This window comes from Phreatobacter sp. GW821-FHT04C01 (assembly GCF_059420385.1).
The window spans coordinates 57,414-115,084 of sequence record NZ_JBWKTP010000004.1; the positions used below are offsets into that span (position 1 = coordinate 57,414).

35 protein-coding genes, 1 tRNA gene and 1 pseudogene (2 of these 37 cut by a window edge) are annotated in these 57,671 nt (G+C 63.6%); 13 read left to right on the forward strand and 24 right to left on the reverse strand.

All coding sequences use genetic code 11. The features are described 5' to 3' along the window. Positions 1-1,607 carry the 3' portion of a single-stranded-DNA-specific exonuclease RecJ gene (recJ, locus tag AC07WJ_RS16285; protein ID WP_494935663.1) on the forward strand. It extends 196 nt beyond the left edge of the window, so the window shows 1,607 of its 1,803 coding nt (coding positions 197-1,803); the start codon falls outside the window, past its left edge; its stop codon occupies positions 1,605-1,607. A gap of 403 nt (positions 1,608-2,010) precedes the next feature. Here the strand turns inward: recJ and AC07WJ_RS16290 are convergent, their stop codons facing one another. Then, positions 2,011-2,337, reverse strand: coding sequence for a hypothetical protein (locus AC07WJ_RS16290; RefSeq protein ID WP_494935664.1), 327 nt, complete (start codon positions 2,335-2,337; stop codon positions 2,011-2,013). 293 nt (positions 2,338-2,630) lie between these two features. Between AC07WJ_RS16290 and lysM the strand changes: the two genes are divergently transcribed. The 6 genes from lysM (at position 2,631) to AC07WJ_RS16320 (ending at position 9,409) form a co-directional block, all read left to right on the forward strand. Further along, on the forward strand, positions 2,631-3,065 hold the full coding sequence (gene lysM, locus AC07WJ_RS16295; protein WP_494935665.1) for a peptidoglycan-binding protein LysM: 435 nt from the start codon (positions 2,631-2,633) through the stop codon (positions 3,063-3,065). A gap of 69 nt (positions 3,066-3,134) precedes the next feature. Continuing rightward, the gene (locus AC07WJ_RS16300; RefSeq protein WP_494935666.1) at positions 3,135-4,112 is read left to right on the forward strand and encodes a tripartite tricarboxylate transporter substrate-binding protein; all 978 of its coding nucleotides are present in this window, start codon (positions 3,135-3,137) and stop codon (positions 4,110-4,112) included. A 69-nt stretch (positions 4,113-4,181) separates the two neighbouring features. Continuing rightward, positions 4,182-4,257 (forward strand) — tRNA-Glu (locus AC07WJ_RS16305). Between the two features lie 95 nt (positions 4,258-4,352). Then, on the forward strand, positions 4,353-4,595 hold the full coding sequence (locus tag AC07WJ_RS16310; RefSeq protein WP_494935667.1) for a hypothetical protein: 243 nt from the start codon (positions 4,353-4,355) through the stop codon (positions 4,593-4,595). A gap of 375 nt (positions 4,596-4,970) precedes the next feature. Next, complete coding sequence (locus AC07WJ_RS16315) at positions 4,971-6,116, forward strand: glycosyltransferase (protein ID WP_494935668.1); 1,146 nt, start codon at positions 4,971-4,973, stop codon at positions 6,114-6,116. Positions 6,117-6,256: 140 nt separating this feature from the next. Beyond that, positions 6,257-9,409: a radical SAM/SPASM domain-containing protein gene (locus tag AC07WJ_RS16320; RefSeq protein WP_494935669.1), complete on the forward strand. Its 3,153-nt coding sequence runs from the start codon at positions 6,257-6,259 to the stop codon at positions 9,407-9,409. 18 nt (positions 9,410-9,427) lie between these two features. Here AC07WJ_RS16320 and AC07WJ_RS16325 read toward each other — a convergent pair whose 3' ends face one another. From AC07WJ_RS16325 to asnB (AC07WJ_RS16370), 10 genes and pseudogenes are all read right to left on the reverse strand, one after another. Continuing rightward, positions 9,428-11,029 (reverse strand): Wzt carbohydrate-binding domain-containing protein, encoded by a 1,602-nt coding sequence (locus tag AC07WJ_RS16325; RefSeq protein WP_494936241.1) that lies wholly within the window; start codon positions 11,027-11,029, stop codon positions 9,428-9,430. Then, positions 11,006-11,383: pseudogene (locus AC07WJ_RS16330) on the reverse strand (ABC transporter ATP-binding protein); the annotation flags it as partial. The pseudogene AC07WJ_RS16330 and the gene AC07WJ_RS16325, both read right to left, overlap by 24 nt. Before the next feature lie 130 nt (positions 11,384-11,513). Continuing rightward, entirely contained in the window at positions 11,514-12,317 is an 804-nt protein-coding gene (locus tag AC07WJ_RS16335; RefSeq protein WP_494935670.1) for an ABC transporter permease, read from the reverse strand. Then, positions 12,317-14,347, reverse strand: coding sequence for a heparinase II/III family protein (locus AC07WJ_RS16340; RefSeq protein ID WP_494935671.1), 2,031 nt, complete (start codon positions 14,345-14,347; stop codon positions 12,317-12,319). Before AC07WJ_RS16340 ends, AC07WJ_RS16335 begins: the two co-directional genes overlap by 1 nt. A 28-nt stretch (positions 14,348-14,375) precedes the next feature. After that, positions 14,376-15,194 (reverse strand): class I SAM-dependent methyltransferase, encoded by an 819-nt coding sequence (locus AC07WJ_RS16345; RefSeq protein ID WP_494935672.1) that lies wholly within the window; start codon positions 15,192-15,194, stop codon positions 14,376-14,378. Between the two features lie 69 nt (positions 15,195-15,263). Continuing rightward, complete coding sequence (locus AC07WJ_RS16350; protein WP_494935673.1) at positions 15,264-17,501, reverse strand: glycosyltransferase; 2,238 nt, start codon at positions 17,499-17,501, stop codon at positions 15,264-15,266. Continuing rightward, complete coding sequence (locus AC07WJ_RS16355; RefSeq protein WP_494935674.1) at positions 17,494-20,130, reverse strand: bi-domain-containing oxidoreductase; 2,637 nt, start codon at positions 20,128-20,130, stop codon at positions 17,494-17,496. The genes AC07WJ_RS16350 and AC07WJ_RS16355 overlap by 8 nt, the downstream gene beginning before the upstream one ends. 11 nt (positions 20,131-20,141) lie before the next feature. Then, complete coding sequence (wecC, locus tag AC07WJ_RS16360; protein ID WP_494935675.1) at positions 20,142-21,410, reverse strand: UDP-N-acetyl-D-mannosamine dehydrogenase; 1,269 nt, start codon at positions 21,408-21,410, stop codon at positions 20,142-20,144. Further along, positions 21,407-22,519 (reverse strand): non-hydrolyzing UDP-N-acetylglucosamine 2-epimerase, encoded by a 1,113-nt coding sequence (gene wecB, locus AC07WJ_RS16365; protein WP_494935676.1) that lies wholly within the window; start codon positions 22,517-22,519, stop codon positions 21,407-21,409. Before wecB ends, wecC begins: the two co-directional genes overlap by 4 nt. 243 nt (positions 22,520-22,762) lie before the next feature. Then, positions 22,763-24,718, reverse strand: a complete 1,956-nt coding sequence (asnB, locus tag AC07WJ_RS16370; protein ID WP_494935677.1) for an asparagine synthase (glutamine-hydrolyzing) — start codon at positions 24,716-24,718, stop codon at positions 22,763-22,765. A gap of 109 nt (positions 24,719-24,827) precedes the next feature. Between asnB (AC07WJ_RS16370) and AC07WJ_RS16375 the strand changes: the two genes are divergently transcribed. The 3 genes from AC07WJ_RS16375 (at position 24,828) to asnB (AC07WJ_RS16385) (ending at position 32,196) form a co-directional block, all read left to right on the forward strand. Then, positions 24,828-26,459 carry a glycosyltransferase gene (locus AC07WJ_RS16375; RefSeq protein ID WP_494935678.1) on the forward strand — a complete coding sequence of 544 codons (1,632 nt, stop codon included), beginning with the start codon at positions 24,828-24,830 and terminating at the stop codon, positions 26,457-26,459. A 69-nt stretch (positions 26,460-26,528) separates the two neighbouring features. Continuing rightward, positions 26,529-30,212, forward strand: coding sequence for a methyltransferase domain-containing protein (locus AC07WJ_RS16380; protein WP_494935679.1), 3,684 nt, complete (start codon positions 26,529-26,531; stop codon positions 30,210-30,212). A gap of 22 nt (positions 30,213-30,234) precedes the next feature. Continuing rightward, complete coding sequence (gene asnB, locus AC07WJ_RS16385; RefSeq protein WP_494935680.1) at positions 30,235-32,196, forward strand: asparagine synthase (glutamine-hydrolyzing); 1,962 nt, start codon at positions 30,235-30,237, stop codon at positions 32,194-32,196. Positions 32,197-32,264: 68 nt separating this feature from the next. On the opposite strand, the gene AC07WJ_RS16390 is transcribed toward asnB (AC07WJ_RS16385), so the two are convergent. The 3 genes from AC07WJ_RS16390 to AC07WJ_RS16400 form a co-directional block, all read right to left on the reverse strand. Next, complete coding sequence (locus AC07WJ_RS16390; RefSeq protein ID WP_494935681.1) at positions 32,265-33,947, reverse strand: acyltransferase family protein; 1,683 nt, start codon at positions 33,945-33,947, stop codon at positions 32,265-32,267. Between the two features lie 212 nt (positions 33,948-34,159). Then, positions 34,160-35,251, reverse strand: coding sequence for an NAD-dependent epimerase (locus AC07WJ_RS16395; protein ID WP_494935682.1), 1,092 nt, complete (start codon positions 35,249-35,251; stop codon positions 34,160-34,162). 22 nt (positions 35,252-35,273) lie between these two features. Then, complete coding sequence (locus AC07WJ_RS16400) at positions 35,274-36,593, reverse strand: UDP-glucose dehydrogenase family protein (protein WP_494935683.1); 1,320 nt, start codon at positions 36,591-36,593, stop codon at positions 35,274-35,276. 370 nt (positions 36,594-36,963) lie between these two features. On the opposite strand from AC07WJ_RS16400, the gene AC07WJ_RS16405 reads away from it, so the two are divergent. Continuing rightward, positions 36,964-38,928 carry a glycosyltransferase family 39 protein gene (locus AC07WJ_RS16405; protein WP_494935684.1) on the forward strand — a complete coding sequence of 655 codons (1,965 nt, stop codon included), beginning with the start codon at positions 36,964-36,966 and terminating at the stop codon, positions 38,926-38,928. 118 nt (positions 38,929-39,046) lie between these two features. On the opposite strand, the gene AC07WJ_RS16410 is transcribed toward AC07WJ_RS16405, so the two are convergent. From AC07WJ_RS16410 to AC07WJ_RS16435, 6 genes are all read right to left on the reverse strand, one after another. Then, positions 39,047-39,394 (reverse strand): DMT family transporter, encoded by a 348-nt coding sequence (locus AC07WJ_RS16410; protein WP_494935685.1) that lies wholly within the window; start codon positions 39,392-39,394, stop codon positions 39,047-39,049. Then, positions 39,391-40,275: a class I SAM-dependent methyltransferase gene (locus tag AC07WJ_RS16415; protein WP_494935686.1), complete on the reverse strand. Its 885-nt coding sequence runs from the start codon at positions 40,273-40,275 to the stop codon at positions 39,391-39,393. The genes AC07WJ_RS16410 and AC07WJ_RS16415 overlap by 4 nt, the downstream gene beginning before the upstream one ends. A 311-nt stretch (positions 40,276-40,586) precedes the next feature. After that, on the reverse strand, positions 40,587-41,330 hold the full coding sequence (locus tag AC07WJ_RS16420) for a class I SAM-dependent methyltransferase (RefSeq protein ID WP_494935687.1): 744 nt from the start codon (positions 41,328-41,330) through the stop codon (positions 40,587-40,589). Between the two features lie 11 nt (positions 41,331-41,341). After that, positions 41,342-43,225 carry an asparagine synthase (glutamine-hydrolyzing) gene (gene asnB / locus AC07WJ_RS16425; protein ID WP_494935688.1) on the reverse strand — a complete coding sequence of 628 codons (1,884 nt, stop codon included), beginning with the start codon at positions 43,223-43,225 and terminating at the stop codon, positions 41,342-41,344. Beyond that, positions 43,225-44,232, reverse strand: a complete 1,008-nt coding sequence (locus AC07WJ_RS16430) for a glycosyltransferase family 2 protein (RefSeq protein ID WP_494935689.1) — start codon at positions 44,230-44,232, stop codon at positions 43,225-43,227. Before AC07WJ_RS16430 ends, asnB (AC07WJ_RS16425) begins: the two co-directional genes overlap by 1 nt. A gap of 779 nt (positions 44,233-45,011) precedes the next feature. Then, positions 45,012-45,908, reverse strand: coding sequence for an NmrA family NAD(P)-binding protein (locus AC07WJ_RS16435; protein ID WP_494935690.1), 897 nt, complete (start codon positions 45,906-45,908; stop codon positions 45,012-45,014). A 200-nt stretch (positions 45,909-46,108) separates the two neighbouring features. On the opposite strand from AC07WJ_RS16435, the gene AC07WJ_RS16440 reads away from it, so the two are divergent. Further along, entirely contained in the window at positions 46,109-46,588 is a 480-nt protein-coding gene (locus AC07WJ_RS16440) for a MarR family winged helix-turn-helix transcriptional regulator (RefSeq protein ID WP_494935691.1), read from the forward strand. Between the two features lie 260 nt (positions 46,589-46,848). Here the strand turns inward: AC07WJ_RS16440 and AC07WJ_RS16445 are convergent, their stop codons facing one another. Together AC07WJ_RS16445 and AC07WJ_RS16450 are read right to left on the reverse strand one after the other, a co-directional pair. After that, positions 46,849-47,217, reverse strand: a complete 369-nt coding sequence (locus AC07WJ_RS16445; RefSeq protein ID WP_494935692.1) for an antibiotic biosynthesis monooxygenase family protein — start codon at positions 47,215-47,217, stop codon at positions 46,849-46,851. Between the two features lie 346 nt (positions 47,218-47,563). Continuing rightward, positions 47,564-53,896: an autotransporter domain-containing protein gene (locus AC07WJ_RS16450; RefSeq protein ID WP_494935693.1), complete on the reverse strand. Its 6,333-nt coding sequence runs from the start codon at positions 53,894-53,896 to the stop codon at positions 47,564-47,566. Positions 53,897-54,095: 199 nt separating this feature from the next. On the opposite strand from AC07WJ_RS16450, the gene AC07WJ_RS16455 reads away from it, so the two are divergent. Continuing rightward, on the forward strand, positions 54,096-55,496 hold the full coding sequence (locus AC07WJ_RS16455) for a tetratricopeptide repeat protein (protein ID WP_494935694.1): 1,401 nt from the start codon (positions 54,096-54,098) through the stop codon (positions 55,494-55,496). 76 nt (positions 55,497-55,572) lie between these two features. Here the strand turns inward: AC07WJ_RS16455 and AC07WJ_RS16460 are convergent, their stop codons facing one another. Further along, positions 55,573-56,376, reverse strand: a complete 804-nt coding sequence (locus AC07WJ_RS16460) for a YdcF family protein (protein ID WP_494935695.1) — start codon at positions 56,374-56,376, stop codon at positions 55,573-55,575. 83 nt (positions 56,377-56,459) lie between these two features. Beyond that, positions 56,460-57,671, reverse strand: partial view of a lipopolysaccharide biosynthesis protein gene (locus tag AC07WJ_RS16465; RefSeq protein ID WP_494935696.1) — the 3' portion only. The gene runs 243 nt beyond the window's last position; only the last 1,212 of its 1,455 coding nucleotides appear in the window; the start codon falls outside the window, past its right edge; its stop codon occupies positions 56,460-56,462.

Sequence of the window (57,671 nt, forward strand, 5' to 3'; positions counted from 1 at the left end):
CGATCCGGGCGGCCATGCCCGATCCGTCGGTCCTGACCGACATGGACCGGGCGGTCGAACGGCTCGCCCGTGCGGTCCTGACGACCGAGAAGGTCGCCATTTTCGGCGACTACGATGTCGATGGCGCAACCTCGTCGGCGGTGCTGGCGCTGTTCCTGCGCGCCTGCGGCCTCGACCCGGTCATTCGTATCCCCGATCGCATTTTCGAAGGCTACGGCCCGAACAGCGAGGTCATCAGGCAATTGCGGGCCGATGGCGCGACGCTGCTGGTGACGCTCGATTGCGGCACGACCAGCCATGAGGTGCTGGCGGAGGCCGGGACGATCGGCTTCGACGTGGTGGTCTGCGACCATCACCAGGCCGACGAGCGGCTGCCCGTGGTGGCGGCCCTGGTCAATCCGAACCGGCTGGACGACCTTTCGGGGCTCGGTCATCTCTGTGCCGCCGGCGTCACCTTCATGATGGTGGTGGCGCTCAACCGGGCGCTCCGCGACCGTGGCTTCTGGACCGGCGGCCGGCCGGAGCCGGACCTGATGCGGCTGCTGGATCTCGTCGCGCTCGGCACGATCGCCGACGTCGTGCCGCTGAAGGGCCTCAACCGTGCCTTCGTGACGCGTGGCCTGGCGGTCATGCGCAAGCGCGACAATGTCGGCCTGCGCGCGCTGATGGACGTCGCCAAGCTGGATGGCCCGCCGACGCCTTATCATCTCGGCTTTCTGATCGGGCCACGCATCAATGCCGGCGGCCGGATCGGCGATGCCGGCCTCGGCGCCCGGCTGCTGGTCACCGACGACACCCTGGAGGCCCAGCGGATCGCCGCCGAGCTCGACCGGTTGAACCGCGAGCGCCAGGTGGTCGAGCTCGGCACGGTCGCCGAAGCCGAGGCCGAGGCGCTGGCGGCGCTGGGGCCGATGGAGGAGGGCACCGCGGTGATCGTCACCGCCGGCAATGGCTGGCATGCCGGCGTGGTCGGCCTGGTCGCCTCGCGCCTGAAGGAGCGCTTCAAGCGTCCGGCTTTCGCGGTGGCCTTCACCGGCGACACCGGCACCGGGTCCGGCCGGTCGCTGCCGGGGGTCGATCTGGGGGCCGCGGTGCGCCAGGCGGTGAGCGAGGGATTGCTGGTCAAGGGCGGCGGCCATGCCATGGCGGCCGGGGTCACCGTCATGCGCGGCCGGCTGGCGGATTTCCGCGCCTTTCTCGAGGACAAGCTGCAGGCCGGCGTCGAAGCGGCGCGGCGCGAGGACGCGCTGGCGATCGACGCGGCGACGACGGCCGCGGCGCTCAAGCCGGACCTCGCCGCGCTGATCGACCGTGCCGGGCCGTTTGGTTCAGGCAATGCCGAGCCGGTGCTGGTGCTGCCGGCCCACACCGTCGTTTATGCCGAGGAGGTCGGCACCGCCCATGTCCGCACCCGGCTGAAGAGCGGCGACAACGCCACCATCGACGCCATCGCCTTTCGCGCCGCCGGCCAGCCGGTCGGTCGGGCGCTCGCCGAGAACCGCGGCCGCCAGTTGCATGTCGCCGGCTCGATCTCGATCGATCGCTGGCAGGGCAGGGAGCGCGTGCAGTTCCGGATTTTGGATGTCGCGGTGCCCGGACGCGGGTGAGGAGCGGCGCGCATGAACCCTCTCCCGCAAGCGGACGAGGGTTCACGCAGCTAAAAAATATACAATATTTCAGCGACTTGCGCGGTGGTCAGTCGCCTTCGAGGCTGCGCACGAGAACCTCCACCTTCACCTCGCCCCGGCGGGGAGAGGTCGACCTTGAGCGCAGCGAAAGGTCGGGAGAGGGGGCGACGCGCTCGACGAGAGGTCGCGATGCCAAGCGCGTAAGTCTCTGTTCTGAATGCTCAATTCCCCCTCTCCCGGCGCTGTCGCGCCGACCTCCCCCCGCCGGGGGGAGGTGAGGGTGGGGGTTCCCGCGCCAAATCCTGAAAGACGGCCAATTCGGGCCATTCGGAGATGTGTGCATCCGGTGGCCCGCAAGCGGGCGAGGGGACAGCGCAAGCTCTCAAGACCGGAACGCCGCCGCCTGCCTGAAGCCGCTCAAGAGGCGCATGGCGGTCTTGCCCAGCGCCCGGTCGTCTCGGGCGCCGAGCCGGGCGGTTCTGGCGGTGATGGCCTGGTGGGCTTCGACCGCGACGATCCTGGCGCGCGGCGCGAGCGCGGGGTCGGCCTGGACGACGTCGCGCAGCGCCGCCAGCACCAGGGGCGGCCCGGCGGTCGGCGCGATGCAGGTCTGGGCATCGTCGAGAAGGTCGCGGAACGAGGGTTTCCAGGCGGGATCGGCGAGCCGCCAGCGGATCAGCGCCAGCAGTCCATCGTCGGGCTCGATCATCCCTCGGGCAGGGCCTTCCGCTGTCGACAACTCGTCCACGGCACACCCAATTCGCATGATCTGCACTGCCCGGCCGGCAAATTCCCGACGTGTGAGGATTGAGCGCCGAACGCCGGATTCGGGCAATGGGATACCGCCGCGCGATGCGGGTTATCCACAGCCGGCTATGCTGCATCGCGAAGGTAAAACGGCCGGATATTCTGCTTTCGGCAGGGCTGGTAAGGCGATTGACTGCTCGCTAGTCTTGATCTGGCGGGCGGGCTCGCTGCTCGGGTCGGGTGCAGGAGGACAGGATGGGTTTCTTCGATTTCGTCAAGAATGTCGGGAAGAAGCTGGTCGGAGCCAGCGAAGCGCAGGCGGCACCGGCGCCGGCCCTGACCGAGGAAGTGGCAAGTCACGGCTTCGACACCAACACCCTTCAGATCCAGTCGACCGGCAACAACGTCAAGCTCACCGGCCAGGTGAAATCCCAGGAAGAGGCCGAGCGCATCATCCTGGCGCTGGGCAATACCGTCGGCGTGTCCAATGTCGACACCAGCCAGCTGGTGGTCGACGCCACGGCGCCTGCCGCCAAGATGTATACGGTGAAGAAGGGCGACACGCTCTGGAAGATCGCCGAAGAGCATTACGGCAAGGGCGCGGACTATCCCAAGATCGTCGCGGCCAACAATCCGCCCGTCGTCAATCCCGATCTGATCCAGCCGGGCTGGGTTCTCCGCATTCCCTGATCGTGCTCTATTGTTGATCCGGCAGGGGCCTCGACGCTCCGGCCGTCAACGATATCACGGGGGACGACCATGGGCGGGTTATCGCGCCGCGGCTTGACGGCCGCGGCTTTCGTTTTGCCATTCGCGCCGGCGCTGCTGAAGGCGCAGGGCTGGCCTTCCGGCACGATCCGGCTGATCGTGCCGTTCCCGGCCGGCGGCTCGGTGGATGCCATGGCGCGGCTGGCGCAGCCGGGCCTGGAGCGGCGTCTCGGCACCGCCGTGATCGTCGAGAACCGGCCGGGCGCGGGGGGCAGCGTCGGGGCCAACATGGTGGCGAAATCGCCGCCCGACGGTCTCACCTGGCTGTTCGTTTTCGACACCCACGCGGTCAACCCGACGCTCTTGCCCTCGATCGGCTTCGATTCCAGCCGGGATCTCGATCCGGTCATGCTGATCGGCACCGCGCCCATGGTGATCACCGCCCATCCGAGCCAACCCTACCGGACGCTCGCCGACGTCATTGCCGCGGCCAAGGCGGCGCCGGGCACGATTCCCTACGGCACGATCGGCAATGGCAGCCTCGGCCACCTGGCCATGACGCTGCTGGCGAAACGCGCCGGCATCCGGCTCAACCACATTCCCTATCGCGGCGGCGGGCCACTGGTGAACGATGCGCTCGGCGGCCACGTGCCGCTCGCCATCGCCTCCTCGGCGGTGCTGGCGGCCCATCTCGCCGCCGGCACGCTCCGGCCGATCGTGCAGACCGGCACGGCACGCGCGCAGACGCTCGCCACCGTGCCGACGGTGGCCGAAAGCGGCTTTGCCGGCTTCGACGCCGAGGCCTGGTGGGCGGTGTTCGCGCCGGCCGGCACGCCGGCCGCCACGGTGCAGCGATTCGGGACCGAGCTGACCGCCAGCTATCGCGACGAATCGATCCTGCGCCAACTGACCGAGAACCAGCAGGTGAAGCTGATGACGGCCGGCCCGCCCGAGCTCAAGCGCTTCTTTGACGAGCAAATGGCCATATGGGGACAGGTGGTCCGGGAAAATTCCATCAAAGCCGACTGAAAACTTTGCCGGGGGGCTTGCTGGCGGGAGCGACCCCCCCTATAAACCGCCCCGCCGCACTGCGGTCGCGCTCCCTTCGTCTAGAGGCCTAGGACACCAGCCTTTCACGTTGGGTACAGGGGTTCGAATCCCCTAGGGAGCGCCAAAACCTTCCCGAGTTCTTGATACTGCAACGGCCGCCAAGCCATATCATGCCGGCTTTTGGCGGCGGTAGGAATCACTTGGCCGGGAGCTTCCACCATGAGCCGTAAGAATCCGTTCGAGATCTCCTATCCCGTGCGCCGTGCGGATAGTGGCGTCCTCGCCTATTTGCGCGAGGTGGACCCCGTCGCCGCGTGCTACATTTCCGGGGCTGATCGGGCGGCCAAAAAAAGGCGCCTGAATTGGGACAGGTTTTTCTCCAAGGCTTCCCAGCAATCCATGGCACGATTACCGCGGACACAGAGCAGCCCGCCCCTTCGGGGCGTGGAGGATCCGTTCTGATGGGCTGCAGGCGAGCCCTCTTTTCCAGGACTTAGAGAACATCGGCTTTCCGCCGTGGTCGCGCCGTGCTGTACAGACCAGGAACGAATCGGAGCATGACTAGGCCTTAGGTCATCCACCACAAGGCCTGCGCATCGAGTAAGGGAAGCGGTTAGCTCAAGGGCATCAGGGCCCCGCCAAGAGCCAACGCGAACGCGTTGGGCGGTCTCGCTAGGCTTACCAGCATGGATGTGATCAGCGACAACAATCGGTGGGGATAGGAGCAAGGCCCCTCAGGGGACATTTGGCGGCTGCGTGTCATCGTGATTGCGGACGGATGTTCATTCATGTCAGGTCTCTCCACCGTCTCGATAATCCACATTATTGGAAGTGACTATGACGCGGTGTGCTATCGTTACCTCAGTGCATCCTCTCGACGAGGGCATTGCAGTCGGTTCGCATCACATCGCCCGAGATCTCGCTCGTCGCGGTTGGCATGTGTTGCTCCTTTCGGATCCGGCCTCACTCGCTCATTTCTCTGCAGCAGTGGCCAATGAGGCGGCGAGGGCAAGGACCAGATCTGCGCTCAGCGGTTGGCGGGAGATTGAACCGGGACTGGTCGCGTGGACACCCGCGACGGTTTTGCCGCTAGCAGGGCGCTTTGGCGCGGGAAGCGCGGCAATTCTGAAGGCGTGGCCATCTTTGACCGTGCCGCCGCTCGTCGGACGCCTTCGCCGCGCAGGTTTTGCAGCACCCGATCTCATCATGTTCGACGGCGCGATCTATTCGTCCCTGGTTGACGAACTGGCTCCCAGGAAAACAGTGTTGCGCATGTTCGACCATCCGGATGGACAGGCCGGCTTGCCCGAGGAACTGCGGCGGCAAGAGCGTGCACTTGTTGCTCGGTGCGACCTCGTGGCAGTGACGTCTCCCAGCCTTGCTCCGGTTGCCCGGCGGTATGGAGCCCACAAGGTCCACGTCCTGGAGAACGGCGTTGATCTCGCGGCATTCCTCCCGTCTGCTTCCGAGCCCGCAGACTATGCCGGCATACCTCGGCCGCGCGCACTCTATATCGGCGCTATCGAGCCGTGGGTGGACCAGGCGCTGGTGGATCGGGTCGCGCGGCTCTGTCCAGGGATCTCTTTCGTCTGGATCGGCCGAGGTCGATCAACGCTGGGGGGACCGGATGCGTCCAACGTGTATCGGCTGGGACCGCGGCCGTTCGCGTCGCTATCGGGCTATTTGCAGCACTCGGATGTCGGGATCATTCCCTTCGACCGGCGGCGCTATGCTACGCTCGTCGACACAGTCAACCCGCTCAAGCTTTACGAGTTTGCGGCCGCGGGATTGCCGGTCGTAGCCACGCCCTGGCCGGAGATCACGCGGATCGGTGGGCCGGTGACGCTCGCCGATGGGGCAGACGCCTTTGCGGCCGCGGTAGAGGCTGCTGTCAGGACGCCTCGCCCGATCGAGGGGGCAGGAGCATTCGCGACAGCGGCCTCATGGAGCAATCGGGTCGACGGGCTGATCAAGGCTCTATGATCGGACAAGGCGCATCGCATGGTACCTTCGTCAATCGTCCCGGCAAGAGCCTGTCCAGCAACCCGGCTTGATCGGCAGTATCCGAGGTCGTACAAACACCATGTCAATGAAAAATACATCGGCGAATTGGGAAATATAGAATGCTGACCGGCCCAGGTGATCTCGCGGAAGAACTGGGATCGGCGCGAACATCGACGGTTGACCTGGTGTCGAAATTCCGCGCGACGCCGAAATCCACAGTCCTGCACAGCGCCAGACGCGGTGTTGTGATCGGAATGACGGCCGCTGCCGCGACCAAGAACGCTCGGCTCATCGTCGCGTTCGAGCTTGCCACGAAGACTATGCTCGCCGTCGAGCTCCGCGACGCCTCCGGAGCGGCAGTCGCATCCAAATCCCGGTCGGGGCCTGGGCCTCAGAGGGTATCTTTCGAAGTTCACGCGCCAGCGACCGAGACCCCGCTATCAGTGTGGCTTGTCGCACCGGATGCGGCGGCTGCCGCCGTTGAAGTCACGGATATCCGCTTTGTCGTGGAAGATCTGGATGAGCCTCTCGCCCTGGACCACTGGGCATTCGGGCGCGGCGTACGGGTCGGCGGCGATATCGTCGTTCCACAAGGAGTGAGTGTTCTGCTCACGTCGCCGCCGCTATCGGTCGATGGAGCGACGCGCTACCTTGTCGACGGCGAAGCGCTGGTGGAGGGTTCGGCCAGGGTTCAGGTGTGGCTTGAGAACGGCGCGGGCGAGCGGCTCGGCGAACGCTTCTTCGACGCGGGGGGGAATTGGCTGTTTGCCTGTCCTTGCCAAAGCGACCGAACCGGTCTTGTCCAGATCAATATCTCGATCATCGCCGACGCGCTTTGCATCCTGCGTGCACCGCATGTCGGTTTCCGGCCGCTGACGCGCTGGTCGTCGGGTTTCGAAGAGGTCGAGACATCGCTGCCCCACTGGAACTGGTGGAAGCGGGCGATCCACGAGAAGTGCAAGCGTTCGATGTCGTTCAACGGCTTTGTCGCGGCTATCGAGACGCGGCTCGGGCGGGAGGAACTTCTCAGCTTGCCGCAATATATGGCGATCTGCCCCACTGGACAGTGCAACGCACTGTGTGATTTCTGCTCCGTAACCATCAATCGTACCGGCATCATCAAGCGTCAGTTGAAGCACGACGTGTTGAGCAGCTTCCTTGCACCGGTCCGCAAGACGGTCCGCGTGTTTGGGCTGGAGGGTAACGGCGAGCCGACGCTCTACCGTGAATTCCTGCCGCTGGTGTCCGAAGTAACCTCGGGCGGTACCGACGGCTATCTGATCACGAATGCCTCGCGTCTCGACCGCGAAACACTCAAGCATCTGGTCCTGCTCGAATCAGTCAATATCTCGCTCAACGCCGCGACAGCCGAAACACATCGGCGGGTCATGAAGCTCAAGGAGTTCGAGCCCGCGATCGCCTCGATCAAGAGGCTTGCCGACATGCGCGGGAAGAGATCCGACGGCTGGAACGCGTCGCCCAGACTGTCGGTTTCGTTTGTCGTCACGAACGACAATGTCCACGAGGTTCAGGAGTTCCTGGCCTTCGCGGAATACGAACTGGGTGTAGACGTGGTTTATATCAGGCCACTCTCCGAACTGGGAAACGACCTCGGCGTCGTCGAGGATCTCCGCGCGATAGTGCCGTTCGATCCCGATATCGACGATATGATCGAAGCGATCGACGAATATATCAGCGACCGCCGTCAGCGGCTCGATATCCGCTACGACCCCTCGACGTTCCGTTCAACACGCCCGCCCCCCGTCGGGGGCGTCGTCCTGCCGCGCGGCTATGAGGATAGGTTGCTCGCGCCTCGCCGTTCTGGTTGGATCCGAGCGGCTGAGGCACGTGTGTCGTGGACCCTGTCGAGGGTTAGGCTGTCGCTGGGACGGGGCGCATGCACGGATGAATTCATGTCCTCGCAACCGATTCCGGTTGCACCGTATCGGACACTGAACTTCACCGCCTCCGTGCACGTCATGAGCGGGGCGCTGTCGATAACCATCGTCGATGCCGCTGGCGGAGATATTCTCTGCTCCGCCGAATTCAGCGAGACCGCGGAACCGCAGAGCCTGTCGGTGTCGATAGAGCCCGGAGGCTGCCGCGCCTTGATCATTCGCATGAACTCGCCGACGGGCGTAGTTGCGGATGTTGATTTCGGCCGAACCCGCAAGCCCGCCCCTCTGGTGGAGGACCTGTTTGTCTTCCCCGGTCCGTCGCGTTGGGAGCGGGGCGTGGCTGATGTCGGGTTCGCCTGGGAACGGCGCTCGGTTGCGTTCGACTCGGCGGCCGCGCCAGGCCTCTATCTCTTGCGTAGCTTTACGACGCCGTGCGCTCAGGGACGGGCTGTCAGCCTGCCGATCGGGGGCAAGATCCTGCGCGGCGGCATCGGCGTCGGCGTTCTCGCGGAGGGAGGCGCGCGCTTTCTTGCCACCGCCGAGCTAAGGGAAGACGAAACAGAGACGGTCCTGAGGTTTCTGACCGAAGACAGCAGCAGCGTGTCGATCGCGATCTATGGGCTCGTCCCGGGCGGCACGGCCGGTAGTCTTGCATTCGGCGCCGCTGAGACAACCGTCGACGCGGATTGGCGGCCGTCGATGGCCCCGGACACATTGCGCCCGACCGCACAACCGGCGCGAGCTGCAACAGGCGATCCCGACGAGGAAGAGGACGTTCCAGCAGGCAACGATAGGGAGCCGGCCTCACCGGTTGCCGAGACCCCGGCCAAGGCCCCCATCAGACGCTCGATCGTGCCTGTGAGGAAGGCTCGTCGGAACTGGAAGCGCGTCATGCGCGACCTCGTTATGGGACGCAACCGGCTCTACTGCCACAAGCCATGGACCGACATGCACAATTTCACCGTCGATGGCAGGGTCGACGTGTGCTGCATCGCCACGGGGCCGAGCCAGGAATATTATCAACTCGGCAACCTTACTAGGCAATCGTTCCAGGAAGTCTGGAATGGTGAGCGCGTGCGGGAATTCAGGCGGACAGTGAATAGCGATCGGCCGCTCCCGCCCTGCGAACGCTGCCCGATGAGCCACGCCTATCAGGGGACATGGTTCGATCCCGTCCATACGATGGGCCAGTATCGCAGCTTGTTCTTTTCCGGAGAGTTCCTCAACCGTCGGTATACCCGTTTTATCGGTTATGCAGGTTACGCCTTGGGTTGGGTCGTCTTGCAGTTTGTCGTGTTCCGGGGGTTCAGGCGCCATCCACTCGGGGGCCTGGGGCGGGTTGGTAGCTATCTCAGCCGCAAGCTCGGCATCTGAGTCCGGCCGCGCCCGACGTCAGGAGAGCGACCATTTCGCATCGACGACCGCACCGGTGCCCGAATAGAGCTGACTCGCGCCTTCAACGACCATCTCGCTCAAGCCAACATGGGCGCAATAGACGCCCGGATTCATACTGAAATACTGGGTCTGGTTGACATGGTAATACCCGTCCCGGGCGATCAGGACGGTTATGACATAGTGCCCCGGCCCCAAAGGCAGTCGCTCGCAATGAGCCGATACGGTGCCCTCGAGCCGGGTTGCGGCGTCAAATAGAATGTCGTCGAGGAACAACCGCATCACGTCGGTAACGCCGTCGCGCTTGAACGCGATAACGACGTGAAGCCTTTCTTTCAGGCCGGGGCGCCTGAGGCGGTAGTCGATCGCGAAGGTCACCGGCTCGCCGACGGCGAAGACGTGATGCTCCCGGTCATCGCCACCCAAGAGCCGGAGGCCCTTCAGCTCGACATCGCCAGTGCCGTAGATCCCGGTGATGTTGAGGCTCGGGCTGATCATCCGAATGGTCGGCTGGCCGATGGGCTGTTCTGCCGGTTCCACGTCCGGCGCGACCGCGATGTCGACGGCCAGGTGATCCGGAGGCGGCGCATCGGCGATGAGCGCGTCAATTGTCGAAACCTCTGCCATCGGGGCGTCGGCAATGGCGAAGGTCTGGCGATCCTCGGTCCGCGTGTCTGCAGCGGCCAGGGTCTCCGCTGGAGCTTCGCCGGCGATCGTCGCCAGATCCGGGACGGGGGCGGGGAGGGGCCAAGAGGCATCGGGCTCCGTCCGGGCCGCGTGGTCGCTCTCCGCTGCCACCGGCCCCTGCGCCGGCCCGACCTTGGTGCCTGCCGGCGTGGCCGCGGCTGGTGCTCCGCTCCGCTCCAGATGGATATCATTCCAGGCTGCCGGCGCGATAGGCAGGCGACCTAACGAAAATTCGAAGCCGTCGCCGTGTAACCGGACATGGAAGTCACCGACGTCCTGTGCCCACCCTTCTACCCTTATGCTGATGCGTTCCTCGTCTCCGGGCCGCAGCGGTAGATCGAAGGCCGCCGTGACCTTGTGGAACGGCGAACCGTGGTTGCGGAACGGGCGTGCCAGCCGGCCTTGCCACAGTTCCGGATCACCCCAGTTGCTACCATCCTGGATCAGGCATGCATGGTCCGAAGGTTCGAATGCCGCTTCTCCGAATGGCGCCGACGCGACCTGAACGCCGCCGACCAGCATGGACAGCCGGGACAGATAGAGCGGCGAGCTCGGCGGCTGATTGTTGGCCGATTGGATGTCCACGAGGATACGGCTCACTGGGGATTTCGTCTTGGTGGCCCGTCCAAGACCCATGGCCTTGGCGCGCAGACGCCGCTCCTCCTGCTCTCGCACCGAATCCTCATAGGCCCGCAGCACCGTTTCGGGATCGGCATCGATCAACAGGCGGCCACGGTCGATCCACATCATGCGATCGCAAAGTTGCGCGGCGTTATAGATGTCATGGGTGACGAGCAGCAGCGTCGTCTGCTTGGTCCGGCAGATCTCGCGGATGTGCTGGAAACTCTTCTGTTGGAAATAGGCGTCGCCGACGCCCAGAACCTCGTCGATAACAAGAAGGTCGGGCTTGATCATGGTCGCGGCCGCGAACATGAGCCGCATTCCCATACCGGTGGAATAGGTCTTGATCGGCTGATCGGCGAAGTCGTCAAGTTCGGCGAAGGCGATCGCTTCCCCGACCATGCCGTGGAGTTTCTCGCCCGAAAACCCGAGGCTGGCCAAATAGGCGCTGGCGTTCTGCCGCCCGGTGAATTCGGGATGAAAACCGGTTCCGATGGACAGAAGTGCCTGAGTTTCGCCGCGGATGTCGAGGCTGCCCGACGACGGCGCGATGACCTTGGTCACCAGCTTGAGGAGCGTGCTCTTGCCTGCTCCGTTCCGGCCGATGATCGCGACCTTCTCGCCTTTCAGGATTTCGAAGCTGATGTCGCTCAGTGCACGGTGTTCCCGGATTCCCGACGCTGCCTGGCGGGCAAACCCGAGCATATCCCACAGGCGATACTTGGGGGCCTCGTAGAGCTTGTAGCTTTTCGTCAGCCGTTGCGCGCGGATCGCGATGCTATTCATAGTCGACAATCGTGGAGTTGAAGCGCCTCGCGATGCGACAGCCGATGACAAACAGGCCGAGCGACAGCGCAGCGAAGATGATGAGCCGCAGCGGGCTCGGATCATAGCTGGCGATCAACACGCCTCGATAGGCCTCCACCGCATAGGTGACGGGATTGTAGTCGACGATGAAGCGCACCAACCGCGGCACCATGTCGATGCGGAATGCGATGGGAGACACGAACATCAGCAGGTTCATCGCGATGCCGATCGCATGTCCGAGGTCAGGCACAATCATTCCGATGGGGGCGAGCATCAGGGCGAGGCCGGCCAGGAACAGCGTCATGAACACCATGACCACCGGAAGGAGCAATATCTTCCAACTGAGCCCCTCGTCCAGGAGCAGGATCACGAGAAGCAGGGCCAGTCCGACGAGTTGCACGACGATGGCGCCCGCAACCACACGCAAGGGAATGATTTCAACGGGAACGATGACGTTCTTGATCAGATGCATGTTTTGCCTGATCGCGACCGGCGCCGCGGTGACCACCTCCATCAGTGTGAGGAATGGAATGAGGCCGGAAAAGACATAGGCAACATAGCCCAAGTTGGTCATGCCCGGCAGAGTGACTCGGAAGATCACCATGAAGACGATGACATAAGCGCCGAGAAACAGGAGGGGATGCAGGACGATCCAGCTATATCCGAGGAGCGAACCAGCATATTTCTTCTGAAGCTCGAGCCGGGTCATTGCGCGTAGAACGCGCTGGTGAGCGAACAAGGTGGAGAGGAGTGAGACGGAGGCCAGATCCCGCATCAGGACAGGCTCGTCTCGAACGGTTCGAACGCAAAGCGCCAGGGGCGGCCATCGAGGGTCGCGGTCGCTTTGAACTCGATGGCCTGACACCTGAGCCGCACGCCATACGAAGGCGAATACCATGCGTCGAGGATTTCGGCTTCCAGGCCCGCCGGCACGGACAGCCGGACGCGGACTGAACCGTTCACGAGCAGGATACCGTCTTCCGTTGCCGAAACCTCGACGCCCGGGGCGGCATGAAAATGCCAGACGAGCTGGTGCACGCCCTCGCCGGAAATCTCGTCGTCGAGGCGGAGGTCGCCAGTCGCCCGCCGATAGGTGAAGCGGCGCCTATGCGTCGCCTTGGCATCGATGCGCCGATAGCCGGTGTGGCTGCCGAGATAGGTCACAACGCCGTCCACCTCCTCGAAGCGCTCGTGAACCGGATGGGCGCTCTCGAACAGCCGGAAGATCCATTCGGGATTGGTCTCGTTCTGCTCCGTGCCGGCGATGCCGACAGTATTGTGGTAGGCCGTCGAGCGAAACAGGTTCCTGGCAGCGAAATCGGACGTGTAGACGAAACTCCCGGCGTCGACTATCAGCGGTGCGCCGGCGACGTGATATTCGAAGCCCAGCAGTTCATTGTGCTTGTGGTTGCCGAAGCCCTTGGTTCCGACCGCGCCGTTGGTGATGGCCAGATAGTGGCCAGCGGTGCGCGTCACCGCGACGCCAAGCTCTGGATAGAGCGTGCGAATGTCCGGCGCGGTGCCGTTGCCGATAAGTATGGTCGAGGGATTGAAGCCCCACCAGGCCGCTTCCCAGCGACCGTCGTTGCCCGCAAGCTCGAGCCAGTCCGTCCGACCCAGCGTTTCGGCCGCGGGCGCGAAGAGGTGGCGGGCGTCCTGTCGGTTCCAGTTGCCATATCTGCTGGCGATGTGAAAGCGGCCGTCGTCATTGTCGCCAATGACCGGCATAAGACCGTCGGGACGCTGGACGCCGGCGACGAAGTCGACCATGCGGGCGAGCCGCGCGTGATAGTTGTCAGAAAGGGCTCGGCCTTGAAACTGGGCAAGACGGGCAGACGCGAGGAACAGCTCGGTGACCAGACGGTGATAGGGCACCGCAGACTCGAAGTCCGTACCCTCGTCGTGAATCTGCACGACTATTTCGCGCTCCAGCGACTTCCGGCAGAAGTCATCCCAGAGCTTGGGCTGTGGCAAATCGGCAAGATCGGCCGCGATGAAGTGAAGGCCTATGACATTGCTCAGGAAGTGGTTGCTGGTGACCTCGTAGGTATTTTCGAGGTTCTCGTAGATGAAGCGGCCATGGTCGAAGAGGCCAGCATAGGCGTCGAGCCGTTCTTCGTCGTCGACGCCATCGGCATCCAAGGTCAACGCCAAGCCGATGGACCAGTTCGCGGCACGGATGGCGACGTCCATGGTGCAGGTCCAGTTGATTCCGAAGCCAACCGGATTGGCCTCCAGGAAATCGGCGATCTCGTCGAAAAGTTCCCGAGCGAAGCGCGGATCGCGCGTGATCTGCCAAGCTTGGCCGAGCGTGAAGAAATGCTGCGAGCGGCTCAGCTCCCACGGGTATTTCACGTCGGCATCGGCTGGACGCATCTCATAGAGCTTCCAGTCCTTGAACGGCACGCCCACCGGGAAGCGCAGCTTGCGAACCGGATCGAGATACCAGTCGATCGGCCGATAGCCAGTGGCGCGCGCTGTGCGCTCCGGGTCGACGGGGAAGTACGGACCGCTGCCCAACAGGTCGAATTCGTGCGTCAGGATCCGTTCGGCGTCGGCTACCGTCTGCCGCGCCTGATCGGGGCAGTTCTCGGCGAGCGCTGCCAGATGGTTGAGCGCATTCTCGACATAGAGCCGCGGTTTGCTCCGGCGCTGCTGCAGGAAGGCCTTGGGGGTGAGGCCAGCCTTTCGGGCGTCCTGCGGGAAATCTTCCGTGGGAACGAAGAAGCGGTTGCGGACCTTGCGGTGCGTGCGCTTGTACCCAAGCAGCAGGTAGGCGCGCAGCCGATCGACGAATCCAGTCACGATGAGGCTCCGGGGCATTTTTCTAGGCTCAACGCGGCTTGTTCGCCTTGATGATCAGGTTCCAGCCCATCAGGCGCTCAAGCACTGAAACGGGTACGCGGCGGAGAATCGGCGGCCGCTCCTCCGGGACCATTTGGCGCTGGAAGATGGTACGGTTTTCGAACCGCCCGAACAGCTTGTGGAGCCGCGCCTTGGTATAGACCTTAACCAGCGGCTTGCTTCCGTGTTCCGAGATCTCGACACTATCGGACATGATGTCGCCCATAGAAACCCGCGCGATCCGCCCCTGTTCCACGCCGATCGAATAGAACAGGTTGCGCCAGTAGTGCAGCGAGTTCTCGGCGTAGACCATGATGATCGCTTTGCCGCCAGGCTTCACGACGCGATACATCTCGTCGACGACCCGCGCCGTATTGGGGGTGTGGTGGATCACGCCGTTCGAATAGACGACATCGAAGCTGTTGTCCTCGAACGGCATGTTCTCGGCATCCCCGTGACGGAATTCCCCGTCCAACCCGCGTAGCGCGAAATTGCGCCTAGCGTGCTCCAGGTGCCCGGCGGACAGGTCGAGATCAGTGGTGACGGCGCCGTTTTTGGCGAACTGGGCGTGGTCGGTGCCCATGCCGCCGCCAACCTCGAGGACCTTGTGGCCGCGATGCCTAGCAAACTCCATGAGTTCCGGCATCCAAGGCCCGTAGGAACCATAACGATAGCGTTCGGCTTCCAAATACCACTCGAGGGTGCCGGCTTGCGCTTCCTTGACATAGTGGGAACCACAGGCATCCCGATCCCACTGGCGCTGGACCTCGTCCTTGTAATAGTCACCTGTCGCGAGAGCTGTCGCCATGTCAAAAAGCCTTTCGCTAGCCAGAAGATTTCGGTTGCGCAGCCGTCATGGGCCTCGCGCCAGGCGTCGTCACTTCAGCCGATCGATCGCATAGCCTTCTTGGGGCAGCTTGGCCAAGCGGAGCCAGAGGTTCCGTGCGTGCTGGTCCCAGGTATAGTGGCTCTCCGCGGCAAGTCGAGCATTCCTTCCAAGCGCCGCCGCGGCGGCGCGGTCACGCACCAGGACGAGAACGCCATCGACGAATTCCGAAACGTTGCCCGGCTGACACAGCACGGCCCGTTGGTCGGTCACCGCGACGGCTCCGGTTGCCAGCTCGGCCGGGCGGATCCCTGGGGAGAGGACATGGGCGATCTGCTCGAGATCGCTGGCGACGATGCCAACCCCCATCGCCATGTACTCGAACAGCTTGGTCGGCGAACCGAAGAATGGGCTGTCGATCATGTTGCTCGAATGTGGGGAGACGAGGATGTCGCAAGCCTTTAGGAGTTGCGCACCCCGCGCTTGCGGAACGCGCCCGACATCAACCACCCGGTCGCCGAGACCGTTCCGCGCGATGGCATCGGTCACCAAGCCCTTGAGATTGCCGTCGCCGATCAGCAGAAAGCGGATCGATGGATCGCTGGCGAGGATCGGCTGCAGCGATTCCGCCAGCACGTCGATACCGTGCCATCCGCCGAACGTACCGATGAAGCCGACGACGCAGTGACTTTCCGATAGCCCGAGGCTCGCCCGCAATAGCCGGCGCTCGGCGGCTTCGGCAGGACGGTAGGCTTCGAGATCGACCGCATTCGGATTGACCAGAATGCGCTCCTCGGGAATGCCGCGGCGCGCGACATCGGCGGCGACATGATCGGAGACGACCGAGATCAGGGTCGCCTGGCGGAAGGCCGCATCCTCCGCCAGGAGCAACAGGTCCTCGTGCTCGTAGCCGGCGCCCGCGAAGCTACGCTTCATCGAGATCTCGGAGCCGTTGTACTCGACGAAATAGGGGATGCCGAAGCGCCGGCTCGCCCAGGCGCCGACAGCGTTGCCGAGGACGCAACGTTCGAAGATGAATGACGGGCGCATGATGTCGAAGCAGACACCAAGCCGTTCCGCATAGTGTCGGTTCATGCCGAGAATATTGGCCTCGACGCCGGTGGTGTCGCTTGCCGCGACGGTGATCTGTCGAACACCGAGATCGTCGAGCATCTCATAGTGGTTGGCCATCACGCAGACGAAGTCCTGCGTGGACTTTGAAAGCGCCTTGGCTTGGTAGCAAGTGTGGCCGTAGCTGCCACCGGAAGTCAGCGGCGCCCAGAAATCGAGGCGCAGGTAGAGGCCCGTACCGGGCAGACGGGTCGTTTCGTTCGGCGGAGCGGCAAGCTCGAAGGGCACGGGGCGCGGATCTTCGGCGATGTTCCGCAAAAAGGCCGAAACGGCCGGAAGCTCGTCGGCGCCGTGGGGGCCGGGCATGATCGGCGGCCCCGCGATGATCGTGGACGTGGCAAGGCGGCCGATGTCCTGGTGCGCGGCGGTCGATTGCTGTCTGACCCTCTCGAGAAGCGGCAGGCCGTCCTCGATATGTCCGGCGACGTGGGTCCCGGCGTCACGGATGCCTTGAACCGTCGACTTCATCTCTTCGAGAGACTGGAGCACGAGCGCAATGGGGCGCGCATCCGCGCCCAAGCCTTCGGTGGCCGACGGTGCCTTGGCAGCCTCCAACTGGGACGCCATGCTCGCGATCTGCCCTTCGATCTGATCAGCATGGCCTCCGACACTCTGACGGAGCCCGGTTGCAACGCCGCGCAGATGGATGTCAAGGCTTTCGGCCTCGCGGCCGATCAGGGCGACCGTCTCCAGCACAACGGTAGCATCGGCGCCGGCGGTCGCGACGACCGACGATGCGGAGCCGGCGGCTGCGCTCGACGCGCCGGCCCGACGACGGTTGCGCCGTTCGAGCCAAGCCTTCAGCCGGTAGCCGAACAAAAGAGCGAGACGATGTCGGCGCAGTGACGCCAGCCGCTCCTGATCGATGACCTCCAGCGCGTTCTCGGCTGGCCAGAACAACAAGGTCCGGCGGCCGCCTCCCACCCAGCGTCTGATCAGACCATATTGCTCGCGGTTTGGCAGTCCTTGATTGAGAATGACGATGACGCCGTCCGAATCGCCCTTCAAACCTTCGGCTGCGACGGATGAGGTCGCTTTGAAATTGACGACTGGCATCTCGAAGTGATGCCGTTCCGTCATCGCCGGAAGCGAAGCGTCGTAGATATGGCCGATAGCGCTGAGGCTGTCGTTGACGACAAGATAGCTGGCGCTAGTCATGGATTCGCCCGCAGAGAGAGTCTTCCACGTGGATCGCCACCGCGGAGGTCTCACAGATCTCCTCGAAACTGATCGGTGCTGGTCCGCCGCTTGCGAGGGCGTCGCCGAGGCGAGACAACTGCTCGAAATGGCCCTTGTCTAGCGCTCCTTGCCAAAGGGTCGCGCCGTCGCTGCAGCGAACCGCGGACTTGAAATCGTCGATTATGTAGCCCTCGCCGTCACAGAGGATCTCGATCCGCTCCTTGGGCATGCCCTCCTTGGGGCCCATGGCTGAATAAACGAGATTCCCGATGCTTCCGTCTTCGTAACGGATCGTGACGGTGAAATTGTCGTTGCGGAAGTACGAGGTTCCGCGCGGGTCGATTGCGGTTGCCGTGATGTCGCGGACAGGCGCGCCGGCCAGCGCGCGGAATACGTCGTACATGTGGCATGCTTCGCCGATATTGCGGCCGCCGCCTTCCGGTCCCTGGGTCCAGTGGCTGGCGGCAAGGTAGCCGGCATTCAGGCGATAGTTGACGACCAGCGGCGTGTTGCGACGCTTCAGGTCGTCCAAGACGGCTTGAACGGCTGGCGAGAAACGCCGGTTGAAGCCGACCATGAGAAGGTTCTTGCCGCCATTGGCCTCATAGGCTTGGCGCACCCGATCCAGCTCGTCCCAGGTCAGAGCTAGCGGTTTCTCGACGAAGACATGCTTTCCAGCCTCCAGCGCTCGGACCACTTGGTGTGCGTGTTCGTTGTGCCGGGTCGAGAGGACAACGAGGTGGATATCGTCACGTGCAAGCACGGTCTCGATGTCCGACGCGAGCAGTTCGACATTCTTGCTCCGCGCGAAATTGCCGCCACGGACCGCGTCGCGGCTGACGACGGCGCGCAGGAAGTACCGGTCCTTGCGCCGCTCCATTTGCGGCACCAGCATCGCGGTGCCGAAGCCACCGGCGCCGACAAGGGCGTAGTTGACGCGGTCCGGCTGGGGCTTGCGGTGACCGCGCAACTGGATGATCGGCGAATCCGGCGGATCGGGTAGCTCGCTCGTGTCATCCGGGTAGGCGAAGAGAACAGCAAGTGGCGGCGACTGCTTGCTGTCGACGAGATCGCGGTAGAGTTCGTTCGCTTGATCGACCGTCGCGACGCGGTCGACCAAGGCTCGGATGTCGATCGACTTGATGGCGATCGCATCGAGATAAGCCTGCATGTTGCGGTTCATCGTCCAGCGGACATAGCTGATCGGGTAGTCGCGGCCACGCTGCTCGTATTCGGGATCATACCGTCCCGGCCCGTAGGACGTGCTCATCAGCAGGTCGATTTCCTTCTGGTAGAAGGCGGCCCGCTCGGCCTTGAGGCCAATGTCGCCGACGATGACGACGCGGCCCTTGCGGCGCGTAGTCTCCATGGCCAGGTTGATCAGCGCATTCGACTTGGAGGCGGCGGTGATGATCGTCTGGTCTGCGCCGTGGCCGCCCGTGGCATTACGGATGAGCTTCAGGAAATGCTGCGGGTCGGTCGTGGTCGCATAAGCACCCAGGCTGGCAGCGCGCTCGGCCCGCTGGTGGTCCAGGTCGATGCCGATGACTTTGGCGCCGCTCGCGCGCAGAAGCTGCACGGTGATCATGCCGAGCAGGCCCAGGCCGACGACGCCGACGACCTCTCCAAGCTGGGGCTGTGTGCGCCTAACGCCCTGCAGCGCAATCGACCCCACCGTGGCGGTGGCGGCCAAATCAAGGGGACAATCGGCCGGCACGTGGCAGACGAGATTGACCGGAGCCAATACATAGTCGGCATGGTTGGCAATGCCTGCCCCACAACAGGCGACTTGATCCCCAACTGCGAAGCCGGTAACCCCGTCGCCGGCCGCGACAACCTCGCCGGCGACCGAATAGCCGACATTCCAGCCGATCTGCGTCATTTCTGAGATGGGGAGGCCGGAGCCGTCGGGAGGCACCAACGTCACGGTCGCGCTTGCAATCTTGACCGCGTTTATGGCCTTCGTTCCGGCATTGGTGATCATTACGGTCACGTCCGGGGAGCCGGCCGGATCGAAATGCAGGGTCTCGTCGAGTTCGCCGGCTTCAAGGCGATAATGGCCGAGCCAGCTGCTCCGATCGTGATTGAGCATGCCGATGACAATGGCGCCCTTCTCGATCTTACCCTTGACGTTGAGCACGAGGGCATAACCTCGCTCGACCGCGATTGGTGCCGCGGACGCCTGATAGGCCGATTCCGAATCGTCGGTGACGATAGTCGTGACGCCGTCGGCGTTCGAGACTTGGCCCATGCCGTCGGAGCGCCAGGTAAGGTTGCCGATCTCGATACTGGGACCCGTGGGAACGCGCGTCTCGGGCAAACTGCGACGGATCGCGACCGAAACGAGGTCCTTCAGCTTGGTCGCAGCCTTGCGGGGATCGCGAACCGCCTTCGACAGATAGACCTGGGCGCGGCTCGAAATGTCCGAAACCCGCTCTGCTGTGGTCGTGCCCGCCGTGCCGGCCTGAAGCGGCCGAAGCGAGGCGGTTTCGGTTCCGGTGCTGACGAGCGAATAACGCACCCTGACGAGCAAATGCCCCGGAATGACCGCGGGGCGCGGCACGCGAGCGACGGTGGCCTGCCCACCGCTGAAAAGAATCTGTCGCATGGCCTTACCTGCTATCTGTCCCGGGAGGGGCGGCCGAAGAGCCCGATCGCGTCAACCACGGACTTCTCGACAAGGAGCGCCGGGTCGATCGCCTTGAACGCGGCATGGCCGACCAGGACCCCGACGACGTCAGCCCTGCTGAGCGCCTCGTTCAATTCCGTGAGTTCAAGATTGGAGCTGCTGGCAAGTGCGTGCGGCAGTTGGCTCACATGCGGCTCGACAACGAGTATTCTCGAGGAATTGCGCATGGCCAGTTCGACGGCAATCTCAACGGCGGGGCTCTCCCTCAGGTCGTCCACGTCCGGCTTGTAGGCCAGGCCGAGCAATGCGATTATCGGCTCGCGGAAGCGTGCGGCCCGCGTCGCGATCCGCTCGGTCACGTGACGCGTCTTGTGTTTGTTGACCTCGCGGGCGGTTCGGATCAGCGGCGTTTGGTCCGGCACGGCGTGATGAATGAACCACGGGTCGATGGGGATGCAGTGGCCACCTACGCCTGCACCGGGCTCCAGGATGTTCACACGCGGATGCCGGTTGGCCATCCCGATGATATTCCAGACGTTGATACCGAGGCTATCGCAGACCAACGACATTTCGTTGGCAAAGGCAATGTTGACGTCCCGATAGGCATTCTCCGTCAGCTTTGCCAGTTCGGCCTCACGGGCTGTTGCGACGATGATCTCTCCCTTCGCGAAGAAGCCGTAGAGCTCCTTCGCGCGCTCTGTACTGCGCTTGTCCTGACCACCGATAATACGGGCATTGTCGATCAGCTCGCGCAGCGTGTGCCCTGGTAGAATTCGCTCGGGGCAATAGGCGAGCATCAGGTCCGAAGCCTCCGGCGCTTCGAGCGGATTGGTGAGATCCGGCCGCGCTGCCTTGAGAATCTCGGCAGCACGCGCTGTGGTCCCAACCGGGGAAGTGGACTCGATGATGATCAGGTCGCCAGACTTGAGCACCGGAGCGATTTTTCTGATCGCAGATTCGACCGCGGTCATGTCCGGCCGGTGGTCGGCGTCGGTCGGAGTTGGCACCGCGATCAGAAAGGCATCGGCCGGCTCCGGCTCGGTCACGGCGATCAGATGCTTTGACTGCACCACAGCCTGAAGCACGATATCGAGGTCCGGCTCGACGAAATGGGCTCGCCCCTCGTTGATGCGGTCGACGACTTCCGACTTGATGTCAACGCCGACTACGGACAATCCTCGGGAGGCGAGGGTGGCCGCGGTTGGCAGCCCCACATAACCAAGACCGATGACGGAAACGCGTTTGAACCCCGCAGTCATGCAATGAGATCCTCGATAATTCGTTCGGCAGCACGCCCGTCGCCGAAAGGCGAGGCGCCACTCGACATGGCTGAGAAGACGTTGGCATCATCAAGAAGTTCGTGGACATTGGCCACGATCGAATGTTGGTCGGTCGTGACAAGGCGCGCGACATTGGCTTCTATCGCCTCCATGCGCTCGCTCGTGTCGCGCATGACAAGGACTGGCTTCCGGATTGCCGGGGCCTCTTCTTGGATGCCGCCCGAGTCTGTCAAGATGAATGTGCACCTGTGCATCAAATAGACGAAGCGCCGATAGTCGAGCGGCGCGATGAGATGAACGTTGTCAATCCCCTTTAGGATCGAATACACAGGCTCGCGGACATTCGGGTTCAGGTGAACGGGATAGACGATCTCAACGTCGCGACGACGTGCGATATCCGCGAGTGCGCGACAGATGCCTTGAAAACCCTCACCGAAACTCTCGCGCCGATGGCCGGTGACCAGGATCAAGCGGCGGTGTGGATTGAGCCACGCGAACTCATTGTCGAGATCGTCTCGCAGCTGTCCCGCGCTCGAAACCTCCTTGACCATGTAACTCAGTGCGTCGATCACCGTATTGCCAGTCAGTAAGATCGATCCGCGCGGAACACGCTCGGCGACGAGCGCGTCGACCGCACGCTGGGTTGGCGCGAAGTGCTTGCTGGCAACCACGGAGGTCAGCCGTCGGTTCGCTTCTTCTGGCCACGGACTGTAGAGGTTGCCGGTGCGCAGGCCGGCCTCGACATGTCCAACTTTGACATTTCGGAAGAAGCTGGCCAGCGACGCGGCCATCGCGGAAGCTGTGTCGCCTTGGACAAGCACATAGTCAGGTTTGAAATCCACCAGGATGGGGTCGAGACCCGCAATGGTGCCAGCAACGATGTCGGCGAGCGTCTGATTTTCCTTCATCAGGCTCAAGTCATAATCGGTAGCAAGCGAAAAGACCGCCAGAACATCATTCAACATTTGCCGATGCTGGCCGGTGACACATACCCGTGAGGAGAATCGTGCATCGCGTTGCAGGGCCTGGACTACGGGCGCCATCTTTATTGCTTCCGGACGTGTCCCGAAAATCGAGAGAATGTTCATTCAAAATCTCACGGACCCTGTTACGATGCCTAATATTGGTAACGTGTTCGGAATTCAAGGGCAGCGGGCAGTATCGAGGCGCAAAGGGGGCTCCTGTCGCGACAAGTGCCGATCCCGGCGACTATTGAAAAGGCCATAGCACAGTCGTTGACTGTAGAAACGGGCCGTGTCCTTCGGACACGGCCCTCCCGGCGGGCGTGGCAAGTCGGTATATATGCTGCCGAATGGCCTCGCCGATCGAACTCATGAAGCTTTCTCGAAGGTGCGCCGAAGCCAGCGAGATGCGATGTAAAGCGCCCAAATGACGCCTGCGTGATTCCGTCGGTTCTCGTTGTGCTCTGCGAACAGGCGAGAGACGATAGAGCGGTCCAGATGGTCCGCAAGCGGGCCATGCTCGATGCTCTCTCGCGCCATCGATGCGAAAGCGCCTCTGAGCCAGCGGTCGACTGGAGCGCCGAAGCCTTTCTTGGGGGCCCCACGGATCGATTCCGGAATCAGACCGGCCATTGCCTCGCGCAGCAGCGCCTTGGTGGTGGCGCCCTCGAGCTTGGCCTTTGCCGGGATTGCCATGGAGAACGCGATGAGGTCCCGATCGAGGAAGGGCACGCGTGCTTCGACCCCGTGGGCCATGGTCATCTTGTCGACCCGCATGAGCAGGAGTTCTGGCAGACGATGCAGGAACTCCATCCCGATCATCCGGGCCAACTGGCCGTCCGTGCCGATGTCGCGATCGATGTCACCACACCACCGGGCGACCAGTTCGTCCGGTGCCAGTGGCAAACCGCGCGCCTCGGGCAATTGGCCCTCGATCCGCCAGCGCGGGAGCGCCGCACCGCTGCGCGGCTGAAGCAGGATTCGGTCGCGAACTTTTGGCCAGCAGAGGATGGCCCCCCCCCAGAACGGTTCACCGCCCGAGCCAGCCCGGCGCAGGAAATCCGCGCGCGTCAGAAAACGCAGATCGTTCGAGGGCAGACGCGCGATGATTCGGGAGACCGGCGCCAGCGCCCGCGCCAGGCGGAACCGCGAGGCTATCGGGCCAAGATAGGTACGCCAGTGCTGGTAGCCGGCAAGTTGCTCGTCGGCGCCTTCGCCGACCAGCACCACCTTGGTGCCGTCGGCAGCGACCTGCCGGGCCAGCGCATGAAGCGGCAGGCAAACCCAGTCGGCGAGTGGTTCGTCGATCGAGTCTACCATTGCATCAATGGACGCGATCGCCGCGTCCGGGGTCAGACGTAAGATCGTATGCTTGGCACCGAATGCCGCGGCGACAGCGGCTGCGGCCTCGGTCTCGTCGAGATCGGCATCGTCGGTGAAGCCGACAGAGTAGGCACTGATGCCGGCGCCGCGCTGACGCGTCGCAATTGACAAGAGCGCACTCGAATCGATGCCGCCGGACAGCAGCACGCCGACCGGCACATCGGCGATCATCTGATTCGCCACCGCGCGTTCCACGTGAGCCCGAAGCGCGCCGACCAGGTCGGCACGGTCCTTCGGGACCGGCGTCCTGGATCCGGTCGCGCGCCAATAGCGACGAAGGTCGCAGTTCAGATCGCCATCGACCTCGAGCCGATGTCCGGCAGGAATCTTGAAAACCCCCTCCACCAGGGTATTGGGGGCCGGCACCGCCATGAAAGTGAGATAGTCGGCCAGATGCGCGAAGGCGGGCCTGGCCGGCATCTGGGGATGAGCGAGGATGCCGCGGATTTCAGAAGCGAAGAGCAGACTGCCGTCATGCCAGGCCAGATAGAGTGGCTTGATCCCGACGGGATCGCGCACAAGGAGCGTCGTGCCCCTTGCGGCGTCGTGGAGGGCGAAGCTGTAGATGCCGTCCAACCGTTCGGTGAGACCGTCGATGCCCCATTCCTCATAACCATGGACAAGCACTTCGGTGTCGCTCGAAGCGGTCGAAAAGCGGTGGCCTGCCGCCTGCAGCATTCCGCGAAGTGCGCGATGATTGTAGATTTCGCCGTTGAAGACGACGTGGATAGCGCCGTCTTCGTTGGCCATGGGCTGAGCCGCGGAGACATCCAGGTCGACAATCGCAAGGCGCCTGTGGCCGAAGCCCACATTGTTGCGCGAAGAGAGCCACAGGCCCGCCCCATCGGGGCCGCGATGGGCGAGCGCCGTCGTCATTCGGTCCACCGCGTCGAGCGGCACCTGCTGAGTTGAGCTCGTAATGATGCCGGCGATACCGCACATGCTTGACGATGACCCTCGGTCACTCGCCATCGCAACGGCGACCGTTCGATTGCCTATTTGACTTCGGGGGGTATACGAACCCATTCACTATTGCAACGAAGAGGGACTCGTGGGGCGCGCAGTCATCAATCTACAGATGGGGACGCCCGACTCCGAGGCCGGGTGCGACGTTCTCGACGCCGAAGCCATTCGCCGAGCCTTTCAACGGCGGAACTTTCTCGCCTCGGTGCGCCGCTATGACGATGTACAATTGCGCGTGGAAAGCGGGCGGGCACTCCTCTCATTCAAGCCGGTCCTGGCGGCGCGCCTGCTTGCTCGTGGTTCATGCGCCATCGTCGATCGTTCAGGCGAGCGCCAGGAGCTCACTTGGCCGCGTGTTGTCGCTATGGCGGCCCGGACGATGCGCGATGCCCTCCTTTGGCCCCTTGTCCGTCATCGCATTGACCGAGTGATGGCGTCGCTCCGCCGTCGCTCCGGGCGCCCGACGGAAGGTGAGGGGCCGCCACTCTATCTCCGGGCCGATCTGTGGTACGGCCTGAAGGCTGGCGGTTCGGTCGGCCATATCGCCGGGGTGGTAAAGGGACTTGCCGACGCCGGCATGAGGCCTGTCCTCGCGACAGTCGAGACAATACCGACCGTCCCCGACGACGTTCCGGTCGTTTTGCTTGCGCCACGATCCCGGTCCTGGCCAATCGCCGATTGGCAGCACCTCGAATTCAACGTCGACTGCCGTGATCAGGTCGTTGCGGCCTGGATCTGGCCAAGGCCGCGCTTCGTCTATCAGCGGCACGGTCTGTACTCTTTTGCCGGGCTATGGTTGGCGCGACATTGGGGCGTCGGCCTGGTACTGGAGTATAATGGTCCGGAGGTCTGGGTTGCGGAACATTGGGGACGTCCCCTCGCTGAGCGCGAACGGGCGGCGGCTGCCGAGAAACTGGCGCTCGATGGCGCCGACCTGGTCGTCGCGGTCAGTTCGGTGCTGAGGGACGACCTTGTTGCCCTCGGCGTGCCCCCGGAGCGGGTAGCGGTCGTACCCAACGCTGTCGATGTTGCGCTGTACCGCCCAGACATCGATGGACGCGAACTTCGCCGCCGCTACGGCCTTGAGGGCAAGCAGGTGATCGGGTTCATTGGCACGTTCGGACCTTGGCACGGTGTCGACGTACTGATCGAGGCCTTTGCGCGGCTCCTCGGCAGCAGCCCGGCTCGACGCTCCGACACAATTCTGTTTCTCGTCGGCGATGGGGTGCGAATGCCGGCAATGCGCGCATTGATCAGTGAACTCGGGCTCGCTGGCTCGGTGGTCCTCACCGGCCTTGTGCCCCAGGAGCAAGGTCCGAACTATATCGCCTGCTTCGACATCGCCGTCGCACCGACGGTGCAAAATCCTGACGGAAGCGCCTTTTTCGGGTCGCCGACCAAGATTTTCGAATATCTCGCGGCAGGCCGCGCCGTGGTCGCCTCGGCGATCGGTCAGGTTACCGATCTGATCGCGCATGGCGAAACCGGGATTTTGACCCGGCCCGGCGATGCCGAAGCGCTCGCCGATGCTCTCGCGTTCCTGCTCGGCGACCCGGCAGTACGCGGCAAACTGGGGGGGGCGGCGAGAGCGGTCGCGGTCACGCGGGATTCTCACGAGGCGCGCACGGTGCAGATGCTGTGCGAGTACGACCGGGTGCGGGCCCTCGGCCGGCCGGCTGAAACGCGAATCGCGCCGATACATACGGTCGAACCATTCTGAGCGGAAACGCTAGACCACAGCCGGGGAAGCTCCTAGACACCTCAGGTCCAGCGATACAGGATGCCGTCGTTGCCTGCCGATTTCAAAGCCCAAGACATCGTCGAACTCATCGCCGCAGTCCGGGATGGGCTGGGGCGTTGTGAGCAGGATGCCAGTCAGCGATTCGACGTGCTGCGCGTCGCTGTGGAGGCGCTTGCCGAGCGTATGGATCGCGTGGAGACCGCTTCGGTCCGCGGACTGGGCGATCTCACGAGTGGAATTGCGCGGATAGAGTCGGCCAACCTCGCGGGCCTTGTCGGCACGGTGCGTGATACCGCGGCGCGCATCGAGGCAGATGCGTCGGCGCGATCCGATGTGTCGATGAAGCGGCTCGACGAGGTCGCCGGGCGGCTCGGTCGGATCGAGGTCGGGCAAGCACAACACGCTGGAGCCCAAGCCGAGCAGATCCAGCGGGTCGAAGCTCTCACGGCTTTCAAAGCCAAGGACGTCGTCGAACTCATCGCCACGGTCCGGGATGGAAACTCCCGTCGTGAACAGGATTCCAGTCAACGATTCGACGTGCTGCGCGTCGCTCTGCAGGCGCTTGCGGAGCGCATGGACCGCGTGGAAATGGCTTCGGTCAGCCAGCTCGGCGAGCTGGGAAGTGCGGTTGCACGGCTGGATGCCGTCAACCTTGCGGGCCTCGTCGGCGTCGTGCGCGACACGGCCGCGCGCGTCGAGGCCGATGCGTCGACACGGCACGATGTGTCGATGACGCTGCTCCAGGAGATCATCGGGCGGTTGCGCGAGGCGGAGCTCGGGCAGGCGCAACATGCGGGGGCTCTGGCGGAGCAGGCCCAGCGAATGGAAGCTCTTGCGGCCATGGGCGCCAAGACTTCGGCCGGGTTGCGTCACCTCGAGCGCGCGTTTGCCCAGCCTTCGATCGCGGTCGCGGGCCGTGCCGCGGGCCACGAGTCCAATTGGCTGGACCTCGATTTCTGGAGTGAGGCGCGCGACAACGATCCGCAGATCCTACGGCTGGTCACGGAAGCCGGCCTGCTCGTCTGGGCCGAACAGGGGCTGGTGAAGCTGCGAGACGATCGCAACGCCCTGTCACCGTCCGTGGCCGCGTCGGAGGCCATCTCCGCCTTCCTTGCCGATCGCGCTCACATACAGGCCGGGCAGCGGCTGCTGTGGCTGGCGGCGGCCGCGGACGCCGACTCGATCAATGATGAAGAGGCGGCGCAGATCTTTGGCCTGCTCGGACGGCCCGACCGAGTTTTACGCGTTCAGGATGGCGAGTCGACCCTTCTCGTCGTCTCGGGAGTGCGGCGGCGCGAGGAGCTTCTTCCTATCCTTCACTGGTCGCCTCAGGCCGTCCAGGCTGTGGCCAACGCGAACAAGGTGGCGACGACATCCGTCGCCGCGGCGATACGCGCCGCCCTGGTACCAGTCATCCATCTGCCCGACCCGAGCGATGTGGAGGATGTTGCAACCTGGGCCGCCCAGACGCGCGCGGCGCTGACTAGTTTCCACGGCGGCAGTTTCGCCTATTACGGCGTGACGTTCCCGAAATTCGCGCTCGATCATCCGACGGCATTCGACCCGTTGTTGGACGCACTCAAGAAAGCCTTTGCCGACCTGTCATCAGAGTTGGCCCTTCAGTGGGTTCGCGATCCGCTGCCGGTCGCCCGTTCGCCCGATGTGATCGCGTTGGCGCGGCGGTCGGGCGCAGTCCTCGACCTGACTGCGACCACGCGCGATTTGTTCGGCGGCGCCTTTGCAGCCTATGACGACAAATCCATCTACTGGCCGATGAGTTTTGATAGTCGGCTGCCATCGCCGGCTTTCAACGGACTCTCCTGCATCGCCCGGAAGGAGAGCGTCCTTGCGGTGGATCGGCCGACGAGGTCTTTCGACGGTTGGGCATTGGGCCTCGCAACCCGCTTGCGTGCCGTCACAAGACGCGATGCAGAAGGGCGGTTCCGCCAGGGCGTAGCGGCGCAGTCGTCTTGGGCCGCGGGGCAATGGGAGGCTTTTGTCGTCTACAATTGGCAGCCGGTGCCTGGCGATTTCGTTCAGGCGCATGTCTTCGATGCCGCGGTTGAAGTCGCAGATCCGCTCTCGCGCCTGTCGCTCGCGACGGATATCGGCACCCTGCTGGGCGCGACGGCGGTCGATATCGGGTCGCTCGTTCCCGCCGCGGCGAATGAGGATGAGAACCGGTCCTCGTTCCGACGAAACCTGGCCCTGCAAATCGGTGAACACGCCTATCTCTCAACCGGCCGGCGCGACGCCTCTGTCGATTCGTTGCGCCTCGCGGCCTGGTTTCCGGAGGATCTCGGCGAAACACTGGAAATCGGCAGCGGTTATGGTGTGCTAGCCAGGCATTTCATCGACCGAACGTCACGCTATGTCGGGATCGACCTGACCCTGGCCCAAGGCGAAGCCATCCGCGAGCTCGGCGGGGTACCTCTTGTTGGTGATATCCATTCTCTACCGCTTCCCGGCGCCATATTCGACACCGTCATCGCCGACAATGTCATCGAACATGCCGTCGATCCGGTCATGGCGCTGGGCGAGATGCGGCGAGTGCTGAAGCCTGGAGGGCGGGCATTCTTGGTGCTGCCGCTCGATTATCTCGGGCCCGACTATCGCAACGTGAGCCATCACTGGAAGGCGGATATCGATTCCATTCTCAGCGCCATGCTGATGGTGGGGCTTGTCGTTGTCCGCCACGAGACCTGCGTGATGGCGGCCATGGGGGCAACGGGCTCTTTCCCGTCCTGCAACCAGCGCACATCGCTTTGGGAGGTGGAACGACCCCTCAACCCATCGTCATCGACCGGCAGGTCACGCAAGCTGGATTTCCGGGCCGAGACCTATGCCATTGACTCACGCATCGCCAGGATCGCGGAGAGAACCACAGAAGAAATCCTTGGTCTGAATGCGAAATGTGATCTCGACCCTCTGGCACGCAAGTCGCCGTCGCTCAGGGGGTTCGACTGGTCGGTCTATTTGCGCTTGAGCGAGTTGCGTTTCGTGCGGGCCGCCGCCCATCTCAAGCGCCGCGGGGTCACGGGCCGCGTACTCGATCTCGGAGCTTACTTCGGAAATTTCTCGGTTCTTCTGGCGCGTGCGGGCTGGTCAGTCACGGGGATCGATTCTTACCGCGAATACGGTTCCGCCTTCGCCTCGCATATCGATATGATGCTCGCGAGCGGCATCGAGGTGCTCGACTTCGCCGATATTGGCTTTGATCTCTCCAGGCTGGAGCCGGCGAGTTTCGACGCGGTGTGCTGCATGGGAGTCATCGAGCATATCGCCCACACGCCGCGCCATCTGCTCGAGGCCATCGACAACGTGCTGAAACCCGGCGGCTGGCTTGTCCTCGACACGCCCAATCTCGCTTATGAATATCAGCGGCTGAAGCTCAGCGGCGGCCAGTCGGTGTTTGCGCCGCTTGCTCAGCAGTTCGAAACCGACATCCCTTTCGAGGGCCACCACCGCGAATACACGCCCCCGGAGGTGCGCTGGATGATGGAGCGCATCGGCTACACCGAGGTTCAGCTGGAGCTGTTCAATTATTCGCTCTACAACCTCGGCGTCGTCTCGGGCGACGATCTCGTCCGCCTCGAGGCGATGGAGGCGGATCCGGAGCGCCGCGAATTGATCATGGCGATCGCACGCAAGCCCATGGTTGGCGGCAAGGCCCGAGCCCAGGGTGGGGATGATCAGACGGCTCAGGGCGCGGAACCTAGAATAGAATCGTAAGGGCAAATCAAAGATGTGCGGATTGGTTGGGGTCTACAAGCCGACGGGCGCGCCTGTGTCCGACGACAAAATCATCGCTGCCATGCGCGATCGGATGGCACACCGCGGACCGGATGGCGCCGATCAGTGGCGTGAAGATCGTGGGCGTTGCGCGTTCGGGCATCGCCGCTTGTCGATCATCGACTTGTCGGCTGCCGCCAATCAGCCGATGCTCAATCCGGCCGGGACCGTCGCGCTCGTCTTCAACGGCGAGATTTATAACCATGCCGATATCCGCAAGGATCTGGAAGCCATTGGCGGCCACATCTGGAAGACCGATCATTCCGATACCGAAGTCGTCCTCAACGCTTATCAGCAATGGGGGCTGTCCTTCGTCAATCGTCTGAACGGCGATTTCGCCATCGCCATCTATGATGCACGCAGGCCAGACGATCCGGTGCTGCATCTGATCCGCGACAGGGCGGGCGTGAAGCCGCTCTATGTGACGCGCAGCACGCGCGGCGAGTGGATGTTCGCCTCGGAAATCCGCGCGCTTCTGACCCATCCTGACGTGCCGCGCGAGATGGATCGCGTCGCCTTCTGGCACTATCTCACCTTCATCGTCGCTCCGGCGCCACTCACTCTATTCAAAGGCATTTTCAAGCTACCGGCGGGCTTTACCGTTACGATCGATCGGAACGGGCAAGCGCGCGCGCGTCGCTACTGGGATTGCGCGCCTGGCGCCAAGGACACGTTGTCGGAGCGGGACCTTTCCTACGACGATGCCTGCACGGCGCTCCTCGGCGAGATGAAGAAATCCATCAAGCGGCGGATGGTCTCCGACGTCCCATTCGGCGTGCTGCTGTCGGGTGGTGTTGATTCGAGCCTCAACGTCGCCTTGATGAGCGAATTGATGGACCGGCCGGTAACCACCTTTACCGTCGGATACGACACGCACGAGGAATTCAACGAGTTCCATTTCGCCAAAAAGCTGTCGGAGCGCTACGGCACCGACCATCACGAGACTCGCATCGATTCGAAGGAAGCCTTGAAATTCCTGCCGACCCTGGTCGAATTGCAGGACGAGCCGATCGCCGACAACGTCTGCATCCCGCTCTATTTCCTCTCCCGGCTGGTGCGCCAGTCGGGGACGACGGTGGTGCAGGTGGGGGAGGGGGCCGACGAGAACTTCCTCGGCTATTGGTGGTGTCAGCACTATCTCGATAAGTACAACAAGGTCTATGCGCCGGCCCGTCGCGGTCGGCGCTTCGGCTTGTTCGATGGCCAGGAAGATCGCGACATCACCAGGCGCGCGCGAGCCGGTCAGGAATTGTTCTGGGGCGGTGCGGTTTGTTGGTGGGGCGGGCTACGCGAGCAACTTACCCCGGATACAGGCCCGTTTCAGGATGACGTCCACTGCCCGATCGAGGGGCTGATGCCGCCTAGTCTGCGCCTTCTCGATAGCCATGCCGTGGTCAACGAATATCTGGGGCCGCTTGCTGGCAACCTCGTCGATCCTGAGATCCTGCAGAAGATTCCCTATATGGAGATGAAGCAGCGTATTCCCGAGCATCTTCTCATGCGCGTCGATAAGATGACCATGGCGCACTCGGTCGAGGCCCGCGTTCCCTTCCTCGACCATGAGGTGATCGAATTCGCCCGGCGACTTCCGCCCTCTTACAAACTCGCCGACGGCATCGGGAAGAAGATCCTGAAGAAAGTGGCTGAGCCCTACGTCGATCATGACCTGCTATACCGGCGCAAACAGGGCTTCGGTGCGCCAATGGACAAGTGGTTCATGGAACCGGAATTCGGCATGGCCTGCCTTGATGCCTTCGAGCGCTCGCCTATCGTCACAGAGGGCTTCATCGACGGCGGCTTTGCGCGCGATCTTCTCCGCGGGCAGGTCGAGGGCCGTGTGAACTGGGGCTTTCACATGTGGACGCTGATGAACGCGGTGTTTTGGCATGAACGCTGGATCGACCGGTCGGCTACAGCTGCCTGAAGCTTGGAGGGGAGGCGCCTCAACCCGCCCCCCTTGTTTGCGCGCGGCAAATGCTCGGGGGGACGAGATCACCGAAGCGCTGATATTGTGAGAGCCGCGACAAGTCCGCGCCCACCGGTGATCGGCGGTTGATTGTCGTTGAACAGAATCAGTTGCACTCGATTGGAAGGAGCGGTGAACCGCAGCCTGTTTGTCGAGGCTGCATCCTGGACAACGGTTGCCCATTGCCCCGTCTCTCCGTTGAGTACACCGATGCCGAGCTTGCCGCGTTCGGCTCTGACGCTGAAGTCGACCGCATAATCTCGCCCACGCGTGACCTCAACAAGGTTCGTCTGGATCTGGTATCCGAAGGTTGACCCGTCAGTCTCAATTGTGAGACCAGATGGTGTGGTTGAGGCGCCGACCCCCGGTGTCGCCTGCCAGTTGGTCGCGTTCAGCGTGAAAATTGGCCGCTCCAAGTCGAGACCTGCCAGGCGGTGGCTTTCGGCGGAGGTCCAGATATGCACGACCAGCAGCGCGCCGGCGGCAAAAGAGGCGAAGGCGCCCGCAGCGCTCGCTCGCGGGAATGACCTCGATAGCCTCGGCAACCAGGGCAACCAGTCGAGCGCAGAGCGCATCCAAGCTGTGGCCTCACGTTTCCGTTGGATTGCTGGTTGTTCGACGTAGGTCCACGAGATCAATGCTGCCGCACCGGCCAAAAGGGCGACGAAGACGTAAAGCCAAGCTGATCCGATCAGGCCAAAGCCGACAAATGTGAACACGATCGGCATGTGATAGAGATATATTCCAAAGGATAGATCGCGTCCGCGCAAGATCTTCGCGCAACCCCGAAGTGTGAACGCCGCGGATGTCGTGGCGAGCCCAAGAAGGATCATTCGGACCACGACAATCGCGTCGGGAGTTTGCGTGTCGAGGGGCCAGGCGCTACGCAATTCAGCATCAAAAGCCGCCGATGCCATGTAAAGTGGAACCCAGATCCAGGCTTTTCCCGCAAGGATGAACTGAAAGCGATCCCAGTTGACAGAGATGAAGGCTCCAATGAGAAAGATCCATAAGTGCTGGACGGGTAATGCAAGAAGCAATCCCTTGGTCCCCGCGGGTAAGACCCTGGCTGCGTCTGACGCGACATGGGCGATCGTCAATGAGCCTATCGACCAGGTGAGGATGAGGCCATTGGTGAACAGTCGGGAGCGCCGCGCTGCGAACAGAACGACGGGCGCCAGGACATAGAAGCCTAACCCGGCCGAGATCGTCCAGAGGATCCCGGAGGGAAAGCCTGAATAGAGGCTTCCCTCAAACTGGAAGGGCGAGCCTGCCAGGCGGAAGCCATAGAAATCCGAACCGAGCAGAAATGCCGCAATGGTCCAGCCTGCGAAGTCCAATGTGAGTATGTTTCGGAGCGGCAGAGCCTCCGCCGCAATCAAAAGTGCGAATATGACGATGTAGTGGCCCCAGAGTCCGGGGTATAGGCGCAGCGCGCGGCGGGTCGCGAAATCAACGGCGTCACGGGACCTGAGGTAAGAAAAGGTGACGAGAAGTCCCGAAATCACGAAGAGTATAGGCACGCCCGGGAATGCGGACAGGAAAACCGTCGGCCAATAGGGAAGCGCTGGCAGCTTCAGGTGCTCCATGCAATGCATGACGAGGACCTGAAAGGCCGCGAAAAGTCGGATCAGATCAAAGTTATTCCTGTGATCGATTTGCACAGGCACTGCCTCTCGGTTGAGCATCGCGATGCGTGCGGTTAGCACTCGCTCTCCCATCGGTAAATCACGTCCGTCTTCAAAGCCGCCGCCTTCTCGAAAGGGTTCGCGGTTGCGAGCGTGATAGCTGCACGATGCGCAGAACCATTCGCGGCGATCTCCGGGAGTTGGGCCCAGCGCTGTCCGACATGCTGCCAAAGAGAGTGTCCGCGTCGCGGCCGTACGCCTTCATGCGCCGAGCGTGCTGCCAGGCGGGCTCCTCAAGTCGGCACGGATACCTTCCCGTCATTTGCTGGCCCCGTGTAGGCTCGGTACCAGGTCACGAAGCGAGCGATCCCGACCTCGATCGAGGTCCGCGGCGCGAAGCCCACGGCAGCTGAAAGATCAGAGCTGTCGGCAAAGGTGCGCGGTACGTCGCCGGGCTGCATGGGCAGAAGGCGGCGCCTGGCCCTCGTGCCCAGAGCGGCCTCGATGGCGGAAATGAAGTGCTCCAGCGTCACAGGCGCGCTGTTGCCGATATTGTAGATGCGGTGTGGCGACGCTGCCGTGGCAGGGTCGGGGTGAGCCGAATCGAACAGGGGGGCGGGCGTCGGCGGTCGGTTGATGAGTGCGGCGATCGCCTCTGTCACGTCGTCGACATAGGTGAAATCGCGCTCCATCCGGCCTTCGTTGTAGAGGTCGATTGGTTGGCCGCGGGCAATGGCCTCGGTGAACTTGAAATAGGCCATGTCGGGGCGGCCCCAGGGGCCATAGACCGTGAAGAAGCGCAGGCCGGTCGAAGGTAGGCCAAAGAGGTGGGCATAGGAATGCGCCATGAGTTCATTGGCGCGCTTCGTTGCGGCATAGAGTGAAACCGGGTGATCTGCCGCATCGTGTTCGGAAAAAGGCACCTTGGCGTTCGTTCCGTAGACGGAGCTCGAAGAGGCATAGATCAGGTGCTGGACGGGATGGCGGCGGCAGGCCTCCAGAATGTTCAGGAAGCCCGCCATGTTCGAGGAGACGTAGACGGAGGGATTGTCGAGGGAATAGCGTACGCCCGCCTGCGCGGCGAGATGGACGACGACCGAGGGACGAAATTCCGCGAGCGCGCGCATGACCTCCGACCCATCGGCAATGTCTATCCGTCGAAAAGCGAAGCGGTCCGCGGCCGCGAGAATGGCAAGCCTCGCCTCTTTCAATGCCGGATCGTAATAGTCGTTGAGATTGTCCAGCCCGAAAAGTTCCGCTCCACACCCGAGCAGGCGCTGCGCGACATGAAAGCCAATGAAGCCGGCCGCGCCAGTGACCAGAATGCGCCGCCCTGAAAGATTGGGGGACTCAGGCGCCGAGGGGGCGCTCGGTTCGGTCATCATTGTCGCGTGCTCCAGCGCGTCGTCAACGCGGTTTCAAGTTGGGACGGCCGACGCCGGCATAGGTGAAGCCGTGGCGGGTCGCCTCCTCCGGGTGGTATATGTTGCGCAGGTCGATCAGGACAGGATGCTTCATGAGCCGGCCGAGCCGCTCCAGCTCCAGCGCGCGGAAGGCATCCCACTCCGTCACGATGACCAGGGCGTCGGCGCCCTCGGCGCAGGAATAGGGGTCGTCGGCATAATCGACATCGTCGAGGACGCGACGCGCCGGGGTCATGCCTTCGGGATCATAGGCGCGCACGCGGGCGCCGGCGTCCTGCAGCGCGGTGATGATGCCGATCGAGGGCGCCTCGCGCATGTCGTCGGTGTTTGGCTTGAAGGTGAGGCCGAGCACCGCGATGGTTTTGCCACGCACCTGGCCGCCGCAGGCAGCAATCACCTTACGTCCCATGGCGCGCTTGCGCTGATCGTTCACCGCCACCACCGTCTCGATGATACGGGTCGGGGTACCGGCGTCCTGCGCCGTCTTGATCAGGGCCACCGTGTCCTTGGGAAAGCACGAGCCGCCATAGCCGGGGCCGGCATGGAGGAATTTCGCGCCGATGCGGTTGTCGAGCCCGATCCCGCGCGCCACCTCTTGCACATTGGCGCCCACGGCCTCGCAAAGATCGGCCATCTCGTTGATGAACGAGATCTTGGTGGCGAGAAAGGCGTTGGCGGCATACTTGGTCAGTTCCGCCGTGCGGCGCGAGGTGACCAGGATCGGCGCCTCGTTCAGATAGAGCGGCCGGTAGAGCCCGCCCATCACGGCCTTCGCGCGCTCGTCGTCGGTGCCGATCACGATCCGGTCCGGCCGCTTGAAGTCGGCAATGGCCGCGCCCTCGCGCAGGAACTCGGGGTTGGACACCACGGCGAAGTCGGCTTCGGGCCGCGTTTCACGGATGATCCGCTCCACCGCGTCGCCAGTGCCTACCGGCACCGTCGATTTGGTCACCACCACTGTGTAGCCTTCGATGACGGCGGCGATCTCGCGCGCCGCCTGAAATACGTAGGAGAGGTCGGCATGACCATCGCCACGCCGGGACGGCGTGCCGACGGCGATGAACACGGCTTCGGCGTCGCGCACCGCACGGGCAAGGTTGGTCGTGAACGACAGGCGACCTTGACGCATGTTGGTCGCCACGAGGTCCTCGAGGCCCGGTTCGTAGATCGGGATCTCGCCGCGCTCCAACGCCTCGATCCTGGCCGGTTCCTTGTCGACGCAGCAGACCTTGTGGCCGAAGTCGGCGAAACAGGCCCCCGAAACGAGGCCTACATATCCCGCCCCGACCATCGCAACGCGCATGGAGTTGACCTTGCCTGTTTCCCGTCGCCGGCCAAGGCAGGCGGGATGTCACGCTCGAGCAGTACTGCTAAGAGCCTTTGGTCATCTGGTTGAGGTCAGAATCACCTTTGGAGATTGGCGCAGCCGCGCTGATAGAGCAACGGAAAGGTCGGTCACAACGGCGAGGGTAACAGCCTACCGCGTATTGCGGCGAGGTGAGTGGCATAGCCTGTCGGCGTGCGGGCGGTCGACGCCGATCGTTCCGCCGATATTGTGCAATATTCAAAATATTGTTGGACGCCCCGATAGTGGAGCACCTAAGCAACGACATTGAGGGGCGCGCGACCTGTCCGTGATCGAGGATTTGGCTGCATACCGGACGAGCTTTTGAATGATTGCCATGACTCGCTATTTGAACCCGATGCAGTTCCGCTCGTCGCTGGCACGCCGCGCTGTCGCGTTCGGATTGCTTCTTGGTTTTGGTGTCGCGCTCTATGTCCGATGGTTGTTCATCATCGAGAATGGCGGCCTCGCGCCGGACTATGTGCAATGGGCGAACAAAAACTATTTCGGTGGAATATCGGACTTCTACATTGGAATGGCGCAATCACTTCTCGATGTGTTGTTCGGTCCCAATTCGTTTGAAATAACCGGGGTCCCATCGATGAACTTCGGAGTTCCTCGGAATATCCTGGAAACGGGCAATTTCTGGACATCGGGAGCCGCAAGTCCCTATCCACCCGGCTATCCAATCTTCCTGGCGGCCCTGGTTGTCCTGGGAGGCAACGACATTCACGACATGCGCCTGGTTCAGATTGTGTTGGACTCGGCTGCGATCCTGCCGCTGACCTATGTGTTGCGCAAATGCGGGATTTCGGGTGCCGTGACACTCCTTGCCGTACTGGTCTATGCGATAGCCCCCTGGGGCGCGCGAGGCAGCGGCTTTATCATGGCGGAGGCGTTGATCACTGCGTTCGTGATCTGTGTCCTGGCCTTGTTGGTCTGGTGTGCGGACCGCCCCTCGAAGCGTCGATGGATCGTTCTTGGGCTCTTCTCGTCGATCTTGCCCATGTTCCGCCCGGACTTGATCCTGCTTGCTGGTCCACTGTTGGTCTGGGCCCTGATCGCGGCTCCCGCTGGCGAGAAGCTGAAGGCGGCGGCCTGTGTGGTGGCGGCATTCGCCGCTTTTCCGCTCCTCTGGGGGCTGTTCAATCTAATCGTCCGCGGTCAGTTCGCCATAACAACCAACTCCGGATGGTACGCGCTCTGGTCTGGCTTGGGGTCATTTCCCAATAGTCTCGGCTATTTCCGGGATGATACGAGAGCGGCAGCGGACCTCCATGCGGCGGGCCTGCAATGGGCGACGCCTGGGTCGGAGCTATACTGGCGTGCGAGATATCTCGCGGCCTGGCAGGATCATCCCGGATATGTTCTGACAACAATCGCGAAGCGTGTCGCAGCGATCACTTTCAGTTCGGAGCACTTCGGAGATCCGATGAATTGGAAGCGGCCGCTTGGCTTGTATGGTCCTTTGTTCCTGGCGGCCGCGCTTGTCATTCTTACCATCCAGAAAAATTATCGAGCAGCACTTCTTGTCAGTGCGCCAATCGTCTATGCGATTCTAAGTCTCGGATTTGTATATTCGGAGGAACGTTACGTCCGCTATGGATTGTTGTCTTATTTGCTTGGTGGTGCCGTCGTCGTCCAAGCAACTAGCCAAGTTGCGGGCCATCTCACGAGGCGGCATTTCCCGGGTTGGGGTGGCCGACTTCGGCTCGTCGAGTCAGGAACTATTCTTTGTGTGTTGGGCTGGGCTGTGCTGGTTTACGCGCCGGCATTGATGTCGAAAGCGCGGCAGGCGGCATCAGGCGCTGCCTTGTCTGGCCAGATCGAGCAGGAAGCCATAGCGCTTCAATGGACCTTGGCTGAAGGTGGTGGAACCATCGACTCCCGCGACGATGGCTCAATTGTCCTGCTGAGCTCGGACAATCCAACGGCTTACCAATTGAGCGCCAAAGTGGCAGCGGATCGCTTCCGGATGGGACGGTTCATTCTGAACGCCACAGCCATTCAAGGCAGCATGGTATTTGGCGCCCTGACTTCTGATCGCAGCCGATGGATCGGCACTGTCGTCGTGGATGGAAATCACGCCGGGCCGTACACGCTGGATATTGAGAGCCCCGGTTCCGACTTTATTTTGATGATCGCGAACAACCTCGGCGCGCCTGGTCAATCCATCATGAGGATCGATTCGGTCAAACTCCTGCGTACCTGCCTTCTGCCTGCTCCCAGCGTGACCTTGACAATCGCGAATGCCCTGGTTCCGACAAGACTGGAACCATGTCGTACACCGTAGCGGTGATACCAACTACCATTTCCTGCAGCCGCGGCGGCGGTACCTTGTCTGCTGTGCGATGGACGGTAAAGCCCAAGCGCGCAGGACTTTTTTGTTGCGGGCGTCGGCTTCGTGGATCCTAGTCGCGGGCGCTGAAGCCGACGACGATGATGCCCGCTGCAATCAGGGAAATTCCGATCCATCGTATCGGCGGAACGCCTTCGCCCAAAGCCACGGTCGATGCGAGGATGACCGCAATGAACTGTGCTGCTGCAAAGCTCTGCGCGATGTTCAAGGGCAGATAGCGCAAGAGCCATGCATAGATGAGGCCGGCGAGACCGAATGCAGCCAGTCCGAGGGCGCTCTTCCAGTGAATGCCAAAGGCCAGGGCCCGCCCTGCAGCAGCTTCTGTAGCGCCGATTTTCATCAGGAGGTTGGCGCCGACCGTGCAACTGATCATCAGAACCAGGCTAATGGCGATCCTCATGCGCGTGCAGGGCCAGGTTTTTCGGCGACCCCGACCACTTGGAGGCCGGCCCTGGACAACCCGGGCAATGACAGCGTCATTTCGTCGAGGCGGGTGAACCCGCGGGTCAGCGCACGAATGCCGGGGATGAACCGGAACGCCCGATTGAAGACGAGCACGTCGCTGTTCATGAACAGGCAGAAGCCGAGAAAGCCGTGCGTCGACCAGCGTTGGAGGGTCAGGCCCGCGTCGTGAAGGAACGGCGCCGTCTCACCGAACTCCAGCGGCCGCTCGGTATCGTGATCGAGGGCCGGTGATAGGCGATAGATGATCGCGCGCAGAAACCGCCACAGCCACATGTCGCTTACCGGCTCTCGAAAATAGAACCGTCCGCCGGGCCGGAGGACGCGTGCGACCTCGCTGAAAAGTCCGGCGCGGTCGTTCACATGATGGATGCCGCCCAACATGAAAAGGTTGTCGATGCTGTCATCGGCGAGCGGCAGCGCGGTGGCGTCACCCTGCACGAACGAAAGGGTCGATGACGGGTTGGTCGCTTGCGCCGCCTCGAGCATGGCGAGCGAAATGTCGACGCCGATGCCGCGCTTGACCCTGTCTCGCAGGAGATGAAACGCTTCGCCTCTTCCGCAGCAGATCTCCGCGACATTATCGAGGGGGCCTTCCGGAATGACCTCCAGCAAGGCTCTATCAAGATAGGCCATGTATTCCTGAGTATGCGGATAGCTGAGATTGGTGACATAGGCGTCGGCAACCGCATCGTAGTGTGCTTGCTGGATCAAGCCATCATTTGAAGCAGTTTCGCCGAAAAGGGGAATACCGGTCCGGCTGACTTGATAGGAGCGGCCGCTGGGTCTGGAGATCAGGGACCCGTGCTCCAATGACAATCGTTCTCCGGACAACGGACAGCGAAGCATCGGTATGAGCCAGTCTAGACGAGCCGGTGTGTCCCGATCGGCAATTGTCATCATAGTGTATGCCTATTTGAGGGACCAAGCTTGGTCGGGTGCCGATGGCGGTCGCCGACTATGCCTGCGCCCGGAGAACGTCGGTTGCATCAGCATCGCGAAGAGAGCGCTCCCACTCGTCGCGTCCCCTTATGATCTGGTCTTGTCGACAATTTTGGCGACATCGGACTTGGCACACCTGCCGCTTTGCGCCCGAAGAACCCAAAAAATGTGGTCCGACGCCAGCGTCGTCAGGAGTGGTCAACATCACGTCCCGCGATCATGAGTATGGAAACTCCAAAAGGAACCCGGAGATGGGGAGCCATTCTGATGTCGGCGTGAAATATGACACTGAGGATTCTGTTCAGGAACGCACTGTTGATCTGTGATTCGGAGGCCAGCTTGATGCCGAAAAGGTCGATCGCCCGGCGAGCGATCCAGATCGGCGCGAACAGCATGAAGTTGAAGTGATAGGCCCGGATCGGGGTCAATGAGGCTTTCATGACCTGCTGCCGCAGGAGCTCCATCCGGTACCGTCGCTTATGGTGCGCGACCCGATCCTGCAGGCCCCACAGGGACGGGAAGGCCGGAACGCTGATGAGCACCTTGCCCCCGGGCCTGAGCACACGTGCGATCTCGCGAAGCCCGGCCAGGTCATCGTCCAGGTGTTCGATCACGTCGGTCGCGAGAACCAGATTCACGGATTGGTCTTCGAAAGGCATCTGGCAAGCGTCGCCGAGGCGAACGGGGCCCAATCCCTTGCTCTCGCAGAACGCGATTGCGGCAGCGCTCAGATCGAGGCCTTGGACATCGCTGTAGCGAAGGTCGCGCAGCATGCCGAGATTGGTGCCGGTGCTCGTGCCCACATCCAGAATGGGCGTCGCCCGATCGGGGAACAGGGCTTCGATCTCGCGGCCGAAGAGGTGCCGGCGGCCGACGAACCACCAGTGGATCTCCTGGACCGCGGCTTCGACTTCATAAGTTGCCAAATCCATCGCGATGCTCGTCAGGCCGCTACGGGCTGGGGCGAGGGGACGTGCGAAGCAAGCGTCCTCTGCAACCCGAGCCAGGTCCACAGGAACAATCGGCGCTCGCGATGACCCGACAGATGTTCGGTACGAAAGCGCTCGGCGACTGCCGGATAGGTTCCTGTTACGGGTACCATGGGGATCGACGGACCGATGTCCTTCAGCCACTTCATGAGGGGAATGCCGAAACCCTTTTTCGGCCGCTCCAATATCCCGCGTGGGAGGAGCCCCTCCATTGCCTTTCGGAGGAGGTATTTTCGTTGTCCGTTTCGGAATTTGAAGCGATTTGGCAATCTGCTGCAGAAGTTGACGAGGTCGTTGTCGAGGAACACGGCCCTGGTCTCGAGCGAGTTCATCATCGCGGCCCGATCTGATTTGACGAGGATATCGCCCGGTAGATAGATGCGTGTGAAGAATTCCAAGGTGCGGTCGACGAGGTCACGGTTTTCGTTGCCATCCCAGACTTCGATCGCCTCCTGGTAGAGGTCTTCGAGAGAGATGGGCTCCTGCATCAGTTCGGCGATATCACGCGGCTCCAGGGCGGACATCCAGACCGGGTTCCACACCGACGAAGGGTAGGAGAGCCCGCTCAACGCGCGGCGAATCTTGAAATCGAGGCTCATATTGCGGGTCGAGAAGGGCATGAGCTCGGCAAGGCTCCTCAAGCTCTTGTGCAGCCCCGACGGCATCAGGCGGCCGTAGATGCTGGCGGGCGTCAGCGCCTTGAACGGATCATAGCCGGCGAAGAGTTCATCGCCGCCATCGCCGCTGAGCGCTACCGTGACGTGCTCGCGGGCAAAGCCGGAGAGCACATAGGCAGGCAGCAAGGAGGGGTCGCCAAGCGGCTCATCCATTCGGGACAGCACCCGCTCGATGAGGTCGCCAACGTGATCGAGGGTGAGATGGCGAGTGCGGTGCTGCGTCTCAAAAGCCGAAGCGACCTCCTGGGCGTACGTGGACTCGTCAAAGCTCGCTTCCTGAAAACCGATCGTGAAGGTCTGCAGGGCCGAAGCATCGACGCTCCTGGCAGCCATCGCGACGCACATGGAGGAATCCAGCCCGCCTGACAGGAAAATGCCCAAGGGGACATCGCTGAGTAGCCGGCGCGAGACCGCAGTCGCCAGGAGGCTTCGCAGCTCCTCCACGAGCGCCGGTTCGTCGGCATCGGAGAGGCTTTCGTCCGGCTCGATCCGGAACTGGTAGTAGGGGGTGACAACGGTATTTCCGGTCGCGACGTCATGTGTGAGGAAATGCCCTTCGGGAAGCTTCCTGCATCCCAAGTAGAGCGAATTGGCTCCGGGGAGATAGCCGTATGCGAGAAGCTTTTGGACGGATCGCGGATCGATCGATCGCGCGACCTCGCGATGGGACGCAAGAGCGGTGAGCTCGCTCGCGAAGGCGAACAAGCCGGGCTTGTCCGAGTAGAAAAGAGGCTTTTCTCCGAAGCGATCGCGCGCCAGGAAGATGCGCTGCCGGCGCCGGTCGAGAATGGCGAATGCGAACATGCCGTTGAGGCGGATCGGGAGCTCGGAACCCCATTCCTCGTAACCGTGCACGAGAACCTCGGTATCCGAATGATCCGACGCGAAGACATGGCCGTGCGCCTGCAGTTCGGCTCTCAATTCCCTATGATTGTAGATCTCACCGTTGAAAACGATGCCGATCTTTCCGTCCTCGTTCCACATCGGTTGGTGACCGCCGGCGATGTCGATGATCGATAGCCGACGATGACCGAGATAAACGCCGGCTTGCTCATCGGCAAAGGCGCCTTCGCCATCTGGCCCCCGATGGGCAAGCGCGGCGGTCATCGCCGTCAGATCTCTGCGATCACCGCGCCCGGCGAAGCCAGCGATGCCACACATCAAATCTTCTCGGGAAAGTTCACTACCTGCCGGACAACATAGGCGGTTCGCTCCTGCGACTCAAAATAAACGCGAATCAATATTTCGGCCAGGAGTCCAAGCAATATACTCAATATTCCGACGAGAAATGACATCGCTGATAAGAGCAGGAGCGGCGTCTGAATCATTGAGATTCCCTCAAAGATCTTCAGCGACAACATCCAGAGTCCGCTGAGCAGAGATAGCGCGAGCGAAAGCGCGCCAAATCCACCAAAAATGTAGATCGGTTTGACGAAAAACCGATCCAAGAACATAACGACGATCAGATCGAGCACGACCTTGACGATGCGCTCGAGGCCGTAATTGGAGACTCCAAAGCGGCGCGGGTAATGCCTCACTGGAAGTTCGGTGATCTTGGCTCCCATCCAGCTCGCATAGATCGGGATGAAGCGGTGCATTTCGCCATAAAGGCGTACGCCTTCGACGACCTCCCGACGATATGCCTTCAGCGTACAGCCGTAGTCATGCAGTGGAACACCTGAGATCTTGGAGATCAGCTTGTTGGCCATGCGGCTGACAAAATTTCGACTGATCGCCGCGTCCTTTCTATCGTTACGCCAACCTGATACCACATCGAAGCCATCATCCAACTTTGCAAGCAAAGCGGGAATGTCCTCCGGATCGTTCTGAAGATCGGAATCAATGGAAACGATGATGTCACCGGATGAATGATCGATCGCAGCCATCATCGCGGCCGTCTGGCCGAAATTCCGGCGCAGGCGGACGACCTTCAGCTCTGGGCGTTGTTCTGCCACACGCTGCAGCTTGGAGAACGAATCATCCTTGCTTCCGTCGTCAACGGCAACGACTTCGACCGATTGGTCGATCCCATCGAGAACGCTGAACAACCGCTCGAACAAGGGGCCGATATTCGCAGATTCGTTGTAGATCGGAATGATTACCGATAGCGACGGCGCTTTCGTAGTCGCCTTCCGGCTTGAATAGAGTGCCGCGGATCCGGTTACCATGGAGGGCGTTAATCCTATCTGACGAAGTCGAAAACGGCATAGCGTCTGACGACGCCCAAATGCAACATCTGATGTACTCCATCAAGTTGGGCCAGCTCGGGTGGAATGGGAGGCGCGCGCACGGACATGCGGCAATCCGCCTGCCGACGGCTGCTCCAGGTGAGGCGTGGCGAGACGCGACGTGAGGGCGCGCCGCGGCTCTTGTCGCTGCCCATCAGATCAGCTGCATACGTGGTTCGGCGCTGCGGATTTCGGAGCATATGATGGAGTATCGATACCAGTAATCTGCTCCAAGAAAACTCTATCCAAAAAGCTCTGTTTTCCTTGAGCAGATTGGCGCGATCGTGCTTTGCCGAAGTCGGGAGATTTAGTCTCGAACGATAATCCTTCAACGCGACGACGGCCCTCTGGTACGCAACAGAGTTCAAGCCAGATCGTCGCGTTCACGGGTGGTCGGCGATAACGGCAACGAAACAGACGAATGGGACGGCTAGTTGGGTTGGCGAGGTCCCGGCACCACGATCGGAGCTGCCAGGCGCCAGCGGGAACTGCGATATGAAAGACGGTAGGAAAGGTGATCGCGGCTTCGAAAAAATATAGCTAAGTCAATGACATATCAGTTTCAAGGTTCGAATCCCCTAGGGAGCGCCAATCTCTCCAAGATCCTCGATCGGGATCCCGAGCGCCATCCACGCGGCCATGTTTTCGAAGGCCGTGGGAACGCGGTGACGTTCCGTGCCAGCGGATCTGCCGAAGATCACACTGCGTCGCGAAGATCCCTAACGCGTTGCTCCGGCCGCCCCGTGCCCCAGCGCCGCCTTGTTCGCTTCGAGGAAGGCCTTCAGCACCTGCGGCTTGGTGCCCCATAGCATCTCGACCGCATTGGTGGTGAGCGCCACGCGGCCGAGGCGGGTGTTGGCGTCGAACGGCACGATCAAGCCATGGATCACCGGCTCGGGCACGCCCGCGGCAATGGCGCCGGCGGCGAGCTCGGCGTCGGTGACGTCGACCACTTCGACCGGCTTGCCGGTGACTTCGCTGGCCATCGCCGCGATTTCACGCGAGGTCAGTGCGACGGGACCGGTGACCGTCAGCGTGCGGCTGGTTTCGCCGGCGATCAGCGCGCCGGCAGCCGCCCGGGCCGCATCCTCACGCGGGAGGTAGGCGAGGGTGCCGGCGCCGGCCGAGGTGTACCATTTGCCGGATTGCAGGGCCGAGGGCAGGGCGTTCAGCAGGTTCTCGGCGTACCAGTTCATCCGCAGGATCGTGTAGGCGATGCCGCAGGCCTTGATCGCCTCCTCGGTGCCGAAATGTTCGGGAGCGAAGGGGATCGGCGAAGCCGGCTCGGGGGCCGGCATCGAGGTGTAGACGATGTGCCTGACCCCGGCTGCCTTGGCCGCAGCGACCGCGCTGGCCTGCAGCGCAGCGCGGCTCGGGCCGAGCACGTCGATCGAGATCAGCAGCAGCCGGTCGACGCCGTCCAGTGCCTTGATGAAGCCGGGCACGTCGCCGTAGTCGGCCCTACGCGTCTCGACGCCGGGGAAGTTCAGCTTTTCCGGCCGGCGCGAGCCGGCGATGATCTTGCCGCAGCAGCCGCGCTCCAGCAGCAGCTCGACGACGCGGCGGCCAAGCTTGCCGCCGGCACCGGCGACGAACAGGGTGGGTGAGGTGCTCATGTCGGGGGTCTCCGATAGTCCCATGGGTCGTCTCTTTGCTCAGTCGCCTCCGGCCGCACTTTGCGGGGCGCGCCGACGCCATGACGCTGGCCAATGGGCCGGCGCCGCGCTCCTCCGGCTTGTCTCGCCGGGCCATGATCAGTATAGTCAACAGGCTGCATTATTGAAATTATGATGTCAATATGGCTGGACAGTGACGTATGGACGATAACGCCTTAAGCCCGACAGCCGACGCATTGACCCGGCTCATTCTCGCCACGTTTCGAGCGGCCAACTTGGCCGTCACGTGGGGCGACAGGATCGTGGCGCCGTTGGGACTCACCAGCGCCCGGTGGCAAATCCTGGGGGCGATCATCGAGGCCGAGAGAGCCCAGCCGGTCGCGTGGTTGGCGCGCGATCTCGGGGCAAACCGCCAGAACGTGCAGCGGATCATCAATGACCTGGAAAAGGAGGGGCTCGTTGCATTTCAACCCAATCCCCACCACAAGCGTGCGCAACTCGTGGCGATGACGGAAAGGGGCCACCACGTGTACGGGGCGGCCGTTGAGCGATATACGCCACGCGCCAACATGGTTGCGGAGGGGTTCTCGGCAACGGAGATCGAGACGGCCGGCCGGGTGATGACGGCGCTGCGGGCCAGGCTCGAAGCACTCGAAGCTGAAGTACCCGCGAACGACTAATGCGATGCCGGGATGGGGTGTCGCGATCGCCGGCGCGGCAAGGCATTCCGCGCGTTGGGATCGGTCGGCCAAAATCGCCGGCAGCGGCGGGCCGAGCACCGGCCCTTTATCGTATCATGGCAAGCTGGTCAGGCCATCCGGTGTCGCGCGGTTGACGGTCGCGCAAAGCCGCTGGCTGCCTTGCGCCCACCCCGTCTTTGCAGAGCGTCGATCAGTGCGCCGCCAATTCCGCCGGCCGCTGGCCGGCCCTCGACCGCAAGTCAGGCCACACAGATTCCGGGCACCGCGACCGTTTGGAATAGGTGCGGGCTGGCACTGACGGATGCAGGATATGCTGAAACCCTCGCCCTGAAGTCAGGATGAGCGAAAGCGGCGCGGTAGGTCTCCATCGATTCCCACACCGCATAGTTCAGATAGGTCGGGCTCTCGCCGATCGCGCGGTGGAGCTGGGTCGAGATGAAACCCGGCTGGCGTTTCATGAACCGGGCGTCGTCGGTCCATGCCGCGAGAAAGGCTTGCTCCTCGGGGCCATCCACCATGATCAGGTTTATGAGCAGCACCGGTGCCGCATCAATGTCGAGCTGGCGCTCGATCGAGAATCTCTCGTCCAGTGGCTTGAAAATGGACATGCGGGCCTCCGTCCGTCCGTGCGAGAATGATGGCCTCATATATCTATATAGACATCATGATGTCAATTGAATCGTATGAATACAGTCTGCGATCGAAACCTCCCGATGTGATCCCGGGCCTGTTTGGCGCCGACAATCTCGCGGCTGCTCGGGATGACGGGCTCTGGTCGAGGACGAGCGGAAGCGACGTCCGCTCGCCGGCACTTCGTCCATGCCGGTTTCCCGGCCTTGAGTTTCGAGCACAGGCCGGACGTGGCGCGGCTGGATGAGGTCGTGCCACGCCATCCACTCGGCCATCTCCGCGATCGAAAGGCTGGCCGCGACGCGTCGGACGTTCGACCGCCGATCAGAACCTGATGTTGAAGTTCGCCCTGACCGATTGGTCTGAAAGACCGGAGCCGTACTGGGCGTTGTAGGAGACACCGAGCGCGGCGTTCGGCGTGACCGCATAGTCGAGCCCGGCTTCGACCACCGCCGCGTCGCGGGTGATCGGAACGCCGCCAATGGTAAAGGCGGCGCCGCCACCGGCAAAGCGCATCGCCGCGAGCGGCGTCACATCGCCGAAGGCATGACGCCAGCCGAACAAGGCCTTGGCGGTGAGGCCCGCGCCGTTGACCTCGAAGGTGGTCGAGACACGCAGGCCAAGCGTGGTGAAGGTCGCATCGGTGGTCGTCCCCGGGCTGGTCAGCGCCGCAGTTCCGCCCCGCTCGGCGAAGCGGTTCGTATGCAGGCGCACATGGGCGAGATTGGCGAAGGGCTCGAAGCCGAAGGCACCGGCACGCATGCCGTAGCCGAGTTCACCGAAGACCTGCGCCGTGCCGGCGTCGTAGGTGGCCTTGAGGTTGTCGCCGAAGCCCGGGAACACGACGCTCCGCGATGTCGAGACGTCGTGCCAAGCATAGGCGGCCCCCGACCGGAAGGCGAGATCGCCCCAGGTCGTGCCGGCATAAAGGCCGACATGGTAATTGTCGCTTGAACCCGAAGAGTGACGCTCCCTGACGTCGAAGGTGGTGCGGCTGTAGCCGGCGACCGCGCCCACGCGCCAGGTGTCGAACACCGGAGCATCCGCGCCGATGAAGAAGCCGCCGGTCGCCCGGTTGAGACGCGCCGCATTGCCGTCGCCGTCGGTGCGGCCCCAGGAGCCGAAACCCTGGCCCCAGACCGCCAGGCGATCGGTGTCCGCCGCGACCGTCACCGGTTTGCCGTCACCATAGGTCGTGACCGTGCGCGAGGCGCCGACGCCATGGAAGGCGGCGCGGACGCGGTCGTTGACGGCGTTGCGGATGAAGCGGCTGTCCTCGATCAGCGCGGTGCGAGCCGAGACATGGATCTCGCCGGAGAGCTGATCGAAGGCATAGCGTGCCTGGTTGGCCGACAGGTTGAGCACCGCGTTGTAGATGGGGGTGCCGAGGCCGAGGCTCTCGACGCCGCTGCCGGCCGCGATCTGGTTCGGCGTGATACCGACATTTTGGAAAGCGGTCCCGTTGCGGGTCATGGTCAGATAGACGTTGGTGGCGTCGTAGCTGAGCGAGGGATCGAGGAAGGCGAGATTCGAGGTCACGCCACCGAAACGATTGCGATTGACGTCGAAGCCGCCATTGGCGGTGAGGATCGTATAGATGGTCGCCGGCGCATAGATGCCCGCGCCCGCCAGCACCCGCACCGTGCCGCCGTCGATTGTCGCCAGACCGGTCGCGACGATCCTGTCCGACTGACCGGCCGCATTCACCTGCACCTCGTAGACCGAGGCCGGATTGAAGGTGATGTTGCCGGTGACGTTCAACGTGCCCATGCCGCCATTGCCCGGCGCGATCGTGCCGGAAACGACGGTGCCGCCCACCGTTCCGATGCCTTCGAGACGGGCCGCCGCTTGGATGTCCAGCGCGCCGCCCAGCGTGCCATTGACCGCCAGGATGCCGTTCTCGACGGTTGTCGCGCCGCCGAAACCGCCGGAATTGCCGGTCAGCTCGGTTCTGCCCGAGCCGACCTGGCGAATGGTGCCGGAACCGCCGAGGCTGCCGGCGAAGGTCAGGCCGTTGGAACGATTGAAGACGAGCGTGCCGTCATTGGCGATATTGCCGTCGATCGCGCCGGTGGTACCGCCATTTCCGAGGCGCAGCGTCGAACCGGCCACGATGTCCGTGCCGCCGGCATAGCTGTTGTTGGCGGTGAGACTGAGGTCGCCGCTGATGAGCCGCACCGCGCCGGAGCCGGAGATCGTGCCGCCGAATGTGGTGGCGTCGGAGCGGTTGAAGGCCAGCGTGGCGTTGTTCAGCACGTCGCCCGCAATCGAGCCGGTCGTGCCGCCATTGCCGATCCGCAGCGTCCCGGCCGCGATCGTCGTGCCGCCGGCATAGCTGTTCGCACCAGTGAGGATCAGCGTGCCGAGGTCGTTCTTCACTAGCCGGCTGTTGCCGCTCAGTTCCGCGGCGATGGTGGCGCTGTGAGCCGCGCCGGCGGGCGTGCCGTCGCCGACGCGGATGGAGGTCTCGCCACCCGCGCCGTTGAGCGTGACGGCAGCGCCGGCGACGGTCCAGCCCGCGCCGATGAACTGCATGCCGGTGGTCGTGATCGCGCCGGCGGAATTGTCGACGGTCACGGTCCCGGGATTGTTCTGGAACACGGCGAACTTGCCGCCCCAGGCCGCGGCGACCGAGCCGTTCAGGTCGGTCCAGTTGGTCGGGCCGGCGACCCATGTGCCGTTGCCGCCGTGGATCGTGCCGTCCGCCACCGTCGTCGTGCCGTTCCAGAACTGCGTCGCCGGGACCGGACCGGAGCCCCCATCGACGAGGAGGTTCACTTGATTGGCCACAGCGGTCTGGATCGTGCCGCTGGTACCGGCCGGCATGCTGCCGACATCGAGGACATTGTTGGTCAGCGTGCCGCCATAGTCGAAGATGCGATAGACGCCGGCGCCGAAACCGCCGATATCCGTCACGTTCAGCGTGCCGTCGAGTTTCAGGTTGCCGTTGACCATGAACAGACCAGCCCCGCCCGGCGTGCCGAGCGACACGTTGACCTTGCTGTTCGGGCTCAAATCCAGCGACCCCATCGTCAAGGTCTGGCCGGCGCGGCCTTCGAGCGCGCCGTTATTGTCCACCACCACCTGGCCGGCGATGCTGCCCTTGCCGCCCAGCGTGCCGTTGGCTTCGGCCCGGACGTCGCCCAGGATCGAGCCATTGACCAGCAGCCGTCCGCCGCGCACGTCGGTCCCGCCCGTGTAGGTGTTGGCGCCGGTCAGCGTCAGCGTGCCGGTGCCGCTCTTGACCAGACGGCTCCGCGTGCTCGGCGTTATCCCATCCGCTTCCGTGCCATAGGGGATGTCTTCCATCACGCCGGAGAAGACGTCGTTGCCGTTCAGGTAACCCACATCGAAGCTGCCGCGCAGCGTGCCGCTGCCGGAGATCGAGCCGACAGGCGGTATGAAGCCGCGTCTGCCGGTCGCTTCGACGAAACGATTGCCCGATGTCACATAGAGGCCGCCCTCCACCAGGCCGCCATTGTTGATGATGGTCAGGTCCCTGGCGTTGGTCAGGGCGCTGATCACCAGCCTGCCGGTTGCCTGGTTGGTGATCGTCGCATCCCCGGCATATCCCGTGCTCGCGGAATGGGTGGTGTCGAAGAAGAGCTCTCCGGCATTGGTGATGGCGAGATGCCCGCTTGGGCCGGCACCGAACAGCAGCGTGCCGTTGGCGCCGATGGTGACAGGTCCTGAGCCGAGCGCGGTCGCCTCGTAGTCCGCCACCAGGATGCCGGCATCCACCGTCGTGCCGCCGGCATAGGAATTGGCGCCCCGCAGCGTCAGGATGCCGTCGCCGCGCTTGCGGATGCCGCCCGCACCCTCGATCGGCGCGGCGATGACGTTGTCGGCGCGGGCGGCGCCCGCCGTCCAGCCGACATCGAAAGGTGTCGCGGCATTGGCGATGGTGAGCTTGCCGCCGGCGCCGGCATTGAAGCGATAGGCGGTATAATAAAAGCCGGGGTCCGTCGCCGGCGGGAGGAAGGTCAGGCCGGTGATGGCCTGCGCGCCCTCCACGGTGATGGTGGCGGCCGATCCGGACCGCGGCGCGAAGACCGCCGTCTGGGACGCCCATGGCGCATTGATCGAGCCGGCCTGGTTGGTCCAGTTGGTGTTGGAGCTGTTCCAGGTGCCGGTGCCGCTGCGACCATCGGCGACGTTGCCCGGCGTCATGTTGGGGCCGTCCCAATATTGCGCGTTCGCGCCGATGGCGGGGATGATCAGGTTGACCCGCCCAGCCGTCGCCGCGTCGATGGACCAATCGCCGGGATTGAAGCCGGCCGGGACGCTGGTGACGACCAGCCCGTTATTGGTGAAAGCGCCGGCGTAATTGGCCAGCCGGTATGTGCCGGTGGAGAGACCGCCCGCGTCGGTCACGTTGAGCTTGCCGTCGAGCGTCAAGCTGCCCGCGATGTCGAACAGAGCGGCATTGCTCGGCGCACCCAGCGCGACATTGACGTTGCTGTTCGCGTTGAGCACCAGCGAACCCAGTTTCAGCACCTGGCCGGCCCGGCCTTCCAGAATGCCGCCGTCGGCGACCGTCACGGCACCGGCAATGGTGCCGGTGCCTCCCAGCAGCGCGCCGGAGGACACCAGGACGGGCCCGGCGCCGTCCGTGCCGCCGCCGAGCCTGTTGTCGACATAGAGCCTGCCGCCGAGCACGTTGACCTGCCCGATAAAGCCGCCCAGCTGGCTGCTGTCGCCGGTCAGATGCGTGGTGCCGGCCCGGACGTTGACCGTGCCGTTGCCAAGAAGACTCGGTGCGAAGGCATAATTGGTCGACGTGTGATTGAAGTTCAGCGTGTCCGAAGGCGTGTTGAAGGCGACACCGGCCGCCGTCAGCGTTCCGGGCGCCGCGGCGACCGTGGCGCCGCCGATCGTGAGGGTTCCAACCGAGCCGGCGACGCTATCATCCCCGAGATAGAGCAGCCCCGCATAAGTCGCCGGATTGAATATGCCGTTGTTGATGGAAACCGTACCGCCGTCCGCGATCGTCAGCGATCCACGAGCGCCCTGACTGCCCGCCCAGATGTAGGTCGATGCGACAAGCGATGACCCTGCGCCGGTGACAAGTACATCACCTGTCGTCGGCGACATGGCATTGCCGGCTGTTGCGTTGGTACCGAGCATGACTGTGCTGCTCGTGAGCCTGCCGCCGCCGCTGATCTCCACCGTGCCCTGGCCGCCCGGGCCAACCGAGAGCGAGCCGGTCGCGACCTCGCCGCCGTTCTGCACGAACAGGCTGGCGACGCCGCGATTGCCGACGGAGAGAAACAGGGTGTTGCTCCATTTCGAGCCCGCGCCCGTCACCGTCGCCGTGCCGCTGGAGCCGGGATTGCTGGCGATGGTGCCGCTTGCGCTGGCCACTTGCGCGCCCGCCGACACGGTCATTTCGCCGCGTCCCTCATAACCGAGCGTCAATTGGCCCGTGTGGTCCCAGCGCGAGGCTGCCCCGGTCACCGTGACCTGGCCGAGCGCGCCGGCCGCGCCGCCGATATTGCCGCTCTTGCTGGACAGTTGCCCGCCGGATTCGACAATGGCCTGGCCGACGCTGCCCGCCGATCCGGCGGCCCAGCCGCCAAGGTTCAGAACATCGAACTGCGCCCTGCCGCCGGTCGTCAGGTGGAGCGTGCCCCGTCCCGTGCCGACCGAGCCGAAGGTGATGATCAGATTGCTGTTATCGGCCTGGAACAGGCCGTTATCGGCAACCGTCAGCGTGCCGGTGCCGGAGCCGCCCACGGAATATTCATAGGCGGAATCGGTGAGTTGCCATTTCGAGCCGGCGCCGGTGACCAGCGCCGTGCCGACGCCGCCGGTCCCGCAGCCGATGCAGGCGCCCAGGCTGGTCACCGTGCCTCCGTTGGACACGACCAGGTGGCCCGTGCCGTTATAGCCGAGCGTCATCGACGCCAGCCACCCCTGATCGTCCAGCACCGAGCCGGCGCCATCGACCGTGATGGTGCCGGTGGAATTGGCATACATGCCTGCGGTGGCGCCAAGGGTGCTGGTCACAGTGACCTTGCCGCCGTTGCGGAGGGTGAGGTCGCCGGTGCCGTAGGAACCGACGAAGAGCTGACCGATGTTCCAGGTGGCGGCATCCACGACGGCCGTGCCGTGACTGCCCGCGTCGGTGCCGACATAGCCGAGCGAACTGCTGACCAAGGCGCCGTTCAGCACGTCCAGTCGTCCGGTGCCGGCGCGGCCGACGGCAATACCGGCCGCCGAAAGACCGGCGCCGGCGCCCGACACCGCGATGGTGCCGTTGCCGCTGGCCTGGTCGCCGATGAGCAATGAGAAGACACCGGAACCGGCATAGCCATTGACGACCAGCGTGCCGCCGGCGGTAAGGTCGAGCCTGCCCGTGGCCGTCCCGCCGACGATGAGCGTTCCGGCCTCGGCGCCCGCGCTGCCGATCACGGCGGGGCTGACGGCTCCGTTGTTGATGATGGCATTGTAGGGATAGAGCCCGCCGGCGGTCCAGGGACCCGGCACGCCGGAATTCCAGCTGGTGGCGTCGAACCAGTTGGAAGAACCCGCGCCGGTCCATGTGGTCGTCTGCGCCCAGGCCGCCGATGGCAGCGCGGCGGCGAGGGCGACAAGGGCGCTCGTCGCCAGCAGGAACGGCATGAGCTGGGTACCGAGGGGCCGGGGAGCCGGCATGCCCGCCATCGCGCCAGGTTTGAAGATCGACCTGTCCGTCTGGTTCCCCATGTCCGATCCGCCCCCAAGATTCATGTTCGACGACAAGCGAGGGCCTTGTCCTTTTCGACAGGCGCCCCTCCAGACGTAGGGTAGGAAACGGTGGTCTCGGCGCTACAAGGTGGGAACGGACACAAGCGGACAATTGAGGACGTTTTGGATGGGAGAGACGGAAAAGGCCGAAGGCGGCGCGAATCGTCTGCTGAAGGGCTGGAAGGAAATCGCCGCCTTTTTCGGCCGGGACGAACGCACCGTCCGTCGCTGGGCCGAGGCCACGGAACTGCCGGTTCACCGCGTACCGGGCCGTCGGCGTGCCGCCATCTATGCCTATTCCAGCGAGCTCAATCTGTGGCTGAGAAGCCGGAGCGGGCGTGAGGCGCTGGGGGAGCCGGGGCCGGTTGCGCCAGCGCCCCCGCCGCAGCCCGTTTCAGCGCCCCCCGTGCTGGCCCGCTCATGGCGGTCGGCCGGCTGGGCCGCCGCTTTGGCCGGCTTTCTGCTGGCTGCCGGCGCCGTGGCCGGCTGGCGGCTCGATCTTGCGGCACAGCGTGTGTCCGGCGACAAGGCCGCGGCCGGCGCGGAACAGTTCTATCTCGACGGGCTCTACAATCTGGAGACCCGCACCGCCGACGGTCTCATCCGCGCGATCGGCCTGTTTACGCAGGCGCTGACGCAAGACCCCAATTATGCACTTGCCCATATCGGGCTGGCGGACGCCTATAATCTGGTGAGCCAGTACACGACCGTGCCGCCGGGAGAGGCCTATCCGAAGGCCAAGGCCGCGGCCGAACGCGCCATCGCCCTTGCGCCCGAGGCATCGGGCGGCTACGCTGCGCTCGCCTTCAACGCCTATTACTGGGAACGCAATTTTCCTGGCGCGATGAGGCTGTTCGAGCGGGCCATCGCGCTCGATCCCGCCAATGCCCGCGCCCGCCACTGGTATGCGCTGGTGGCCATGCAGGACCGGCGCTTCGACGTCGCGTTGCGCGAGATCGCGACGGCGCAAAGGCTCGACCCCAAGGCGCCGTCCATCTTGGCCAACAAGGGGCTGATCCTGTTCCATGCCGGCCGGATCGACGAGGCCTTGGCGATCCTGCGCCCTCTCGCCGAGACCGAGCCGTCGATGCTGTCTCCGGCCGCCTATCTCGCCACCATCTACCTCGCGACCGGGCGAGACCGGGATTTCCTGCGGGAATTCCGCCGCGCCGCCATGCTGTCGCGCAGCGCCGAAGATCGCGCCATAGCCGACGCGGCCGAGGCCGGCCTTGGCGATGGCGGCCGGCAGGCCATGCTTTCGGCGATGCTGGCGGAGCAGCAGCGCCTGCATGATGCCGGCCGGCAGCCTGCGTTCAAGCTGGCCTTGACGGCGGCCATGACCGGTGACGACGGATTGGCCTTCGACTATCTCGCCCGCTCGGTCCAGCGCAAGGAACAGGAGCTGGCGGGCATCCGGATGGAGCCGGCGCTCGCCAGGTTTCGCAACGACCATCGCTTCAACGTGATCGTCGCCGAGGCGGGGCTTTCCCCGGCCACAAGCCGGCAAGCCGATGCCGTCAATCCGTGATCGCGCGCCGTCCGGCGAGGGCGATCCCGACAGGCGTGGACGGATATCAGGGCGCGCCGCGTGAGGCAGGGCGCGCCTAAGGCGCGGGAAACAGCGCCGCCGATCGCCCGGTGAGCCGATAGGCCAGAAGTCCGAGCCATTCGTGGGTCATGCGGTCGACCAGGTCCAGGCCGCGGCTCGCCGGCGTGATCGGCTGCCGCAATTCCTGATCGGTGCCGCGCGTCTCGAAATCCACCGGATAGGGCACGACGTCGAAGCCGGCCGCGCGGAACAGGCCGATGGCGCGCGGCATGTGCCAGGCCGAGGTGATCAGGAGCCAGCGCTCGCCCGGCTTGGGCTCGATCATCCGCCTGGTGAAGACCGCGTTCTCCCAGGTGTTGCGGCTTGCCCGCTCGATGGTGATCCGCTCGGGTGCGATGCCGAGCTCGATGAACAATGTCCTGGCCGCCTGGGCTTCGTCGCGCTCATCGCCGGAAAATACCGCGTCTGAGCCGCCGGTGAACACCAGCCGGGCCTGCGGGTAGCGGCGCGCCAGCACCACCGCCTCGGTGATCCGGCTGGCCGCCGCGACGACCTGCACCTGGCCGCCGCGCGCCGCGGTGGTCATCTGCTCGATCGAGCCACTGAGCACGACGATGCCCGTCGGCGCCGGCATGTCCTGGGACTGGAGGGGAAAGCGGTTTTCCAGCGGTCGCGCCAGCAGGATGCCAAGCGGCGAGAGGCCGGCGAGCACCACGCCGATGGCGCCGAGAATGACGCAGCCGCGGCCCCAGCGGGCCAGGCGCGTGGCCTGGAGCAGCGCGCCGAAGGCGACCAGCCCGACAAGCACATTCGACGGCGTGACCAGCCACCAGACGATCTTGGATGCGTAGAAGAACATGATGGCTCCGGTCCCGCGCGCTGCGATCCTCCCGAACGATGCGCCGCCGATCCGCGTGCGCCGCGAAGGCTTCGACTTCGGCTTCACCCCCCCGGATCAGGCGGCCGCCGTCCCCAGCCGAGCGCGGAGGCGAGCCCTGGCAGGAGGTTCAGGTGCCTGTGGATGTAGATGGCCATGGCGACGTTCCACGCGACAATGGTCATGGTGGTGGCCATTGCCGCTCCGATCGGGCCATAGCGCGGGATCCACAGGGCGCAGGCGACGATGTTCAGGCCGGCGCTGGCGATCATCATTGCCGCGGCAGCCCGCTCGTGGCCGGTCATGATCAGCAGGTTCTGCTGCGGTCCGACCGCCGCGGCGAAGACCTGTCCGATCACCAGGACGTAGGCGATCGGCGCGCTCGCGTCGAAATCCTGGCCGAACCAGCGCAGCAGCGGCGCCATGACCGCCAGAAGCGGCAAGGCCAGAATGGCGGCGCCGGCGAGCGATAAGGTGCAGGCATTGGCGAAGACCTTCTGCAGCGCCTGCCTGTCGCCGAGCGCGTGAAGCTCCGAGATCGTCGGGGCGAACATGGTCCCCACGGCCACCCGCGGCAGCACGATCAGCATGGCCACATTGAAGCCCACCGCGAAAATGCCGGCATCCCTGATGTTGCCGGTCCAGCCGAGCAGCATCACGCCGGTACGGGTCATCAGCATGTCGAGGCCGGTGATGACCATGAGCGGAAGCACCGAGGGCCACCAGTCGCGCACGGCATAGCTCGGGCTCACGCCGCGCAGCTCGGGCAGCCAGAGCCGGCGGGCGATCAGGCACACCAGCGCGACCGTCGCCGCGCAGCTCAGCACCAGCGCGGCGATCACCAGCCGTGCGTCCGGATGGCGCGACACCGTCAAGGCGATCAGGGCAACGAGGGCGAGCAGCAGGCCGTCGCGGACGATGCGCTCGGGCACGAGGGCCGAGACGACCCCGCCAAGGATGCGCAGGATGGCGCCGCCGAGGAGATACATGGTGATCAGCGGGACGGCCGCCATGCCGATCACCAGGCTCTGCGCGAGTTCCGCGGGCATCTGCGCGGATGAGGCCATGACGATCAGGGCGCCGGCAAGGGCGGAGGCGACTGCGGCGGCAAGCGACCAGGCCAGGGCAAACCGGATATGGCCGCGCGCCAGCGACCACTGCCCCTTGGCGCCATAGGCCGGCACGAAACGCAGCATGGTGACGTGGAAGCCCAGCGTCGCGCCATAGGCCAGCACGCTGATCCAGGCCAGGACGTAGGAGTATATGCCGAAGCTTGC

Bases quoted from the DNA above. Each gene is read 5' to 3' on its own strand.
- AC07WJ_RS16310 (WP_494935667.1), top strand. From the start codon at position 4,353: ATGAGCCGTAAGAATCCGTTCGAGATCTCCTATCCCGTGCGCCGTGCG.
- lysM (WP_494935665.1), top strand. From the start codon at position 2,631: ATGGGTTTCTTCGATTTCGTCAAGAATGTCGGGAAGAAGCTGGTCGGA.
- AC07WJ_RS16325 (WP_494936241.1), bottom strand. From the start codon at position 11,029: ATGATCAAGCCCGACCTTCTTGTTATCGACGAGGTTCTGGGCGTCGGC.
- AC07WJ_RS16435 (WP_494935690.1), bottom strand. From the start codon at position 45,908: ATGAGCACCTCACCCACCCTGTTCGTCGCCGGTGCCGGCGGCAAGCTT.
- AC07WJ_RS16300 (WP_494935666.1), top strand. From the start codon at position 3,135: ATGGGCGGGTTATCGCGCCGCGGCTTGACGGCCGCGGCTTTCGTTTTG.
- AC07WJ_RS16450 (WP_494935693.1), bottom strand. From the start codon at position 53,896: ATGCCGGCTCCCCGGCCCCTCGGTACCCAGCTCATGCCGTTCCTGCTG.
- AC07WJ_RS16290 (WP_494935664.1), bottom strand. From the start codon at position 2,337: ATGATCGAGCCCGACGATGGACTGCTGGCGCTGATCCGCTGGCGGCTC.
- AC07WJ_RS16335 (WP_494935670.1), bottom strand. From the start codon at position 12,317: ATGCGGGATCTGGCCTCCGTCTCACTCCTCTCCACCTTGTTCGCTCAC.
- wecB (WP_494935676.1), bottom strand. From the start codon at position 22,519: ATGAACATTCTCTCGATTTTCGGGACACGTCCGGAAGCAATAAAGATG.
- AC07WJ_RS16350 (WP_494935673.1), bottom strand. From the start codon at position 17,501: ATGACTAGCGCCAGCTATCTTGTCGTCAACGACAGCCTCAGCGCTATC.
- AC07WJ_RS16420 (WP_494935687.1), bottom strand. From the start codon at position 41,330: ATGGATTTGGCAACTTATGAAGTCGAAGCCGCGGTCCAGGAGATCCAC.
- AC07WJ_RS16405 (WP_494935684.1), top strand. From the start codon at position 36,964: ATGATTGCCATGACTCGCTATTTGAACCCGATGCAGTTCCGCTCGTCG.
- asnB (WP_494935677.1), bottom strand. From the start codon at position 24,718: ATGTGCGGTATCGCCGGCATCATTACGAGCTCAACTCAGCAGGTGCCG.
- AC07WJ_RS16315 (WP_494935668.1), top strand. From the start codon at position 4,971: ATGACGCGGTGTGCTATCGTTACCTCAGTGCATCCTCTCGACGAGGGC.
- AC07WJ_RS16445 (WP_494935692.1), bottom strand. From the start codon at position 47,217: ATGTCCATTTTCAAGCCACTGGACGAGAGATTCTCGATCGAGCGCCAG.
- AC07WJ_RS16355 (WP_494935674.1), bottom strand. From the start codon at position 20,130: ATGCGACAGATTCTTTTCAGCGGTGGGCAGGCCACCGTCGCTCGCGTG.
- AC07WJ_RS16410 (WP_494935685.1), bottom strand. From the start codon at position 39,394: ATGAGGATCGCCATTAGCCTGGTTCTGATGATCAGTTGCACGGTCGGC.
- AC07WJ_RS16345 (WP_494935672.1), bottom strand. From the start codon at position 15,194: ATGGCGACAGCTCTCGCGACAGGTGACTATTACAAGGACGAGGTCCAG.
- AC07WJ_RS16395 (WP_494935682.1), bottom strand. From the start codon at position 35,251: ATGATGACCGAACCGAGCGCCCCCTCGGCGCCTGAGTCCCCCAATCTT.
- wecC (WP_494935675.1), bottom strand. From the start codon at position 21,410: ATGACTGCGGGGTTCAAACGCGTTTCCGTCATCGGTCTTGGTTATGTG.
- AC07WJ_RS16455 (WP_494935694.1), top strand. From the start codon at position 54,096: ATGGGAGAGACGGAAAAGGCCGAAGGCGGCGCGAATCGTCTGCTGAAG.
- AC07WJ_RS16430 (WP_494935689.1), bottom strand. From the start codon at position 44,232: ATGGTAACCGGATCCGCGGCACTCTATTCAAGCCGGAAGGCGACTACG.
- asnB (WP_494935688.1), bottom strand. From the start codon at position 43,225: ATGTGTGGCATCGCTGGCTTCGCCGGGCGCGGTGATCGCAGAGATCTG.
- AC07WJ_RS16440 (WP_494935691.1), top strand. From the start codon at position 46,109: ATGGACGATAACGCCTTAAGCCCGACAGCCGACGCATTGACCCGGCTC.
- AC07WJ_RS16400 (WP_494935683.1), bottom strand. From the start codon at position 36,593: ATGCGCGTTGCGATGGTCGGGGCGGGATATGTAGGCCTCGTTTCGGGG.
- AC07WJ_RS16460 (WP_494935695.1), bottom strand. From the start codon at position 56,376: ATGTTCTTCTACGCATCCAAGATCGTCTGGTGGCTGGTCACGCCGTCG.
- AC07WJ_RS16320 (WP_494935669.1), top strand. From the start codon at position 6,257: ATGCTGACCGGCCCAGGTGATCTCGCGGAAGAACTGGGATCGGCGCGA.